Source organism: Micrococcaceae bacterium Sec5.8 (genome assembly GCA_039636775.1).
In the GTDB taxonomy this organism is placed as follows: domain Bacteria; phylum Actinomycetota; class Actinomycetes; order Actinomycetales; family Micrococcaceae; genus Arthrobacter.
On record CP143429.1, the window covers coordinates 3,558,466 to 3,615,520 of the forward strand.

General features: G+C 65.7%; 54 protein-coding genes and 3 pseudogenes (2 of these 57 running past the window's edge). 35 read left to right on the plus strand and 22 right to left on the minus strand.

Going from position 1 to position 57,055, the window contains the following annotated elements; genetic code table 11:
* A protein-coding gene (locus tag VUN84_16430; protein ID XAS63860.1) for an MFS transporter crosses the window boundary here: on the minus strand, positions 1 to 1,214 show its 5' portion. 187 nt of this gene lie to the left of the window's left edge; 1,214 of the gene's 1,401 nt are visible here — the first part of the coding sequence; the start codon lies at positions 1,212 to 1,214; its stop codon lies off the left edge, out of view.
* Positions 1,215 to 1,522: 308 nt separating this feature from the next.
* Positions 1,523 to 2,755, minus strand: coding sequence for an MFS transporter (locus VUN84_16435; protein XAS65882.1), 1,233 nt, complete (start codon positions 2,753 to 2,755; stop codon positions 1,523 to 1,525).
* Positions 2,756 to 2,922: 167 nt separating this feature from the next.
* On the opposite strand from VUN84_16435, the gene trmB reads away from it, so the two are divergent.
* Positions 2,923 to 3,846, plus strand: coding sequence for a tRNA (guanosine(46)-N7)-methyltransferase TrmB (trmB, locus tag VUN84_16440; GenBank protein XAS63861.1), 924 nt, complete (start codon positions 2,923 to 2,925; stop codon positions 3,844 to 3,846).
* A 160-nt stretch (positions 3,847 to 4,006) separates the two neighbouring features.
* On the plus strand, positions 4,007 to 4,813 hold the full coding sequence (locus tag VUN84_16445; GenBank protein ID XAS65883.1) for a DUF1206 domain-containing protein: 807 nt from the start codon (positions 4,007 to 4,009) through the stop codon (positions 4,811 to 4,813).
* Between the two features lie 7 nt (positions 4,814 to 4,820).
* On the opposite strand, the gene VUN84_16450 is transcribed toward VUN84_16445, so the two are convergent.
* Both VUN84_16450 and VUN84_16455 read right to left on the minus strand, forming a co-directional pair.
* Positions 4,821 to 5,513, minus strand: coding sequence for a zf-HC2 domain-containing protein (locus VUN84_16450; protein XAS63862.1), 693 nt, complete (start codon positions 5,511 to 5,513; stop codon positions 4,821 to 4,823).
* Positions 5,510 to 6,011 (minus strand): annotated as a pseudogene (locus tag VUN84_16455) (sigma-70 family RNA polymerase sigma factor). Before VUN84_16455 ends, VUN84_16450 begins: the two are co-directional and overlap by 4 nt.
* 187 nt (positions 6,012 to 6,198) lie before the next feature.
* Here VUN84_16455 and VUN84_16460 point away from each other — a divergent pair.
* The 4 genes from VUN84_16460 (at position 6,199) to VUN84_16475 (ending at position 11,717) form a co-directional block, all read left to right on the plus strand.
* Positions 6,199 to 6,732, plus strand: a complete 534-nt coding sequence (locus tag VUN84_16460) for a hypothetical protein (protein XAS63863.1) — start codon at positions 6,199 to 6,201, stop codon at positions 6,730 to 6,732.
* Between the two features lie 116 nt (positions 6,733 to 6,848).
* A complete protein-coding gene (locus tag VUN84_16465) occupies positions 6,849 to 10,316 on the plus strand; it encodes a DEAD/DEAH box helicase (protein ID XAS63864.1) in 3,468 nt (1,155 codons plus the stop codon).
* 61 nt (positions 10,317 to 10,377) lie between these two features.
* Positions 10,378 to 11,298: a LysR family transcriptional regulator gene (locus tag VUN84_16470; GenBank protein XAS63865.1), complete on the plus strand. Its 921-nt coding sequence runs from the start codon at positions 10,378 to 10,380 to the stop codon at positions 11,296 to 11,298.
* Between the two features lie 119 nt (positions 11,299 to 11,417).
* A complete protein-coding gene (locus VUN84_16475; GenBank protein ID XAS63866.1) occupies positions 11,418 to 11,717 on the plus strand; it encodes a hypothetical protein in 300 nt (99 codons plus the stop codon).
* Positions 11,718 to 11,962: 245 nt separating this feature from the next.
* Here the strand turns inward: VUN84_16475 and VUN84_16480 are convergent, their stop codons facing one another.
* Both VUN84_16480 and VUN84_16485 read right to left on the minus strand, forming a co-directional pair.
* Positions 11,963 to 12,421 carry a hypothetical protein gene (locus VUN84_16480; protein XAS63867.1) on the minus strand — a complete coding sequence of 153 codons (459 nt, stop codon included), beginning with the start codon at positions 12,419 to 12,421 and terminating at the stop codon, positions 11,963 to 11,965.
* 3 nt (positions 12,422 to 12,424) lie between these two features.
* Entirely contained in the window at positions 12,425 to 14,338 is a 1,914-nt protein-coding gene (locus tag VUN84_16485) for a primary-amine oxidase (protein XAS63868.1), read from the minus strand.
* Positions 14,339 to 14,460: 122 nt separating this feature from the next.
* On the opposite strand from VUN84_16485, the gene VUN84_16490 reads away from it, so the two are divergent.
* The gene (locus tag VUN84_16490) at positions 14,461 to 15,051 is read left to right on the plus strand and encodes a TetR/AcrR family transcriptional regulator (protein XAS63869.1); all 591 of its coding nucleotides are present in this window, start codon (positions 14,461 to 14,463) and stop codon (positions 15,049 to 15,051) included.
* Positions 15,052 to 15,173: 122 nt separating this feature from the next.
* Positions 15,174 to 16,145, plus strand: coding sequence for a helix-turn-helix domain-containing protein (locus VUN84_16495; protein XAS63870.1), 972 nt, complete (start codon positions 15,174 to 15,176; stop codon positions 16,143 to 16,145).
* Between the two features lie 94 nt (positions 16,146 to 16,239).
* Here the strand turns inward: VUN84_16495 and VUN84_16500 are convergent, their stop codons facing one another.
* A complete protein-coding gene (locus tag VUN84_16500) occupies positions 16,240 to 17,709 on the minus strand; it encodes an APC family permease (GenBank protein ID XAS63871.1) in 1,470 nt (489 codons plus the stop codon).
* A gap of 346 nt (positions 17,710 to 18,055) precedes the next feature.
* Here VUN84_16500 and VUN84_16505 point away from each other — a divergent pair, with 346 nt between their 5' ends.
* The 4 genes from VUN84_16505 to VUN84_16520 all read left to right on the plus strand — a co-directional run bounded on the left by VUN84_16505 (position 18,056) and on the right by VUN84_16520 (position 21,896).
* A complete protein-coding gene (locus VUN84_16505) occupies positions 18,056 to 19,465 on the plus strand; it encodes an aldehyde dehydrogenase family protein (GenBank protein XAS63872.1) in 1,410 nt (469 codons plus the stop codon).
* 235 nt (positions 19,466 to 19,700) lie between these two features.
* Complete coding sequence (locus VUN84_16510) at positions 19,701 to 20,471, plus strand: LPXTG cell wall anchor domain-containing protein (GenBank protein XAS63873.1); 771 nt, start codon at positions 19,701 to 19,703, stop codon at positions 20,469 to 20,471.
* Between the two features lie 24 nt (positions 20,472 to 20,495).
* Entirely contained in the window at positions 20,496 to 21,191 is a 696-nt protein-coding gene (locus tag VUN84_16515) for a class F sortase (protein ID XAS63874.1), read from the plus strand.
* Positions 21,192 to 21,245: 54 nt separating this feature from the next.
* Complete coding sequence (locus VUN84_16520) at positions 21,246 to 21,896, plus strand: hypothetical protein (protein ID XAS63875.1); 651 nt, start codon at positions 21,246 to 21,248, stop codon at positions 21,894 to 21,896.
* A gap of 129 nt (positions 21,897 to 22,025) precedes the next feature.
* Here the strand turns inward: VUN84_16520 and VUN84_16525 are convergent, their stop codons facing one another.
* Positions 22,026 to 23,960, minus strand: coding sequence for an FAD-binding monooxygenase (locus VUN84_16525; GenBank protein ID XAS63876.1), 1,935 nt, complete (start codon positions 23,958 to 23,960; stop codon positions 22,026 to 22,028).
* A gap of 244 nt (positions 23,961 to 24,204) precedes the next feature.
* On the opposite strand from VUN84_16525, the gene VUN84_16530 reads away from it, so the two are divergent.
* The 7 genes from VUN84_16530 to VUN84_16560 all read left to right on the plus strand — a co-directional run bounded on the left by VUN84_16530 (position 24,205) and on the right by VUN84_16560 (position 31,458).
* On the plus strand, positions 24,205 to 25,743 hold the full coding sequence (locus tag VUN84_16530; protein XAS63877.1) for a fumarylacetoacetate hydrolase family protein: 1,539 nt from the start codon (positions 24,205 to 24,207) through the stop codon (positions 25,741 to 25,743).
* Positions 25,736 to 26,422: a GntR family transcriptional regulator gene (locus VUN84_16535; protein XAS63878.1), complete on the plus strand. Its 687-nt coding sequence runs from the start codon at positions 25,736 to 25,738 to the stop codon at positions 26,420 to 26,422. Before VUN84_16530 ends, VUN84_16535 begins: the two co-directional genes overlap by 8 nt.
* A 9-nt stretch (positions 26,423 to 26,431) precedes the next feature.
* Positions 26,432 to 27,946, plus strand: coding sequence for a 5-carboxymethyl-2-hydroxymuconate semialdehyde dehydrogenase (gene hpaE / locus VUN84_16540; GenBank protein ID XAS63879.1), 1,515 nt, complete (start codon positions 26,432 to 26,434; stop codon positions 27,944 to 27,946).
* A gap of 34 nt (positions 27,947 to 27,980) precedes the next feature.
* Positions 27,981 to 29,069 (plus strand): 3,4-dihydroxyphenylacetate 2,3-dioxygenase, encoded by a 1,089-nt coding sequence (gene hpaD / locus VUN84_16545; GenBank protein ID XAS63880.1) that lies wholly within the window; start codon positions 27,981 to 27,983, stop codon positions 29,067 to 29,069.
* A gap of 2 nt (positions 29,070 to 29,071) precedes the next feature.
* Positions 29,072 to 29,857: a 2-oxo-hepta-3-ene-1,7-dioic acid hydratase gene (gene hpaH / locus VUN84_16550; protein XAS63881.1), complete on the plus strand. Its 786-nt coding sequence runs from the start codon at positions 29,072 to 29,074 to the stop codon at positions 29,855 to 29,857.
* On the plus strand, positions 29,842 to 30,654 hold the full coding sequence (locus VUN84_16555) for an HpcH/HpaI aldolase/citrate lyase family protein (protein XAS63882.1): 813 nt from the start codon (positions 29,842 to 29,844) through the stop codon (positions 30,652 to 30,654). The genes hpaH and VUN84_16555 overlap by 16 nt, the downstream gene beginning before the upstream one ends.
* A gap of 141 nt (positions 30,655 to 30,795) precedes the next feature.
* Positions 30,796 to 31,458, plus strand: a complete 663-nt coding sequence (locus VUN84_16560) for a dihydrofolate reductase family protein (protein XAS63883.1) — start codon at positions 30,796 to 30,798, stop codon at positions 31,456 to 31,458.
* Positions 31,459 to 31,462: 4 nt separating this feature from the next.
* Here the strand turns inward: VUN84_16560 and VUN84_16565 are convergent, their stop codons facing one another.
* The 5 genes from VUN84_16565 to VUN84_16585 form a co-directional block, all read right to left on the minus strand.
* Positions 31,463 to 31,879, minus strand: coding sequence for a helix-turn-helix transcriptional regulator (locus VUN84_16565; protein ID XAS63884.1), 417 nt, complete (start codon positions 31,877 to 31,879; stop codon positions 31,463 to 31,465).
* A 15-nt stretch (positions 31,880 to 31,894) separates the two neighbouring features.
* Positions 31,895 to 32,884, minus strand: a complete 990-nt coding sequence (locus VUN84_16570) for a DnaJ C-terminal domain-containing protein (protein XAS63885.1) — start codon at positions 32,882 to 32,884, stop codon at positions 31,895 to 31,897.
* A 236-nt stretch (positions 32,885 to 33,120) separates the two neighbouring features.
* Positions 33,121 to 33,795 (minus strand): nucleotide exchange factor GrpE, encoded by a 675-nt coding sequence (gene grpE / locus VUN84_16575; GenBank protein ID XAS63886.1) that lies wholly within the window; start codon positions 33,793 to 33,795, stop codon positions 33,121 to 33,123.
* Positions 33,796 to 33,797: 2 nt separating this feature from the next.
* A complete protein-coding gene (gene dnaK / locus VUN84_16580; protein ID XAS63887.1) occupies positions 33,798 to 35,669 on the minus strand; it encodes a molecular chaperone DnaK in 1,872 nt (623 codons plus the stop codon).
* 256 nt (positions 35,670 to 35,925) lie between these two features.
* Positions 35,926 to 36,324, minus strand: a complete 399-nt coding sequence (locus VUN84_16585) for a hypothetical protein (protein XAS63888.1) — start codon at positions 36,322 to 36,324, stop codon at positions 35,926 to 35,928.
* A gap of 279 nt (positions 36,325 to 36,603) precedes the next feature.
* Here VUN84_16585 and VUN84_16590 point away from each other — a divergent pair, with 279 nt between their 5' ends.
* Positions 36,604 to 36,870 carry a hypothetical protein gene (locus VUN84_16590; protein XAS63889.1) on the plus strand — a complete coding sequence of 89 codons (267 nt, stop codon included), beginning with the start codon at positions 36,604 to 36,606 and terminating at the stop codon, positions 36,868 to 36,870.
* 561 nt (positions 36,871 to 37,431) lie between these two features.
* On the plus strand, positions 37,432 to 37,740 hold the full coding sequence (locus VUN84_16595) for a hypothetical protein (GenBank protein XAS63890.1): 309 nt from the start codon (positions 37,432 to 37,434) through the stop codon (positions 37,738 to 37,740).
* Positions 37,741 to 38,049: 309 nt separating this feature from the next.
* Here the strand turns inward: VUN84_16595 and VUN84_16600 are convergent, their stop codons facing one another.
* The 3 genes from VUN84_16600 to VUN84_16610 all read right to left on the minus strand — a co-directional run bounded on the left by VUN84_16600 (position 38,050) and on the right by VUN84_16610 (position 40,013).
* Positions 38,050 to 38,709, minus strand: coding sequence for a uridine kinase (locus VUN84_16600; protein ID XAS63891.1), 660 nt, complete (start codon positions 38,707 to 38,709; stop codon positions 38,050 to 38,052).
* Positions 38,710 to 38,840: 131 nt separating this feature from the next.
* Entirely contained in the window at positions 38,841 to 39,329 is a 489-nt protein-coding gene (locus tag VUN84_16605; protein XAS63892.1) for a hypothetical protein, read from the minus strand.
* Positions 39,330 to 39,557: 228 nt separating this feature from the next.
* Complete coding sequence (locus tag VUN84_16610) at positions 39,558 to 40,013, minus strand: hypothetical protein (protein XAS63893.1); 456 nt, start codon at positions 40,011 to 40,013, stop codon at positions 39,558 to 39,560.
* 191 nt (positions 40,014 to 40,204) lie between these two features.
* Between VUN84_16610 and VUN84_16615 the strand changes: the two genes are divergently transcribed.
* On the plus strand, positions 40,205 to 40,423 hold the full coding sequence (locus tag VUN84_16615) for a hypothetical protein (GenBank protein ID XAS63894.1): 219 nt from the start codon (positions 40,205 to 40,207) through the stop codon (positions 40,421 to 40,423).
* Between the two features lie 119 nt (positions 40,424 to 40,542).
* On the opposite strand, the gene VUN84_16620 is transcribed toward VUN84_16615, so the two are convergent.
* Entirely contained in the window at positions 40,543 to 41,244 is a 702-nt protein-coding gene (locus VUN84_16620) for a hypothetical protein (protein ID XAS63895.1), read from the minus strand.
* 122 nt (positions 41,245 to 41,366) lie between these two features.
* Between VUN84_16620 and VUN84_16625 the strand changes: the two genes are divergently transcribed.
* Positions 41,367 to 42,536: an IS30 family transposase gene (locus VUN84_16625; protein XAS63896.1), complete on the plus strand. Its 1,170-nt coding sequence runs from the start codon at positions 41,367 to 41,369 to the stop codon at positions 42,534 to 42,536.
* Positions 42,537 to 42,675: 139 nt separating this feature from the next.
* Here VUN84_16625 and VUN84_16630 read toward each other — a convergent pair whose 3' ends face one another.
* The gene (locus VUN84_16630; protein XAS63897.1) at positions 42,676 to 43,527 is read right to left on the minus strand and encodes a methyltransferase domain-containing protein; all 852 of its coding nucleotides are present in this window, start codon (positions 43,525 to 43,527) and stop codon (positions 42,676 to 42,678) included.
* Between the two features lie 234 nt (positions 43,528 to 43,761).
* Here VUN84_16630 and VUN84_16635 point away from each other — a divergent pair, with 234 nt between their 5' ends.
* Complete coding sequence (locus VUN84_16635; GenBank protein ID XAS63898.1) at positions 43,762 to 44,100, plus strand: hypothetical protein; 339 nt, start codon at positions 43,762 to 43,764, stop codon at positions 44,098 to 44,100.
* 164 nt (positions 44,101 to 44,264) lie between these two features.
* On the opposite strand, the gene VUN84_16640 is transcribed toward VUN84_16635, so the two are convergent.
* From VUN84_16640 to VUN84_16650, 3 genes and pseudogenes are all read right to left on the minus strand, one after another.
* Positions 44,265 to 44,756 carry a GNAT family N-acetyltransferase gene (locus VUN84_16640; protein ID XAS65884.1) on the minus strand — a complete coding sequence of 164 codons (492 nt, stop codon included), beginning with the start codon at positions 44,754 to 44,756 and terminating at the stop codon, positions 44,265 to 44,267.
* A gap of 86 nt (positions 44,757 to 44,842) precedes the next feature.
* Positions 44,843 to 45,307: pseudogene (locus VUN84_16645) on the minus strand (IS21 family transposase).
* Between the two features lie 192 nt (positions 45,308 to 45,499).
* A complete protein-coding gene (locus VUN84_16650; protein ID XAS63899.1) occupies positions 45,500 to 46,291 on the minus strand; it encodes an SDR family oxidoreductase in 792 nt (263 codons plus the stop codon).
* Positions 46,292 to 46,380: 89 nt separating this feature from the next.
* Between VUN84_16650 and VUN84_16655 the strand changes: the two genes are divergently transcribed.
* From VUN84_16655 to VUN84_16670, 4 genes and pseudogenes are all read left to right on the plus strand, one after another.
* Complete coding sequence (locus VUN84_16655) at positions 46,381 to 46,890, plus strand: MarR family transcriptional regulator (protein XAS63900.1); 510 nt, start codon at positions 46,381 to 46,383, stop codon at positions 46,888 to 46,890.
* A 191-nt stretch (positions 46,891 to 47,081) separates the two neighbouring features.
* Positions 47,082 to 47,537, plus strand: coding sequence for a VOC family protein (locus VUN84_16660; protein XAS63901.1), 456 nt, complete (start codon positions 47,082 to 47,084; stop codon positions 47,535 to 47,537).
* Between the two features lie 276 nt (positions 47,538 to 47,813).
* Positions 47,814 to 48,419: pseudogene (locus VUN84_16665) on the plus strand (recombinase family protein).
* A gap of 301 nt (positions 48,420 to 48,720) precedes the next feature.
* Positions 48,721 to 48,960, plus strand: a complete 240-nt coding sequence (locus tag VUN84_16670; protein ID XAS63902.1) for a hypothetical protein — start codon at positions 48,721 to 48,723, stop codon at positions 48,958 to 48,960.
* 24 nt (positions 48,961 to 48,984) lie between these two features.
* Here the strand turns inward: VUN84_16670 and VUN84_16675 are convergent, their stop codons facing one another.
* A complete protein-coding gene (locus VUN84_16675; protein ID XAS63903.1) occupies positions 48,985 to 51,207 on the minus strand; it encodes an MMPL family transporter in 2,223 nt (740 codons plus the stop codon).
* A gap of 260 nt (positions 51,208 to 51,467) precedes the next feature.
* Between VUN84_16675 and VUN84_16680 the strand changes: the two genes are divergently transcribed.
* The 7 genes from VUN84_16680 to pabB form a co-directional block, all read left to right on the plus strand.
* Positions 51,468 to 51,932: a MarR family transcriptional regulator gene (locus tag VUN84_16680; GenBank protein XAS65885.1), complete on the plus strand. Its 465-nt coding sequence runs from the start codon at positions 51,468 to 51,470 to the stop codon at positions 51,930 to 51,932.
* Positions 51,933 to 51,961: 29 nt separating this feature from the next.
* The gene (locus tag VUN84_16685; protein XAS63904.1) at positions 51,962 to 52,918 is read left to right on the plus strand and encodes an SDR family NAD(P)-dependent oxidoreductase; all 957 of its coding nucleotides are present in this window, start codon (positions 51,962 to 51,964) and stop codon (positions 52,916 to 52,918) included.
* Between the two features lie 95 nt (positions 52,919 to 53,013).
* Complete coding sequence (locus VUN84_16690) at positions 53,014 to 53,829, plus strand: class I SAM-dependent methyltransferase (GenBank protein ID XAS63905.1); 816 nt, start codon at positions 53,014 to 53,016, stop codon at positions 53,827 to 53,829.
* An 84-nt stretch (positions 53,830 to 53,913) separates the two neighbouring features.
* Positions 53,914 to 54,465 (plus strand): dihydrofolate reductase family protein, encoded by a 552-nt coding sequence (locus VUN84_16695; protein XAS63906.1) that lies wholly within the window; start codon positions 53,914 to 53,916, stop codon positions 54,463 to 54,465.
* A 43-nt stretch (positions 54,466 to 54,508) separates the two neighbouring features.
* Positions 54,509 to 55,132 (plus strand): LysE family transporter, encoded by a 624-nt coding sequence (locus tag VUN84_16700; protein XAS63907.1) that lies wholly within the window; start codon positions 54,509 to 54,511, stop codon positions 55,130 to 55,132.
* Positions 55,133 to 55,275: 143 nt separating this feature from the next.
* Positions 55,276 to 55,845 (plus strand): low molecular weight protein-tyrosine-phosphatase, encoded by a 570-nt coding sequence (locus VUN84_16705; protein ID XAS63908.1) that lies wholly within the window; start codon positions 55,276 to 55,278, stop codon positions 55,843 to 55,845.
* Positions 55,842 to 57,055, plus strand: partial view of an aminodeoxychorismate synthase component I gene (pabB, locus tag VUN84_16710; protein XAS63909.1) — the 5' portion only. 853 nt of this gene lie beyond the right edge of the window; 1,214 of the gene's 2,067 nt are visible here — the first part of the coding sequence; it begins with the start codon at positions 55,842 to 55,844; its stop codon lies off the right edge, out of view. Before VUN84_16705 ends, pabB begins: the two co-directional genes overlap by 4 nt.

Sequence of the window (57,055 nt, forward strand, 5' to 3'; positions counted from 1 at the left end):
TCGTTGTGCTTGCTGGACAGCGCCAGCGTCATCACGCTCAACCGCGCGTACATCACTCCCATGCCGCCGCCGGCGAACACCCAGGCGGCGATGGCGACGGCGGCGGGCCAGCCAAGGACAGTGGTTGCCAGAACCAGGATGACGCCGAAGAGCACCAGGGCCGCGCCGATCCGGACCGCGCGGCGGTTATCCAGGCGGGCCCCGAGACGGCCCTGGATGGCTGAGCCGGCGGCCCATGCCACAGCGCCGCCCGTGAGCGTCAGCCCGGCGAACGTCGGGGAGAATTCGTAGCGCTCCACCAGCAGATACGGCAGGTAAACCTCTGCGCCGAAGAACGCCGCCGCGGCCAGGCCACGGGTGAGGATGACACTGGGCAGGCCGCGGCGGGCGGTCAATGTTCCCGGCGGAACCAGCGGCCGGACAGCGATGAACGCCACCGCGACGGCCGCCACGGCCGCGACTCCGCCCGCCACCGGAAGCCGGGACGACAAGTTCAGGGCGAGCACGGCGAGCGCCGCGAGGACGGCCCAAGCCAGCCTGCCCAGGCCCGAGGCCCGGCGCACGGTTGGGGGCGCCGGGGTGGAACTGTCCCGGGTTCCGCCGTTGGGCGCGCCGCGCAGCCCGCGCAGTGCAGGGACGATCATCAGCAGGGCGGGCACCACCAGGCCCACCACGCCCAGGAACACCCAGTGCCAGCTGAACAGCTGGGCGACCAGCCCGGCGGCAAAAGGGCCCACCATTGAGGGAATCACCCACGCCGCGGAAAACGCGGCAAAAATCTTCGGGTACAGGACGGGGGAATACACCCGGGCGATCACCACGTACAGCGCCACGGTCAAGGCGCCGCCACCCAGGCCCTGGACCAGCCGCCCGGCGACCAAGGCAGGCATAGTCCCTGCCGTACCCGCGACCAGCAGGCCGAGCACGAACATGGCCACGGCAGCGTACAACGGCCCCACCGGGCCGCGCCGGTCCGACCAGTTGCCCGCCGCCACCATACCGATGACGCCGGTGGCAAACGGGCCGGCGAACGCCAGGGCGTAGAGAGCGGCCCCGTTCAGCTCCCGGCTGACCAGCGGCATGATGGTGGTCACCGCCAGCGATTCGAAAGCGGCCAGGAAGACCAAGGCACAGGCACCAAGCGTCACCAGCAGATAGTCGCGGTGGAAGATGCCGGCTGATTCCAGCGTCGGAGCGGAGGCGTTACGGGGCAAGGTGGTGGCCTGATCGGTAGACGGGAGCGGGACTGCAGGGGTGCGGCCGCAACCGCGGCCGCACGGAATCGGGCAGCGCAGCCGGACGTTGGCCTAAGGGGAAGCATGCCACAGCGGTCCAGCAGCGGAAGACCCCACCTTCGGTCATCAGTGCGGTGGAGCCGACTTTCGCTGAGATCACCGCCGAGTGCAGCGGAGGATCACCGCACAGGGCGGCAGGAAGCACGGCCACACCTCTCTGGCGTTTCCGGCGGACAGCATCGACGTCGCCCTGCAGGCCCGCCTCCGGCCGCGGCAGTCCCACCACCTCAGCCGCCGATGTAGCGGTTCCGCCCGGCGCGGTAGCCGAACACTGCGGCCAGCGAACCGACCACGAGGAAGAGCACCCCTGCCGCCGCGAAGGATCCGGTGGTCTGGTGCAATTGGCCCACCAACAGAGTGCCGGTGGAACCAATGCCGTAGCCGACGCCCTGCATCATGCCGGACAGGTGCGCGGCCGTGTGTCCGTCCCGGGTGCGCACCATGATCAGGGTCAGCGCTGCGGCCGTCAGGCTGCCCTGGCCCAGGCCCAGCAGTCCCGTCCACAGCCAGATCAGCTGCAGCGGGCCGAAGATGCTCAATGCGAAACCGGCGCCGGTCATCAGCGCCACCACGGTGTTGATTCCCCGCTGGTCCCGGAACCTGGTGGCGAGCGCCGGCGCAAACAAGGACCCCAGCATCTGCAGCACGATCGAGGCGGAGACAATCAGCCCGGCCGTGCCGCCGTCGACTCCGCGTTCGCGCAGGATGGGGGCCAGCCAGGCGAAGACACTGAAGGACATCATCGCCTGCAGCACCATGAAGATGGTCACCTGCCAGGCGACCGCCGAGCGCCACACATTGACGCCGCCGTGCGCGCTCTGGTGCCGTCCGTGGCGCTGCCTGATGGCCAGCGGCAGAAACAACAACAACACAACACCGGCCGGCAGCGCCCAGAACTGCAGCGCCGTGGTCCACTGCCCGGTCGCGCTGAAGACCGGGTAGGTGAACCCGGCGCCCAGGGCCGCCGAAGCGCAGATCGCGGTGGTGTAGAGGCCGCCCATGAGGCCCAGCCGGTGCGGGAAGTCACGCTTCACCAGGCCGGGCAACAGCACGTTGCATAGCGAAATGGCGGCACCGCAGGCCGCCGTTCCGGCCAGCAGCGCGGGAAGGTGCCCGGCACCCCCAATTTCCAGCGGCCGCAGCACCAGCCCGGCCGTGAGAACCGCCATGGCACCCAGCAGGACCCGTTCGGCCCCGAACCGGCGGGCCAGCACGGGGGCCAGCGGAGCGAACACGCCAAGCAGCGTCACCGGCACGGTGGTCAGGACCACGACCGTCCAGCCCGGCAGGCCGGCGTCGGCGGTCACCTCCGGCAGGACCGCGGAGAAACTGGAGAAGACCGTGCGAAGGTTCAGTCCGATCAGCACCAGGCATACAGCCAGGTACGCCAGGGCGCGGCGGCTGCCCACCCGGGTTGGCTCCGCCGCGGGAACGTCGTCGATTTCGGCGTCCACCAGCACGGCGCGGCGGTCACCGGCCCCGACGGGGGCAGGGTCCGGGGAGCTTTTCGGTATGGTCACGAACCCCATTCTGGCAGGCTCCGCACCAACGGCCGCGTCACACGCCCACCGCCGGGGCGGCCGTTGCCGGCCCGGCCGGACGCCGGAACTCCACTATTCTGGAAGGGATGAGTGAATCCCCAGAGTCCCCCGAAACACCGCAGCCCGCGCGGCCCGTAACGCCCGGCAGCCAGGCCTCCTTCGGCACATATGGCGGCCGGCCGGTCAGTTTTGTGCGCCGCGGAACCCGTCTGCAGGGCCGCCGGCAGGCCGCCTGGGAGGAGCACTCTGACCGGTGGGCCATCGAAGTCCCCCGGCACATCGCCAACACCTCCGTGCACCCGGACTACATCTTCGACGCCGAAACCGAGTTTGGGCGCCTGGCCCCGCTGATCGTGGAGATCGGCTCCGGGCTGGGCGACGCCGTCTGCCACGCGGCCGAGGAGAACCCGGATAGGGACTTCCTCGCCGTCGAGGTCTATACCCCCGGATTGGCGAACACGTTGATCAAGATCAACAGCCGGGGCCTGAGCAATGTCCGTGTTGTGGAGGCAAATGCTCCCGAAGTGCTGGCCACCATGCTGCCGCCCGCGTCCGTCACGGAGCTGTGGGTCTTCTTCCCGGACCCGTGGCACAAATCCCGGCACCACAAGCGCCGACTGATCCAGCCGGCCTTCGCCGAGCTCGCTGCACGGGCGCTTAAGCCGGGCGGCCTCTGGCGGATCGCGACGGACTGGTCCAACTATGCCGTCCACGTCCGCGAGGTCCTTGCCGACTCCCCTGACTTCGAGAACCAGCACGACGGCGAGCGCAGCGGCGCGGAGAGCCCGCTCACCCAGGTGTGGGAATCCGGCGTCGAGTCCCTCGTGGGAGGCGCCCCCGTCAAGGAGGGCCGGGCCCCCGTGAGCACCGAGCACACCGGCCCCAACGAGGGCGTCGATGAGGCAGGCGGCTGGGCCCCGCGGTTCGACGGCCGGATCCTGACGAGTTTCGAGAACAAGGCGCATGAGGCGGGCCGGCTGATTTTCGACCTCAGCTACCGGCGCCGGTAAGGGCGCCGCCGGGGCCGCACGCCGCCACAGGGTACTGATCCGCGGCAGTGCTGTTCCCCGCGGGTTCCGCGTGGCACGATTACCGAAGATGCACCAACCGGACGGAACTCACGTCCGGCGGAAATAGCGAGCCAGTTGAGGGACTGCCATCAAACGAGAACTGAAGGACGCCGCGGACGCGGCGGAAGACATCACCAATTCCCCGGCATTGGAAGTGCTGGCCCGTGCCGGTTTTGCCGTGAGCGGCATCCTCCATCTGCTGATCGGACTGGTTGCGATCCGGCTTGCCATGGGCGGGGAAGGCGAGGCCGACGTCAGCGGAGCCGTTGAACAGCTCGCCGGCCAGCCGGCGGGACCGCTGCTGTTGTGGACCTGCTTCGCCGCCTGCGTCGCCCTGGCGATCTGGCAGACCAGCGATGCCATCTTTGACTTCGGGCACCTGCCGGCCAAGAAGAAGCTCGCGAACAAGCTCAAAGCAGCCCTCCAGGCCGTGGTCTATGCCGGGCTGGCCGTCACGCTGCTGTCCTTCGCCAGCGGCGCCGGCACAGACCACACCTCCTCGACCAGCGATCTCTCTGTGTCCGTGATGAAGGCGCCCGGCGGCTTCGCTCTGCTAATCGCCGTCGGCGCGGGAATCGCCGTTGCCGGCATCATCTACGCCATCCGCGGTTTTCGGCAGTCGTTCGCCAAACATATCCGGCCTCCCGCCGCGAAGGAGGCCCGGACGGCGGTGACCGTCCTCGGCGTCGTGGGCTACGCCGCGAAAGGAATCGCCTTGCTGCTGATGGGGATGTTGGTCATCATTGCCACCATCACGGCTCATCCCGAGGAGTCCACCGGGCTCGACGGCGGCCTGAAAGGCCTCCGCGACCAGCCGTTCGGCATGTACATGCTGGCTGCCATCGGCGCCGGCCTCATTTGCTACGGCATCTTCATGATGGTGCGCGCCAAACTGGCCAAGATGTGATCTCCGGCTAACCCCGGGGCACAGCGATAACCGCCATGGTCTGTTGCTGCCCGTTCCGCATCTGAACACTGGCGATGTCCGCGAGCTGCAGGGGCGTGGCGCCGGTGATCCTGACCCGCCCGCTGGGTGTCGCGGTCCACGCGCAGGCGCGCTCCTCGCCGCCGTCGCTGGCCGTAACCCACAGCGACAAAGTTCCGTCCACCGGCAGGCTACGGCCCTCCACGGCGAGCTCGGTGCCCCAGGTCTTCTTGACCATCCCGACCGTGATTTGCAGCCCGTCGCCGGCCTGGACGGAGTAGCTGGCGTCCGGTTTGGGCGGCTGATTGAACAACGGCGCGGCCAGGATGCCGAGCGCCAGGCATGCCGCTGCCGCCGCCGCGAGCGCCGCGGTCCACCGGCGTCGTACCTTCCGGCGCCGCGCGGACAGTTGGTCGAGGAGCCGCGGCGGCACGGCGGTCCGCGCGGGACCGGGAGTCTCCGGTTCCCGCCCGGCCGCGGTGGCCACGGCAGCGGCGCCAAGGGCAACGGCGTCCGGCACCGGGAGCGCGTCCAGCAGCGCCGGGATGCTGGCGAGTTCGTCCAGTTCCTGCCGGCACGCTGCGCAGCCGCCCAGATGCTGCTCGAAGGCGGCAGCCTCGTCGGGCTCCAGCCCGCCGAGCAGGTAAGCGCCCAGCAGCTGGTGGAATTCCGTGGCGCTCACCGCTGCACCCCCATTTCATCGAGGATTCGCCGGAGCGCCCGCACTGCGTAGAACGCACGGGACTTCACTGTTCCGCTCGGGATGTTCAAACTCACTGATGCCTCCTGGACGGTGTAGCGGCGGTAGTGGAGGGCCACCAGGACGTCCCGGTGTTCCGCGCTGAGCCGCAGCAGCGCCTCCTCCATCAGAACCCGGTTAAGGAGTTCGTCCACGCGTTCCTCGCCGCCAGCCGGGTCGGCCAGGTCCCGGCCCGTCGCCTCGCGGGGCCGCCGCTGAGCCTTGCGGTAGTTGTCGATCATGATGTTGCGGGCCGTCCGGAACAGGTAGCTGCGCAGGCTTCCGGTGATGGTGGGTGCCTGCTGCCAGACCCGCAGCACGGTCTCCTGCACGATGTCATCGGCCAGTTGCGGATCCCGGCATGCGCTCAGCACAAAGCGCCGAAGGGCCGGGCCGTGGTCGCGGTAAATTTGCCGCCACCACGTCTTCGTCCAGTGGCATGTCCGCCCTTCCTGGCTTCATCATTCCCTGTGCCTGTGCCCCTAAGACGTCCGGACCGGCGGACCGGTTCACGCGCGGATTCCGGGGGCCCAGTCCAGTGCCTGCTGTGAACCATTCTTCCCCCGGGGCCGTCGTATCGGGTAGCGCCGGCCCCGCCAGGTGGCCGGTCCGAGTCAAGGAGCAGCAAATGAAAAGGCACCTCAGCATTGGCTTGTCCGCTTTCACGCTCACAGCGATACTCTCCGGCTGCGCCGGAACCGCGGGTACAGGTGGCGCCGGTACCACGGCTCCGGCAGCCGCCTCCACGCCGACCGGCAGCTCCGCGGCGGGTTCGGCGCCCGGGTCCACGCCGGCAGCCCCGGACCTCAAGGTTTCCGATTCCCCCGCCGGCAGGATCGTGGTCGACGGCCGGGGCATGAGTGTTTACTTCTATACAAAGGACGTCAAAGACTCCGGCGCGAGCGCATGCACGGGCGGCTGCGTGGCGGCGTGGCCGGCAGTCCTCGCTGCGTCCGGCACCCCGACGGTCGACGGCGTCACCGGTACCGTGGGCACCATCGCCACCCCTGACGGGAAGAAGCAGCTGACCCTTAACGGGCTGCCCGTGTACTACTACGCCAAGGATCTGGCTGCCGGTGACATCCTGGGCCAGGGCGTAGGCAGCGTCTGGTACCTCGCGACCCCGTCAGGTGACATGGCCACCGCTGCCGCCGGGTACTGACTGCCGGCGGCAGCGGAACCCGGCGGGATATCCACATGGCCGCCTGCACAGTTCAGGGAGTGCCTCCACGCTCGCTAAGATGGACCAGATGACCAACTGCTGAAAGTAGTGCGCACATGCCATCCCATCCGGACGAGAGTGCGGCACTGGCCATACAGACTCCCGCGATCAACGACCGCTCCCTCGCGGCCGGACTCGCTTATGCCATGGGGAGCCGCGTTTCCGGTATCTCCTTCGACGCTGCCACCGGGCTGATGCTCGGCAAGGTGCGCGGCGGGTCCGATGTCCCGTACTCGACGACAGCGAAACTGGTCCGGAAGGCGGGCAGCTGGAGCTGCACCGTGGGCGTGTGCAGCTGCCCGGTCCGCAAGGACTGCAAACACGTGGCCGCGCTGCTGTTTGCCGCCGAGGACAATCCCGCGATCCGCGTCCAGTTGCTGGCCCCCGCCGACGTCAGCCGGCTCTCGCGGCAGGCCCCGGTCCTGGAGGTGCCGGACTGGGAACAGGCGCTCAGCCCCCTGATCGCCCAGCCGGGAATCACGCAGTCCACCAACGGGATCCCGCTGGCCCTCCAGTTTGAGCTCGAAGAGCCCGCCCCGCACTTTTCTTATACCGGGCGCCGGGACCCGCTGCGCAGTGTCCGGCAACTGAAGGCCCGTCCCGTGATCATGGGCGCCAAGGGCAAGTGGATCCGCGGCGACGTCTCCTGGAACACCCTGAGCTACCTCAGTTACCGGCGTGAATGCAACGAATCCCACGTCGAGTGGATGCAGGAATTCCTCGCCGCGCACACCGCCCAGGCCAACCGCCAGCATGCCGGTACCGGCCTGTGGCTGGGCCTGAACACCTACGCCGGCAAGAACCTGTGGAGTCTGCTTGCCCAGGCCCGGAAGATCGGCGTCGCCCTCGTCCACAGCCGGGGCACGGAGCCGGTGCGGCTCGTGGAGCAGCCGGCCGCCGTCGGGCTCAACCTGGCCCGGTTCGGTGCTGCGCCGGTCCCGGCGGACGGGGACGACGCCGTCATACCCGCTGCGTCCGGGGCCAACGACGCAGGGCTGTCGCTGGCCCCCGTGATCACCGTGGAAGGCGAGGTGGTCGACGCGGCATCGGTCGGGACCATCGGACGCCCAGCCCACGGTATCTTCCTGACCTCCGGGCCCGACGCGCTGCCCGGAGCCGGACCGGCGGACACCATCATTACGCTCGCGCCGCTGGAAGCGGGACTCAGCGAGGAACTGCTCACGTTCGTCACCGCCGGGACCACCCTGCACATCCCGTCCCGGGATGAGAGCCGTTTCCTGACCGGCTTCTACCCCAAGCTCAAGCAGAGCACCCGGGTCACCGCCTCCGACGAGTCCGTGGAGCTGCCCCAGCTCGCCGTTCCCACGCTGTCGCTGCTGGCCAATTACGGCGCGGACCACCGGGTCCGGCTGCACTGGGAATGGCACTACAAGTCCGGCACGCTCGTCACGTCCCAGCCGCTCTGGCGCCACCCCGGCGACCACGGTTACCGGGACGACCCCGCCGAGGCCCGCATCCTGGAAGCTCTTGGGCAACCGTGGGACGTGGTCCCGGCCCTCGGCGAGTCAGCTGCGGGCGGCTGGGGAACACCGCGGCTCGCGGCCTCCGCGGCGCTCAGCGGCCTGGACACCCTCGCATTCACCGAGGAGCTGCTCCCCCGCCTCCGGGAGGTCCCCGGCGTCAGCGTGGACACGGCCGGCGAGATCGCCGACTACCGGGAAGCCGAAGAGGCCCCGGTGGTGTCCATCTCCACCAAGGCCACCGAGCAACGGGACTGGTTTGACCTCGGCATCCAGATTTCCCTTGAGGGCCAGCCGGTGTCCTTTGCCGCGGTGTTCTCCGCCCTGGCGTCCGGCCAGACCAAGATGCTGCTTCCCAGCGGCGCCTACTTCTCCCTGGATCTCCCCGAACTGCACCAATTGCGGGCCCTGATCGAGGAGGCCCGGGAACTGCAGGACAACAAGGACGCGCCGCTGCAGATCAGCCGTTTCCAGGCCGGGCTCTGGGACGAGCTCGCGCAACTGGGCCTCGTGGACGAGCAGGCCGCGGCCTGGCGCGACGCCGTCGGCGGGCTGCTGGAAGGCGGCGTGAAGGGTCTGCCGTTGCCGGCGAGCCTCAACGCGGAGCTGCGCCCGTACCAGCTGGAGGGCTTCAACTGGCTGAGCTTCCTGTACCGGCACGGACTCGGCGGGGTGCTCGCCGATGACATGGGCCTGGGCAAAACCGTGCAGGCGCTGGCCCTGATCTGCGCTGCCAAGGACGCGGCAGCTGTGCCCGCCGCAGCGTCCGACGGCGGCGGTGCCGCTGTGGCTTCCCCCGGCTCAGCGCCCTTCCTGGTGGTGGCACCCACCAGTGTGGTGGGCAACTGGGAGGCTGAGACTGCGCGGTTCGCTCCCGGCCTAACTGTGCGCGCGGTCAGCGAGACCTTCGCAAAGAGCGGTTCAAACCCTGGCGAGGCGATGGCCGGTGCGGATATCATCATCACTTCCTACGCCTTATTCCGGATCGACTTCGAGGCCTACGCTTCCAAAGAATGGGCCGGGCTGGTACTGGACGAGGCCCAGTTCGTTAAGAACCACCAGTCCAAGGCGTACCAGTGCGCCCGGAAGCTCCCGGCGGTCTTCAAGCTCGTGATCACTGGCACCCCGCTGGAGAACAACCTCATGGAGTTCTGGGCTCTCACCTCGATTGTGGCGCCCGGCCTCTTCTCCAGCCCCAAGCGGTTCGCCGAGTATTACCAGAAACCGGTCGAAAAGAACGGTGACAAGGCGCAGCTGGACAAGCTCCGGCGTCGGGTCCGGCCGCTGATGATGCGGCGGACCAAGGAACAGGTCATCCATGACCTGCCGCCGAAGCAGGAACAGATTCTTGAAGTGGTGCTGAATCCGCGGCACCAGAAGGTTTACCAGACGCACCTGCAGCGCGAGCGCCAGAAGATCCTCGGACTGATCGACGACGTCAACAAGAACCGCTTCACCATTTTCCAGTCCCTGACGCTGCTGCGGCAGCTCAGCCTGGATCCCTCGCTGATCGACCCCTCGCTCTCCGGAGTGCGGTCCAGCAAGCTCGACGTGCTGTTCGAGCAGCTGGAGGACCTGGTAGCCGAAGGGCACCGGGCCCTGATCTTCAGCCAGTTCACCGGCTTCCTGGGCAAGGTCCGCGAGCGCCTTGTCGAGGAGAACATTGAGTTCTGCTACCTCGACGGCAGCACCCGCAACCGCACCGACGTCGTCAATGAGTTCAAAAACGGGGCTGCGCCGGTGTTCCTGATCAGCCTGAAGGCCGGCGGTTTCGGTTTGAACCTGACGGAGGCGGATTATGTGTTCCTGCTGGACCCGTGGTGGAACCCCGCCTCGGAGGCACAGGCCGTGGACCGCACGCACCGGATCGGGCAGGCCCGGAACGTCATGGTGTACCGGCTGGTCGCCAAAGACACCATTGAGGAGAAGGTCATGGCGCTCAAGGCCCGGAAATCCCAACTCTTCGCCGACGTCATGGAAGGCGATGCGCTCACGGGCGGTGCGCTCACAGCCGAGGACCTGGCCGGGCTGTTCACTGACTGAGTCCCCGGCTGGCACGGTGGACGTCTGGCGCCCGGCCGGGAGGTTGCTGTAAACCGATCTCATGTTCTTCCGTCAACTTGAGTACGTCGTCGCCTTGGCCCGCGAACAGCACTTCGTCCGCGCGGCCCAGTCCTGTTCGGTCTCCCAGCCGGCGCTGTCGGAGGGGATCCGGAAGCTGGAAGAGGAGCTGGACGTTTCCATAATCCGTCGTGGGAACAAGTTTGAAGGGCTCACGGCCGAAGGGCTGGCGATTGTGGTCTGGGCCCGAAGGATCCTCGCGGACCGTGACGGGCTGAAAGAGGAGATCGGTGCGATGCGCGCCGGGCTCAGCGGCCGGCTGCGCTTCGGCTCCGTTCCCACGGCCTCGATCGCGGTCTCCCTGCTTACAGCCCCATTTTGCGCGATGCACCCTCTGGCGCGGGTGCAGGCAGTGTCTGACCTGAGATCCGAGGACGTTCTTCGCAAGCTGCAAAATTACGAAATCGATGCCGGCATCACTTACGTCCAGGACCCCCTCCCGGACGAGTTTCAGGTAGCCCGGCTTTATTTGGAGAAGTACGTCCTGCTGACGGCCGGAGGTGCGGGAACCGGGACCCGGCCGGCAACCTGGGCGGCCGCTGCCGCCCTCCCGCTCTGCCTGCTGGATCCGGTGATGCAGGGCAGGCAACGCCTCGATGACATTTTTGCCGAAGTGGGCGTGATGCCGTCTCCCAGGGTAGAAACGGACTCGGTGTCCTCACTCTTCGCCCTGGTAAGTACGGGGTCGTGGGCGACCGTTCTGCCGTCCGCCTGGCTTCACGTCTTCGGAGTCCCAGCAGGGATGACCGCAGCGCCCCTGACGGAACCGGAGCGCGCCATACCCGTTGGGCTTGTCACCCTGGCGCGGAAGCCGGGCTCCGTCATGGCCCGCGCCCTAACCGCCATGAGCTGGGAGACGGATCTCACCTTCCTCGAGCATCTCCCCCGTGAGCAGGCACCATAGCCGCCGCCTATGGGGTAATCACTACTCCTTCTTTGATACCTATGAGGCTGGGGGCGGAAAGTGGATCTCAGAAGGCCGGCATCCCGGCCCGCCAACGCATTCCTAGCATCGGAGATCCCATGATCACCCAGGACCGAATTCGCACCAGCGCAGGGACCCAGTCCGCCACCCGCTCGCCTGCTGGAACTCCTCTGGCGGGCCGCTCCGCCCGCGGCCGGTACACCGACGTTGATACGCTCATCCGGCGAGATGCCGGGCGGACGGTCCGTCCGGGCAGCTACACCGGAGTGGACACCCTGGCCCATCCAGCGTCCGGAAGCGTCCGTCCGGGCAGCTACACCGGAGTGGATATTCTGAGCAGGGCCGCCAGCTTCGGGCGTCCCGGAAGCTACACGGACACGACCCGCAGCGCACGCTAGAACGCCAGTATCGCCCCGGCCTTAGCGCGATGGGCCCGGATGCCGCCGCTCCTTCCCAGTTACCGCGTCCCCGGACTTAGCAGCCGCCGCGGAAACCACGAACATCCGGGCGGGGGACGAGCGGCAAACCAACGCAACTGGGCGGGAGCGTCAGGAACCGCGCTGAAGTCGGCGTCCTGGCACGTCCGCTGGTGCATACCTGTCGCTAAGCCCAGCCTGTCCGCCGGGTTCCTGGCTGGTGCGCGTCAGCACGGGGACTGCGCCCGGAGCCGGGCCAGGAGCGTCGCGGCCATCAGCGCCGTCACCATTTCCAGTGCAATGACCGCCAGAAGCGCCACAGCGCCCGAGGCCGTCCCGGCCGCGGCGCCCGCGGGCGCCGCGGCATGGTGGGCATGGGTGGAGGACCCGGCACCGGTGCCCAGGAGCAATACCGCGTGCACCCCCGCCATCATCAGGGCCGAGGCCATGATCTTGCGGACGGCGCCCGCCCGTTCCCGGCGCCAAATGTGCGCGGCGCACGGCAGGCACATTGCCACCATGGCGAGCATGAGCAGGTTCAACCACGTCCCGTGCTGGTTCCCGGCAACCAGCCACAAGTGCGCAAGGCATGACAGCGCCGTTACTGCCGCGCAGATCCGGGAGTGGAAGATCAAACCGGCGATGCCCGGACGGCCGTCCGCCAGCGCGCTTGCGGTCACGGACATAATCTAGCTGTGGCAGTGGCCGCCGGCCGGCTGTGCGCTCGCGGGCACATCCAGCACGGGGCTGCGGTCAAAGAATCCCTCCGGCCGCAGCTTGAAGCCGGCCGTGTCCACGGGCATGATGGGCCAGTCCTCGGGGCGCGGAAAGTGCGTGAGCCCGAAGGTGTGCCAGAGCACGATGTCCTGGCCGTCCAGGTCCCGGTCCTGGGCAACGTAGGCCGGCAGCCCGGCCCCGCCGGAATGCTGATTTACAAAGTCGCCCGTCGGGTAGCGCTCGGCTTCGGCATGCCGGGTGATCCACAGGTCCTTGGTGGCGAAGGCGGCGCGGCGGGCGATCGAAGACCCCGGGTCCGCCAGCAAAGTGGGCTGGCTCTCGGCATGGAGCTTGTAGGCCACGGGGTCGCCAAGCCGGTTCAGTGACCGGGGGTTGGAGATGACCCAGGTCCGGCCGTTGCGGGCATCAGCCTCGCGCACGCCCTCAGATTCACGCGCAATCAGCGTGCGCTTCCGGGAAAAGGCGTTGCCGCGCTCGTTGCCTTCGCCCATTGCTTGCCGGACAACGTCTTCTTCCTCCACCCGGTTGGTGAGCCCGTCAATGGCCATGTCGAGGCGGGCGCTGAAGAGGTGCTGGTGGAAGGGGGCGCCCAGGCCCGGGGCGAGCTGGGAGATGTTGGCCGAGCCGCCCTCGGGGAACGCGGAGGTGAAGACGACGCCGGTGGCCTTGGCTTCGAATTCGATGGTGCCGTCGAGGTAGAGGTACCAGTAGAAGCCGTAGTCGTAGTTGCCGATCGTGGTGAAAAAGGAGATCACCAGGCGCCGGTTGCGGCGGGTGTAGTTGATGCCGGTCCAGAGGTCGCTGTGCTTGGCCAGGATCCCCCAGTCCTCCTCGTGCATGCAGATGCCGTTGCGGATTTCGCGGGGACTGCCAAAGGCGTCGCTGATGACCGGGCTGAGATAGGTGATCTCGCCGAGGCAGTCACATCCCAGTTCCAGGGAGTTGGCGTACTGGCCCACAAGGTATTCGCCGGTATCGAAGTAGTTCTGCCAGGACCGGATCGGCGACGGATCTCCGTACGGGACGACCATTTCCGCGATCGAAGCCCGGTTGATGACCGGGCGCAGCCGGTCGCCGTCCTGGAACGCGAGGTTGTGCAGAACAACCCCTTCACGGACGTCGAAACCGACGTCGACGCTCCACTTTTCCCACTCGACGTGGTTGCCTCCGGTGACCGTGAAACTGGGCCCGTCAGGCTGGGTGATGCTGATGGGTTTCTGCGTGGTGCGCAGCGGTCCAGTGAGTTCCGGATCGGTGTAGTTGCCGTGCTCTGCGGGAATCGGCACGGCGCCGGTGTCCAGGACCTGCGTGACCACCTTGCTGACGACATCGACGTACGCCACCAGCCCGTCCACGGGGTGCGCCCAGGCGCTGTCTTCGGGGAAATCCTGCACGAAAGCCAGGCCGCGCAAAATCCGGCGGCCCTTTTCCTCGGGATACTCGAAAACGCCGGCGGACAGCGGAGCGACGCGGACGGTGTTCACCTCCAGACCCCGGCTGGCCAAAGCCTCAAGCCACCGTTCGTCCGTGGCCAGTAGCTGCTCGACCACCTCGAATTCCTCCTCGAGGACGGGAAGCTCGCCGGCCACTGCCGTATCGAGTTCGACGACGGAGATCACCTCACCGGTGGACACGGAGACGGTCACATCAGCCGGACGCCCTCCGGAGACGTCAAGGATGAACACCCGGAACCGCCGGTCCTGGGCCTCCGCGGCCGCGCTCCGCGCCGGGTCCACGAGACCCAGATAGGCGATGCGTTGGGCCTCACCCAGCAGTCCCGCAGTACGCAGAATGCCTTGGACAGCCGTAATTTCGGCAGCCGAGGTCAAGCGGTAGGGGGCGCGGAGGTCAGTTTGTACGGTCATGATGGCGGCTTTCAGTCGGAGATCCTGGCGGGTCAGAAGTTTATTTTCTATAGTTGTAGAGAATACGGAAATGTAAGCTGTGCCACAAGAGTCCGACGTGAAGTATTTTGGGGAGCTACCCGGTGCCAAAGATTGTTGACCACGACCAGCGGCGGATTGAGCTCGTCGACGCGACGTGGCGGATCATCGCCCGGCTCGGCATCGAGAGTGCAACCATGCGGGAGATTGCCCTGGAGGCAGGTTTTGCAAACGGTGCCCTGAAGCCGTATTTTCCCACCAAGGATGACCTGCTGGCCTTCGCATTCGGGCACGTCTTCAGCCGCACCAACGAACGCATCGCCGGAGTCACCGCCGGGCGGGAGGGGCTTGCGGCCCTCAGGGCTTTCTGCATCGAGGTCCTGCCCCTGGATGAGGAACGGATCAACGAGGCCCGGATTGTGATCCCGTTCTGGCAAAAGGCCATCAACGATCCCGGGAAGGCCCGCATCCACCGCGACTCGATGCAACAGTGGCTTGCGGCCATCCGGCAGCACCTTGCCGAGGCGCGGCAAACCGGCGCCGTCACCACCCCTGTCGACGACGCCGCCCTGGCCGGCCAATTACTCAACCTTCTCCTGGGTGCGCAGATTGCCGCAGCACTGGCGCCGGAGGGCCAGGTGGACCTCGGGCTGAACGAACAACTGGAGGGATTCCTCACCCTGCTGGCCTGCTAGCCAGACGTATTTTTATTCGCCCGCTGTGGAAAAAAGATGACAGCGAGCGGCGTCGGCGCTACCCTGAAATGACTGTGTCCCATGACACATCTTCTCCAGATTCGACGGCGCCAGGACCTCCCATGACCGCAGTTGCAGCCCGCCCATCGCACGTTTCCGCCGGACAGGACGTCCACACCAGCACCGCTGTGTCTTTCGACCACTGGCGGCACCTGGTCGCGGAATCCTTCGTTCCCCTGGCGACTTCGAGCAACAATGCGGACGGTTTCCGGGGCCGCATGCGGTCCCGGAAACTGGACCGGGTGGCCCTCGTGGAGGTATCCGCCACGAGCCATGAGGTCCACCGCACGCCGGCACTCATTGCGCAGTCCAACCAGCGCTACTTCAAGCTCAATCTCCAATTGCAGGGAACGGGGCTTCTGATCCAGGACAACCGCGAGGCCGTACTGCACCCGGGGGACCTGTCCATCTATGACACCAGCCGCCCATACACGCTCGCCTTCGAGGACGATGCCCGGCTCATGGTGGTGATGTTTCCCTGGGACGCATTGCCGCTGCCGCCGGACTGCATCGCGCAACTGTCGGCCGTGCGGATGGCTGCCGACGGCGGCCTCGCCGCCATCGTCGGGCCGTTTATTGCCCATCTCGCGGAGAACCTGGATGTCCTGGGCGGCCCCAGCGGGTCCCGCCTCGCCGCAAATGCCCTCGATCTCGTGTCCACCATGCTGCATTCGGAACTGGACGTGGTCCCGGACCGGATGAAACCCCAGGCCCTGCTGGCGGCAGCTGTCCGCGAGTACATCGACGCCCACCTGGCCGATCCCTTACTGTCCCCGGCGTCCATCGCGGCAGCCCACTTCATTTCGACCCGGCATCTGCACAACGTCTTCCATGAGTCGGGCAGTACCGTGGCGAGCTGGATCCGGACCCAGCGGCTGGAAGGGGCGCGCCGTGAACTGCGGGATCCGCTCCTGGCCGGGATGCCCGTCGGAACCGTGGCCGCACGGTGGGGCTTCATTGATGCGGCGCATTTCAGCCGCTCCTTCCGCGATGCGTTCGGTGCGTCACCGAGCGACTGGCGTCGCGGCGCGTAAGGCGGATCGAGCGGATCGAGCACGTCGCGATTCCTATATGGAAGGGGCGGCGCCGGATCTGCCCGGCACCGTCCCTTCCCCGTTCGGGGCTCCGCTAAGCGCGGACGGCCTCCCGGGCAGCCCTGCGTTCGACCCTGACCTCCACTGCCACGCCGACCGCAAACACAACGGGCACAGCGATCAGCAGGCCCACCGCCGTCTCGGCACTGCCGCCGATCAGGGCTGTGAAGTTACTGACAACGAGGGACAGTACCCAGCCAAGGAGCACAGTGGCGAGGACCGGCGCCACCGTGGTTTGCCAAAGCTGCCCTGCAGTCTTGTGGCGCCGGAAGTACGCGACGACAGCAAGGGAGCACAGGATGTACAGGACCAGGAGCGCCCCGACGGCCAGCCCGCTGAACCAGGAGAAAAGAGTCAGAACCGGGTCCAAGGACAACAGGGCGAATGGTGCCACGAGGAGCAATGCAATGACGGTCTGGATCCGCGCCGCGGCAGCCGGAGCCCGGTGGCGGTTGGTTCGGGCCACGGCTCCCGGCAGTGACCCGCGCAGCGCCAGCGAATGGAGGTAGCGGTTGATGCCGTTGTGGAAGGCAATGATGCCGGCCAGCAGGGACGTCACGAGCAGGATGCCGGTGGCAATTCCGGCCCACGGACCGAACAGCTCCACCATTGGTGTCAGCACAAAGGAGGTGGAATCACCCGATTCGAGGGCCGCCCCCGCCGCGTCAGCGACGTGCGAGGGGCCGTAGTAACTGACCAGCATCCACGAAATGAAGGAGAAGAAGACGGAGATGACCCCCACCGAAAGATACGTGGCGCGGGCCACCGTGCGGTGGGCATCCTTGGCCTCAGCCGAGTAGATGGCCGTTGACTCGAACCCAAACATCGAGGCAACAGCAAACATGATGGCCACGCCCGGGGCGCCGGTGGCGATCGCCGCGGGCGAGAAGGACGCCGCCAGCGACAGCCCCTCCGGTCCACCGCCGCGCACCAGCACGGTGACGCCGAACAGGATCAGGATGGCGACCTCAAGGCCCACCAGCAGCGCCAGGACCCTGGCCCCCAGTTCGATGTTGAGCGATCCCAGCACCTGAACACCGGCCATGGTGACCATGGCCAGTAACCACCAGGGAACCGCAATGCCGGCGGATCCGAGGAGCCCCGAGAACGCGGCGCCGTACAGCCCGTACATTGCGGCCTGGACCGTGCTGTACGCGAGGAGGGCCAGCCACGCTGCCCCCGCTCCGGTTTTGCGGCCAAAGGCGGCCGTGACGTACGCGTAAAAGGCGCCGTTTGCCTGGATCTTGCGGCTCATCGCCACGAACCCGACGGCGAAGATCACAATGACGATGCCCACCACCAGGTACGCCCCGGGCGCGCCGGGGCCGTTGCCGAGGGCCGCGGCCAGCGGTGATGCCCCGACGATTCCGGTCAACGGCGCCTGGGCCGACAAAACGAAGAAGAGAATGCCCATAACGCCGACACTGCCGGCGCGCAACGCTGTGGAGTGCTCGTCGCGGGGTCCGGCTGTCGCGGTCCGGGACTCGGAATTTGAAATACTCATCGCATCCTTCTTAACGGTCATGAGTCTGAAATGACGGTTCACAAAAGTAGACCGTCCGGGAATTGGGAGTGCTGGCATCGCTCAAATCCAGCATGGCAGGTGACGGCCGTCACCCTTTTGTCGCTCAGCGACCGGTTGTTGTTCCTCAGCGCAACGGCGTTACGGGCCGGCACGATCCTTCGCAGTGGGTCAACTGCAGTTCGCGCAAAGACAAGACTGGGCCCCCGCACCGGAGGACACTCGGACGTATCGGTACGGCCCCACCCGGATTCCCCGGCGTCTTACCGCCCCGCACTACCGGCGCCTCATTGATCCCGCGCACCACCTACTCGAAGTGGAGTACCCCTTGGAAACCTACGATGCCCTCCTGGCCTCAATCACCCCCGCCGCCGGCGAAACCCGGACCATCTTTGACCCCGCCACTGGCGCCGTCGTCGGCAAGGCGCCGGTGCACTCCCTGGCGGACCTGGAACGCGCCATCGCCGCCGCCGCCGCCGCCCAGCCCGCGTGGGCGGCGCTGGGCCATGACGGCCGGAGCGCGGCGCTGCTCAAGGCGGCCGACGCCGTCGAACGCTCCGCTGAAGAACTTGCCCGCCTGCTCTCCCGCGAGCAGGGCAAACCCCTGAACGGCCCTAACGCGCGGTTCGAGGTCGGCGCCTGCGCCGCGTGGCTCCGTGCCGCGGCGGGCACCGCACTGGACCCGGAAACCGTGGTGGACGACGGGGAAACCCGGGCCGAACTGCACTACCGGCCCATTGGCGTCGTCGGGGCGATCGGGCCTTGGAACTGGCCCATGATGATCACCATCTGGCAGATAGCGCCAGCACTCCGGATGGGCAATGCCGTGGTGGTCAAGCCCTCCGAGTACACCCCGCTCAGCGTCCTGGCCTTGGCGGAGGTCCTCAACCAGGAGTTGCCCGAAGGTCTCCTCACCGTCGTCTCCGGCGGCCGCGACGTCGGGGCGCGGCTGGCCGAACACCCTGCAATCGGCAAGGTCATGTTCACCGGTTCCACCGCCACTGGCAAGGCCATCATCAGGTCCTCTGCAGACACCGTTAAACGGCTCACCCTGGAACTCGGCGGCAATGACGCCGGCATTGTCCTGCCCGATGCCGATCCGAAGGCGATCGCCGAGGGCCTCTTCTGGGGCGCCTTCATCAACACCGGCCAGACCTGCGCCGCCCTCAAGCGCCTCTATGTGCACAGCGACATCTACGATGCCGTCTGCGAAGAACTGACCACCGTTGCCGCTGCCATGCCGATGGGCGTCGGACTGGACGAGGCCAATGTGCTCGGCCCACTGCAGAACAAGCAGCAGTTCGACATCGTCGCCGGGCTCGTTGAGGCCGCCCGCGGTTCCGGGGCCAGGATCCTTCTCGGCGGAAACCCGGACACGGACCAGCCCGGTTACTTCTATCCCACCACCCTGGTGGCCGATATCGAGAACACCAATCCCCTGGTGTCCGAGGAGCAGTTCGGTCCGGCCCTGCCAATCGTCCGCTACAACACCGTGGATGAGGCCGTGACCATGGCCAACGGCCTCGACGTCGGACTCGGCGCCTCGGTCTGGTCCGCCGATCCGGCCGCTGCCCGCGCAGTGGCAGCCCGGATCGAGGCCGGAACCGTCTGGATCAACAAGCATGGCGCCGTTGACCCGAGGGTCCCCTTCGGCGGTGCCAAGCAGTCCGGCTACGGCCTGGAGTTCGGCGTCGAAGGGCTCAAGGCGCTGGGTGTCCCCCAGGTCATCAACGGCTGACCGGCTGCATTTCGCTGCGGAACCTGCCGGGCGACGCGCAAGAGGCTAAGCGCTGCGGGTACACCGCAGCGCGTGGCCTTTCGCGCGTCATCTGCCGCCTGCCGGCCGGCGGCCGGTCAAACATTTGTGGGCCGCAGCACTTCCGCACCCATCTATTTCCAGTACTGCTCCGAAGTACCACTGGCCCCTTCCGGGGCGCGAACATCACACGCGCGTGTATGAGGAGATTTATTCAATGAAGAAGACCCTTCGCCTTTTGGCGGTCCCCACCCTGGCCCTGGCCGCCCTGGCGGTTTCCGGTTCCCCGGCAATGGCAGCAGACCACTCCTACCAGTCCACGCTGGGCCAGGTTAACGGCAGCACAGGCGCCGGCACCATCACAGTCGATGTCACGGGCAACCAGGCCCACGTCGTCCTGAAGGTATCGGGCATGCCCGCGACGTTCATGGACGCCCCGTACCCGCACGTCCAGCACATCCACGGCGGAGCCCAGGGCACCTGCCCGGCACCCACCGCGGATAAGGACGGCGACAAGGTCATCTCCACCACCGAAGGCGCCCCGTTCTACGGCGGAATCGTCACCACCCTCTCCACCAGCGGCGACACCAGCCCCGCGGCCGGCCTTGACCTGAAAGTCGGCGGCCAGGGCGCGTCCTACACCGTTGACCGGACGTTCGAACTGAACGCCGAAACCAAGACGGCCCTGGAAGCCGGCACCGCCGTGGTCGTTGTCCACGGCCTTGATCCGGCCACCCTGAGCGCGGCAGGGCAGGCCGCCAAGTCCGACCTCGCCCCCACGCTTCCGCTGGCCGCCACGTCCCCCGCACTGTGCGGGACCCTGACCGCGGGCCAGATGAAGATGCCGGCCGGCGGCGCTGACACCGGCGTCACCCCGGAAACCGGAACCGACACCGGCGCCCTCGCCGTCGGTGGCGGCCTCGCCCTGGTCGCCCTCGCCGGCGGAGCCTACGTGGTCCGCCGCCGCACCGCCGGTGCAGCGGCCTAAGCACCGGCCGTTCGGATCACTACTGTGAGAACCAAGAATCCCGGCCGCCATGAAGGCCTCCGTGCCGCCACGGCGGCCGGGGTTCTGCTCCTGCTGACCCTGGCCGGCTGCGGTACAGGAACCAGCGGAACGCTCGACGCCGGCCCCCCACCCCCGGCGTCCGCCACACCCTCGGCTGCCATCTCATCTCCCGCCGCCCCCGGTTCCACCCCGCCGGCCCCTGCCCCACCGAGTCCGGCTGCTGTGGCAGGTCCCGCGGTGCTGCCCCGATCCGAACCGGTGACCCTGGACATCCCGGCGATCGGTCTACGGACCGAGCCCCTGAAACTCGGGCTCCGTGAGAACGGCTCCCTCCAGGTCCCGGAGGATTCCGGCAACGGCGCACCCGCCGGCTGGTACAACGGCTCCCCCACCCCCGGAGAACGCGGCCCCTCCGTCATGCTGGGCCACGTCAACGCACTCGGTGGAGCCACCGGAGTCTTCGCAGACCTGCGCAAACTCACCCCGGGCACCGAGATCAACGTTGCACGGGCCGACGGCACCACGGCGGTGTTCACGGTCGATCACGGTGCCCAGTACAGCAAAAACAACTTCCCCACCCTCGAGGTCTACGGCAACACCCCCGGAGCCGAGCTCCGGCTCATCACGTGCGACGGCTACGACCCCGGCACCCAGCTCTTCGATGACAACTACGTCATCTACGCAAAACTCAAAGTCTGACCCACGGAACTCCCGCTCCTACCGGAAGCGGCAAATGGCGCGAATGGACTGGACATGAAAAACCACAAGCACACCCTGGCCGCCCTGGCCATCAGCTCGTTGCTGCTCTCCGGCTGCGCGGCGGCCGCCGGATCCGTCGGCCAGGTTAACCCGGCTGTCGTTCCCTCCTCGTCCCCCTCCGCACCCGCCGCCTCCGTCGCCGCCGAGGCAGGACACGCCGGGGGCCACAACCACGGCTCCTCCCCCTCTCCGGCTGCGGCCCAAGCCCAGGGCCCCAGTGAGGCAGCCCTGATGGTCTGCGGGGACCAGCCGATGGACAGGCTCACCTCCATCCTTAATTTGGACGCAAAACCGCACACCGTAAAGAACTGGGCCGACAGCACCTTCACCTGCACCTATCACCTCACCGAGGGAGCCCTGAAGATCTCCGTCCAGGAAGCCACCGACCAGGCATCAGCACGCACCTACTTCGATGCCATGCAGGCCCTGGCGAAGGACGCCAAACCCATCCAGGGCCTGGCGAACCTCGGCTTCCCCGCCTACGAAACCGCCGACGGGTCAGCCGTGTTCCAAAAGGACAGCTTCGTTCTCCACGTGGATGCCTCCGGCCTCCCGGCGACATTAGGGCCCGAGAGCATCACCCGGAACGCCCTGGCCTACCAGCTCTCCACCACCATCCTGGCCTGCTGGGTCGAGCACCACTGACACACGCCTCTGGCCACCGTTGTCCGCTACGGATCCTGGCGGGCGACACGCAAAAAGCCACGCGCTGCGGGGATTCCCGCAGCGTGTGGCTTTTCACGCGTCGTGTGGCCTCTTCCGTAGCGCCGCGGCTTAGCCTGCGTGGTCCTGGAGTTCGGGAACGCGGGAGCCCGCCTGAAGGAGAGGGGCGAAAAACGCACCGAGCTCAGCGGTCGCCGTCAGCGGCAGGACATTGGCCACGTACTGGTCAGGGCGCACCACCACCACCACGCCGCTGCGGTGAAGGCCGCGTAATTCGAAGATGTCCGCGGCCGGATCGGTGGCGTAGACCTTCTCGTAATCGGTGAGCTGGAAGGGCCCCACCTGCGGCTTGAACGCGGGAGGCACCGCGCCGATGTCGACGCTTGTGTGCTCCTGCTGGTAAATGACCTTTACGTCGAACCACGCGTCCCGGTCGGCACCTTCGGGGGTGGCAGCGAGGGGCGAGTCCGGCGCGTTCGCGATCCAGTCGGCGAACGCGGCAACGGGCGACGCGCCCCCCAGCTCTGCCGCTTGAGGCGCGGCGGCGTCGGCGAAGACGTAGATGCGCCACCGGCCGTCCGCCGTTGCGTGGTGGCCCAGGTGCATCGGGTTGGTGTCGCAGACCCGCACCACGGATGCGGACTTGAAACGCTTGCCGATGGGGAAGCCGGCGGCGAGGTCTTGATGTACGGGCGCGGCGATGAGCATGGAGGGTGAGTACTGGGTCATGAAACCGGCGGGGAACTCTGCCGTGCTCACGTAAAAGTCCTCAAGCTCCGAGGGGCTCTTAAACTCCTCCGGCTTTTTCGCCATGAGCGTGGACCACTCCTTGTCGAAGTCGATGAGGTTCTTCGCAATGACCTGGCGCTCCGCGGAGTAGGTGGAGAGCAGGCTTTCCGGACTGCGGCCCTCCAGCACGTGCCCGAGTTTCCAGCCCAGATTGAAGCCATCCTGCATGGAGACGTTCATGCCCTGGCCTGCTTTGGCGCTGTGCGTGTGGCACGCATCGCCGGTAATGAACACCCGCGGCGTACGGGTGCCGCGCTGGTCCGGAAGGACGTCGTCGAACCGGTCGGTGAGGCGGTGTCCAACCTCGTAGACGCTGTGCCAGGCCACGTTACGCACGTCGAGGGTGTACGGATGGAGGATCTCGTTCGCTTGGGCGATGATCTGCTCAATGGTGGTGCTGCGCACGGCTCCGTTGTCGTTCGGATCGACTTCCCCGAGGTCGACGTACATGCGGAACAGGTAGCCGCCCTCGCGCGGAATCAGGAGGATGCTGCCGCCGGTGCCGGACTGGATGGCGCACTTCGTCCGGATGTCCGGGAAATCCGTGACGGCGAGGACATCCATGACACCCCAGGCATGGTTGGCCTGATCGCCTGCGAGGGTGCAACCGATCGCATCCCGCACCCGGCTCCTGGCACCGTCCGCACCGATGACGTATTTGGCCCGGACGGTGCGCTCCTGGCCAAGTTCGGGGCCGGCCGTGTGGGCGAGGGTGACGGTGACGGGGTACTCCCCTTCGTCGGCGACGGTCAGGCTCCGGAACTCATAGCCGTAGTCAGCGCTCATGCGGGTGGGAGCGTTCGCCATGAATTCGCTGAAGTAGTCGAGCACGCGGGCCTGGTTGACGATCAGGTGTGGGAACTCGCTGATGCCGGTCGTGTCATCCTTGGCCCGGGCGGACCGGACAATCCGGGACGGATCGGCGGGGTCCGGCTTCCAGAACGCCATCTCAGTGATGCGGTACGCCTCGGAAATGATCCGCTCGGCGAAGCCGAAGGCCTGGAAGGTCTCGACGCTGCGGGCCTGGATGCCATCGGCCTGGCCGATGGGGAGCCGCCCGCCGCGGCGCTCGACAATCCGGGTGGTGATGCCCGGGAACTGCGACAGCTGAGCCGCTGCGACCGCCCCCGCAGGGCCGGAGCCGACAATGAGCACGTCGACCTCGTCCGGAAGTTGCGTGGGCCGATCGATCCCGACGCCGGCGGCCGGCTGGATTCGCGGGTCACCGGATACGTAACCGTGATGGTGGAACTGCACGGGCTTTCCTCACTTCGTTGTGTGGCGGACCGACGCCGTCGCTTCGCTCGAACCTGGATCCATTGTGTGTTCGATAATAGAACGCAACGTTCTATTATCGAACTTCATGTCCCAGCAGAACTGTACGCAGTTATGACCTGCGTTACAAGAGCAGCCATCCGTCCCGCTGCCACGGGGGTTGACGATCGCCCCCTCCTGGGTCATAGTTTTCGTATACGATTTCGTACTCGATGAGGAGTAATTCTTGGAACAGGTCACCGACCGAATCCTGGCCGCGGCCCGCAAAGTCATTGCGGTCCACATCAACTACCCCAGCCGGGCAGCCCAGCGAGGCCGCACTCCAGTGCAGCCGTCGTACTTCCTGAAGCCATCTTCCTCCCTGGCTTTGAGCGGTTCAACGGTGGAGCGTCCGCTGGGCTGTGAGCTCCTCGGTTTCGAGGGCGAGATCGCCTTGATCATCGGCAAACCGGCCCGCCGCGTAAGCGTCCAGGACGCCTGGAGCCACGTCGAGTGGGTCACGGCCAGCAACGATCTCGGTGTCTACGATCTCCGCTACGCCGACAAGGGCTCCAACCTCCGGTCCAAGGGCGGTGACGGCTTCACCCCGGTCGGCCCGGGCCTGATCGCCGCGGACGCTGTGGACCCCGAAAAACTGCGGATCCGCACCTGGCACAACGGCGCCCTGATCCAGGACGACACCACCGCGGACCTGTTATTCCCGTTCGCCCGGCTGGTCGCCGACCTTTCGCAGCTGGTGACCCTCGAAGAGGGGGACATCATCCTGACCGGAACCCCCGCCGGGGCAACGGTGGCCACGCCGGGCGACGAAGTCGAGGTCGAAGTCAGCACCCAGGGCGCCGACAGCCCGGCGGCGGGCGGCGCAGCATTTCCCGCCCTCTCCACCGGCCGCTTGGTCACCCGGGTGGTGGACGGCACGACGCCGTTCGCGGATTTTGGCGCGCAGCCTAAAACCGACGACCTCCAGCGGGAGGAAGCGTACGGCTCGCGGGAAGCCGCCGGGCTCCCCGCCACCGGCGCCGACGCGGAACCCGGCGTGTTGGCCGCCGCCGTCGGACCTGTCCTGAGCCCGGAGTTGAAGGCAAAACTGGAAAGCGTTTGCACCGCCACCCTGTCCTCCCAGCTGCGCAAGCGCGGCCTGAACAACGTCAGCATCGACGGCCTCACCTCCACCCGCCCGGAGAAGCGCATCGTGGGCCTGGCCCGGACCCTGCGCTACGTGCCTAACCGCGAAGACCTCTTCAAAACCCACGGCGGCGGCTTCAATGCCCAGAAAAAGGCAATCGACTCCGTCAATAAGGGCGAGATCCTCGTCATGGAAGCCCGCGGCGAAAAGGGCACCGGAACCATCGGCGACATCCTGGCGCTCCGCGCCCAGGTCCGCGGCGCCGCCGCCGTCATCACCGACGGCGGTGTCCGCGACTTCTCCGCGGTGGCTGCCCTGGACATGCCAACCTACTACGCCAACCCGCACCCGGCCGTCCTGGGCCGCCGGCATATTCCGTGGGACACCGACATCACCATTGCCTGCGGCGGAGCCACAGTGCAGCCCGGGGACATCATCGTGGCGGACGCAGACGGCATCCTGGTGATCCCGCCGGCACTGGCCGAAGAACTTGCCGACGATTCCCTCGCCCAGGAACGCGAGGAGACCTTCATCGCCGAAATGGTGCAGCAAGGCCACAGCGTGGACGGCCTCTACCCCCTGAACACTCAATGGCGGACCCGCTATGAGGAGTGGGAAGCCGGCACAGCCCATGACTGACACACTCCGCGCCTCGGGTACATCCGCCGGCAGCAAGTCCGAGCAGGCCTACGCAGCGGTCAAGGCGCGGATCGTGGACGGCACTTACTCCCCGGGATACCGGCTGGTGCTGGCCAAGATCGCCGAGGACCTGGGCGTCAGCGTGGTGCCGGTCCGGGAAGCCATCCGGCGGCTTGAGGCCGAGGGCCTGGTGACCTTCGAGCGGAACGTCGGGGCCACCGTCTCCGGGATCGACCCCACCGAATACCTCTACACGATGCAGACCCTCAGCATCGTTGAAGGCGCCGCGACGGCGCTGTCCGCTCCGTTGATCGGGGAGGCCGACGTGGCCCGGGCCCGGGCCGTGAACACCGAGCTGCGCGAGTGCCTCACGCATTTCGACCCCGTCAGGTTCACAAAGCTGAACCAGGACTTCCACAGCATCCTGTTCGAGCACTGCCCCAATCCGCACATCCTGGACCTGGTCCACCGGGGCTGGAACCGGCTGGCCTCGCTCCGGTCCTCCACGTTCCGCTTCGTTCCCCGCCGCGCCCCTGAATCGGTGGACGAACACGAGGCGCTCCTGCAGCTCATTGAATCCGGTGCCAGCGCCGACCACATCGAAAAGGCCGCCCGCCTCCACCGCTCCGCCACCCTGGACGCCTACCTCGCCCAAAGCAATTCGTTGCAAGACCAGTAAGGAAAAACAATGACGTTCACCGCCGAAGAAGCCACCGCCCATCATGTTCCGCAGGACCTGACCACCCACATCCAGCACTACATCAACGGCGTATTCGTTGACTCCGTCAGCGGCAAGACCTTCGATGTCCTGGATCCGGTGTCCAACACCACCTACGCCACGGCCGCCGCCGGGCAGAAAGAGGACATCGACCTCGCCGTCGCTGCTGCCCGGGAAGCGTTCGTCAACGGCCCGTGGCCGAAGATGAAGCCGCGCGAGCGGGCCCGCGTCCTGAACAGGATCGCCGATGCCGTCGAAGCCCAGGAGGCCCGGCTCGCCGAGCTGGAAACGTTCGACACCGGCCTGCCCATCACCCAGGCCAAGGGCCAGGCCCTGCGCGCCGCGGAGAACTTCCGTTTCTTCGCGGACCTGATCGTGGCGCAGTTCGATGACGCCATGAAGGTCCCCGGCGCCCAGATCAACTACGTCAACCGCAAGCCAATCGGCGTCGCCGGGCTCATCACCCCCTGGAACACGCCCTTCATGCTCGAGTCCTGGAAACTGGCGCCGGCGCTGGCCACCGGCAACACCGTGGTCCTGAAGCCGGCCGAATTCACGCCGCTGTCCGCCTCATTGTGGGCGCAGATCTTCAAGGACGCAGGCCTGCCCGACGGCGTGTTCAACCTGGTCAACGGCCTCGGCGAGGAAGCCGGCGACGCCCTGGTCAAGCACCCCGATGTCCCCTTGATCTCCTTCACCGGGGAAACCACCACCGGCCAGACCATCTTCCGCAACGCCGCGGAGAACCTCAAGGGCCTCTCCATGGAGCTCGGCGGCAAGTCCCCGTGCGTCGTGTTCGCGGACGCGGACCTGGACGCTGCAATTGATTCGGCCTTGTTCGGGGTCTTCTCGCTCAACGGCGAACGCTGCACGGCCGGCTCCCGGATCCTGGTGGAACGCGCGGTCTACGAGGAGTTCTGCGACAAATACGCGGCCCGAGCGAAGAACATCGTTGTCGGCGACCCGCACGACCCCAAAACCGAGGTCGGCGCCCTGGTCCACCCGGAGCATTATGCCAAGGTGGCCCGGTACGTGGAGATCGGCAAGTCCGAGGGCCGTTTGCTGGCCGGCGGCGGCCGCCCGGACCACCTCCCGGAAGGCAACTACATTGCGCCCACGGTGTTCGCCGACGTCGCCCCGGAGGCACGGATCTTCCAGGAGGAGATCTTCGGCCCCGTCGTCGCCATCACCCCGTTCGATTCCGACGAGGAAGCCCTCGCCCTCGCGAACAACACCAGATACGGGCTGGCCGCATACATCTGGACCCAGAACCTTACCCGGGCGCACAACTTCTCCCAGAACGTCGAAGCCGGAATGGTCTGGCTCAACAGCCACAACGTCCGCGACCTGCGCACCCCGTTCGGCGGGGTCAAAGCCTCCGGCCTCGGCCACGAGGGCGGCTACCGCTCCATCGACTTCTACACCGACCAGCAGGCCGTCCACATCACCCTCGGTACCGTCCATACCCCCAAATTCGGCGCCTGACCCGCGCCTCCGTCCTCAACGAAGAGAGCCCACCATGACCAACCTTGTCCCCACCCCCACTGTCCCGGCCCCCGACATCGTCCGCTGCGCCTACATGGAGATCGTCGTCACCGACCTCGCGAAATCCCGCGAGTTCTACGTTGATCTCCTGGGCCTGCACGTCACCGAAGAGGATGAAAACAACATCTACCTGCGGTCCCTGGAAGAGTTCATCCACCACAACCTTGTGCTGCGCAAAGGCCCCGTTGCCGCCGTTGCCGCCTTCGCCTACCGGGTGAAATCCCCCGCCGAAGTGGATGCCGCAGAGGCCTACTACAAGGAACTCGGCTGCCGCACCGAACGCCGCAAGGAGGGCTTCACCAGGGGCGTCGGCGACTCTGTCCGGGTGGAGGATCCGCTGGGTTTCCCCTACGAATTCTTCTACGACGTGGAGCACGTCGAAAGGCTCACCCAACGGTATGACCTCTACAGCGCCGGCGAGCTGGTCCGGCTGGACCACTTTAACCAGGTGACCCCGGACGTGCCGCGCGGCCGCGCCTACCTGGAGGACCTCGGCTTCCGGGTCTCCGAGGACATCCAGGACTCCGACGGCGTCACCTACGCTGCCTGGATGCACCGCAAGCAGACCGTCCACGACACCGCCCTGACCGGCGGCAACGGCCCGCGCATGCACCACGTCGCCTTCGCAACGCACGAGAAGCACAACATCATCCAGATCTGCGACAAGATGGGCGCCCTGCGCATCAGCGACCGGATCGAACGGGGACCGGGCCGGCACGGCGTGTCCAACGCCTTTTACCTCTACATCCTCGACCCGGACGGCCACCGCATCGAGATCTACACCCAGGACTACTACACCGGCGACCCGGACAACCCCACCATCACCTGGGACGTCCACGACAACCAGCGCCGCGACTGGTGGGGCAACGCTGTGGTGCCCAGCTGGTACACCGAGGCCTCCCTGGTCCTGGACCTGGACGGCAACCCGCAGCCGGTGATCGTCCGTGCGGAAAAGAGCGAAATGGCCGTAACGGTCGGCGCCGACGGCTTCTCCTACACCCGCAAGGACGAGGACGGCCATCCCGGCGAAAAGACCGGCTTCAAGCTCGGGGCGCAGCTGTAACCATGCTGGATACCAGGACAATTGAGGCGATCGCCGACGAGCTGGTCGAAGCCGGCCGCAGCCGCACGCCGGTCCCGCGCCTGACGGCCCGCTACCCGGACATGACGGTGGAGGACTCCTACGCCGTACAGCAGCTGTGGCGCCGGCGCAACGAGGACGCCGGACGGACCCTGGTGGGCCGCAAGATCGGCCTGACCTCCCGGGCCATGCAGGCGGCCACCGGCATCACCGAACCGGATTACGGTGCCATCTTCGATGACATGGTGCTGGAAACGGGCTGCTCCGTGGAATGGGAGAAATACACCCATCCCCGTGTGGAGGTGGAACTGGCCTTCGTGCTGAAGAAAGACCTCGCCGGGCCCGGCTGCACCATCTTCGATGTGTTGAACGCCACGGACTACGTCGTTCCGGCCTTGGAGATCCTGGATTCCCGGATCGAGATGGAAGGCCGGACCATCGTGGACACCATCTCGGACAATGCGGCCATGGGCGCGATGGTGATCGGCGGCAACCCCGTCCGTCCCGACGCCGTCGACCTGCGCTGGGTGTCAGCCATCCTGTACAAGAACCAGACCGTGGAGGAGACCGGGGTCGCCGCGGGGGTCCTGGACCATCCAGCAAACGGGGTGCACTGGCTGGCCAACAAAATCGCCCCCCATGGGGACAGTCTGAAGGCCGGGGACATCATCCTCGCCGGCTCCTTCACCCGCCCCCTCTGGGTCTACAAGGGCGACACCATCCATGCCGATTACGGACCGCTGGGAGCCGTCACATGCCGCTTCGAATAAACGCCACGTTCCGGGACGCCCTGCGCAACCAATCCGGCGCTGCCGGCCGCCCGCTGGCGGGCATGTGGGTGTGTTCCGGCAGCCCCCTGGTAGCCGAACTCTGCGCCGGCTCCGGCCTCGACTGGCTGCTGGTGGATGCCGAACACAGCCCCAACGGGCTGGAATCCATCCTGGCCCAACTGCAGGCCATCAACGGCTACCCGGTCCACACCCTGGTCCGCCCCCCCGTCAACGACACCGTGGTGATTAAGCAGTACCTCGACTTGGGCGTCCAGAACCTGCTGATCCCCATGGTGAATTCCGCTGCCGAGGCGGAGGCGGCCGTGGCAGCCACTCGCTACCCGCCCCACGGAGTGCGCGGTGTCGGGTCCGCGCTGGCCCGGGCGGCCCGCTGGAACCGCGTTCCCGGCTATCTGGCCACGGCCAGTGAAACCATCAGCGTCACGGTACAGATCGAATCGGGAACAGCCGTTGACTCGGTGGAGGACATCCTGCGGGTGGACGGCGTCGACGCGATCTTCCTGGGGCCTTCCGACCTCGCCGCGTCCCTGGGGCTGCTGGGGCAGCAGGAGCATCCCCGGGTGCGCGCCGCCGTCGAGCATTGCCTTGCTGCCGCCACGGCGGCCGGGAAACCGGCCGGGGTGAACGCGTTCACCCCGGCCACTGCGCGCGGCTACCTGGCCGCCGGCGCGTCGTTCGTGCTGGTCGGAGCGGACGTGGCGTTGCTGGCCCGCGGCTCGGAAGCTCTTGCCGCCGAATACATCAGGCCCGACGGCGGAGGCACGGCCAGCTACTGAGGAGCATGCACCGCCCTGAAACTCCTTGCGGGTTACCGGCAGCCTGCGCTACGGTCGGCGCATCGATTGCAGACTGCGTGCGGTTGAGGCCGGCCGTTCCGCGCGTCGCCTCCCGCACCCGACCACGAGCAAGGGAGCCCCATGTCACTCGTCCGCGTTCACAACTTCTCCGTCTCGGTCGACGGTTTCGGCACTGGTGAGGGACAACAGCTGGACGCGCCCTTCGGGCACGCCGGGACTCGTCTGCTCGAATGGGCTCTGCCGACCCGCACCTTCGGGCAGTTGGGCTTCCATGGCGAGGAGGAGGGCTCCAAGGGCATCGACGAAGTCTTCGCAAGCCGATGGGCCACCGGCATCGGTGTGGAGATCATGGGCCGCAACAAGTTCGGGCCTCAGCGCGGCCCATGGGCCGATGAGCAGTGGCAGGGCTGGTGGGGCGACAACCCGCCCTTCCACACCCCCGTGGTCGTCCTGACCCACCACCCCCGCCCGGCGCTGACCATGAACGGCGGCACCACGTTCCACTTTGTGGACGCCGAACCCGCCGATGCGCTTGAGCAGGCACGCGCCCTCGCCGGGGACCTGGACGTGCGAATCGGCGGCGGCGTCACCACTATCCGCCGGTTCCTCGAGGCCGACCTGATCGACGAGATGCACATCGTTCTTGTACCGCTCCTGCTCGGCCGGGGCGAACGGCTCTGGGACGGCCTCGAAGGACTCGAGCAACGCTTCCACATCGAGGCGGCGCCCTCACCCAGCGGTGTCATCCACCTGACCTTCGCCCGGCGCGGCCCAACCGTCTAGGTCCTTAGGTGCGCGGCCGCCAGACGACCACGGCCTGGGAGCGGGCGCGGGGGCGCTTGCCGCGGACGAGGCTGACGACGTCTCCCGCCGTTCCGGCAGCGAAGATGCGGGAGTCCAGAGCGCGCGGGCGGCGTTCGATTTCCTCGCTCAGCTCGGCGACGCGCCGCTGAAGGGCCGCCACCTGGTTCTCCAACTGGAGAATCCGTTTGATGCCTTCAAGGGAAACGCCTTCCTGCGAGAGGCGCTGCACCTCGCGGAGCATGTTGACGTCCCGCTGGGAATACCGGCGGGACTTGCCCGGGGCCCGGCTGGGCGAGACGATGCCCAGCCGGTCGTACTGCCGCAGCGTTTGGGGGTGCATGTCCGCCAGCTCCGCCGCGACGGAGATGACGAAGATCGGCTGCTCGTAGTCGATGGCCATGGCAGGCATCCGTCCCTAGAGCCGGGCCTTGGCTGCCAGCTCAGCGCGGACGTCCTCACCGGTGGTCGCCGCGGCGAACGCCTTGACGGCCTCCTCGGCTTCCTTGTTCAGCTTCCGCGGAACGGCGACGTCGATCGTCACCAGGAGGTCCCCGGTGGCTTTGGCATGCTTCACGCCGCGGCCCTTGACCCGAAGGGTCCGGCCCGACGCCGTTCCGGCCGGAACGCGCACCCGGACTTTGTCACCGTCTAGGGTCGGAACATCGATGTCCGAGCCCAGGGCTGCCTCCGGAAAGGTCACCGGAACATGGATGCGCAGGTTGTCGCCGTCACGGACGTAAAAATCATGCGGCTTGACCGAGACGGTGACCATGAGGTCACCGTACCCGGCCGGACCGTGCTGGCCCTTGCCGCGGACACGGACTTTCTGTCCGTCCTTGATGCCGGCCGGCACGCGGACATCGATCACTTCGCCGTCCGGTTCACGCAGGCCGATGGTGGTGCCACGGATGGACCCGGCAAAGGAAATGGTGGTGGACGCGGTACGGTCCGCACCTTTCTGGGGTGCGCGCTGGAAGGACTGTCCACCGCCGAAGCCGCCGCCGCCAAAGAGGTCGGCGAATTCGGGCGGAATACCGCCGGAGGTGTTGTACCCACCGGGCTGGCGTCCCCCGCCGCCGCCGCCGCCGGTGAAGAGGCCGCCGAAGAGGTCCTCGAATCCGGCTCCGCCGGCACTTCCGCCGCCTCCGCCGGGGGCGAAGCGGGCGCCGCCGCCCATGGCCCGGATGGCGTCGTACTGCTGACGCTCATCGGCATCGGACAGCACAGAGTACGCCTCGGAGATGTCTTTGAACTTCTTCTCCGAAGCGGCGTTCCCCGCGTTCGTGTCCGGATGGTGCTGCCGCGCGAGCTTCCGGTAAGCCTTCTTGATGTCGGCGTCGGAAGCGTCCTTGGCGATTCCAAGGATCTTATAAAAGTCCTTGTCCACCCAGTCCTGGCTAGCCAATGGCGTTTCCTTTCAAATACAAAACAATTAAGGCGAGACTACCGGTGAACGCCGAAGCGAAGGAGGGGGTCCATTCACATGAGGCGAGCAACGAGCCGGCGCGGAGGCCGGATAGGGGGCGGCGGTGTGGCTACCGCGATGGGCCCACGGCTGCGAGGGCCCCGACGCGAGCTTGCGAGCGTCGGGAGCAGCCGGGGACGGGCACCGCCCCCTATCCGGCGTAGCGCAGGAGGTAGCTACGCCGGGACAGCCACGATGACCTGGGCTGCCCGCAGGACCCGGTCCCCGCTCTTGTAGCCGGAGCGCAGGACCTGGCTGACGGTGTCGATCTCGACGTCCGTGCCGGGCTGCTGGATGAGGGCCTCATGGATTGTGGGGTCGAACTCCACGTTGGTCTCATCAATGCGCACCAGGCCGTACGTCTTCAGCGCGTTCTCCAGCTTGGCGGCGATCGCGGCAAACGGTCCGTCCGTGAGATCACCGTGCTGGCGGGCGGCGTCGACGTCGTCCAGTACCGGGAGCAGGGAGTTCAGGACGCCGATGACGGCCATTTCCCCTGCCACGGCACGGTCGCGTTCGACGCGCTTGCGGTAGTTGACGTACTCGGCCTGCAGGCGGCGCAGGTCATTCCTGAGCTCCTCCGCCTCCGCGCCGTCAGCGCCCTGGGCCACGGAATCCGCGGCCGGAACCTCCACGCTGTTGAGGATGTCCTCGGCCTGGGACAGCGCGTCCCCGGATTTGGACTCCCCCGCGGCGGGGTGCTCCTGGTCGGGGTGGCGGGCCTGGCCGGTCTCCGGGTCAACCTTGCGGTTGTCGTGGATGATCGGTTTCTGCGGCTCGTTCTCCCGCTGTTCAGCCTCGCGACGGCTCTCGGAAGAACCGTGCTCTTCTTCGTTACCGTGGTGCGGCATGATTACTTCTTCTCGTCTTCGTCAACGATCTCAGCGTCGACGATGTCCTCGTCGGCTCCCGCTGCGGACTCGCCGGCGGGGGCACCTGTGGAGCCGTCGGAGCCGGTGGCGCCGTCCGGGGAACCGGCCTGGGCGTAGATGGCCTCGCCGAGCTTGGTCTGGGAAGCCTGCAGCTTCTCAAACGCGGTCTTCACCGCGGCGTCGTCGGTGCCCTCAAGGGCTGCCTTCAGGGCGTCGACGTCGGCCTGGACCTCGGTCTTGACCTCGTCCGGCAGCTTGTCGGCGTTGTCGGCGATCAGCTTGTCCACGGAGTAGGCGAGCTGCTCGGCGGTGTTGCGGGTATCGGCTGCCTCGCGGCGGGCCTTGTCCTCCGCTGCGTGCTCCTCGGCATCCCTGACCATGCGGTCAATGTCTTCCTTGGAGAGGCTGGAACCGCCCGTGATGGTCATGGACTGTTCCTTGCCGGTGCCCTTGTCCTTGGCCGAAACGTGAACGATGCCGTTGGCATCGATGTCGAAGGTGACCTCGACCTGCGGGACGCCGCGCGGAGCCGGTGCGATCCCGGTCAGCTCGAACGTGCCCAGCGGCTTGTTGTCCCGGGTGAATTCACGCTCACCCTGGAAGACCTGGATGGCCACGGACGGCTGGTTGTCATCAGCCGTGGTGAAGGTCTCGGAACGCTTGGTGGGGATGGCCGTGTTGCGCTCGATCAGGTGCGTCATGATGCCGCCCTTGGTCTCGATGCCGAGAGAAAGCGGAGTGACGTCGATCAGGAGAACGTCCTTACGCTCGCCCTTGAGGACACCAGCCTGGAGCGCGGCGCCGACAGCTACAACCTCATCGGGGTTGACGCCCTTGTTCGGTTCCTTGCCACCGGCGAGATCCTTGACCAGGTCGTAGACCGCGGGCATGCGGGTGGACCCGCCGACCAGAACGATGTGGTCGATCTGGGACAGCTGGATGCCGGCTTCCTTGATGACGTCGTGGAACGGCTTCTTGGTGCGCTCGAGCAGGTCCTTGGTGAGGTCCTGGAACTTGGCGCGGGTCAGCTGCTCATCCAGGTGCACCGGACCGTCGGGGGTGACGGAGAGGTACTGGAGGGAGACATTGGTGCTGGTGGAGGAGGACAGTTCCTTCTTGGCCTGCTCTGCTGCCTCACGAAGGCGCTGCAGGGCGATCTTGTCCTTGGACAGGTCGATGCCCTTGACCTTGAGCTGGTTCAGCAGGTAATCAACGACGCGCTGGTCCCAGTCGTCGCCGCCGAGGCGGTTGTCGCCTGCGGTGGAGCGGACCTGGATGGTGGAGAAGTTGTCTTCGTCCTTGCCGACCTCGAGGAGGGAGACGTCGAAGGTTCCGCCGCCGAGGTCGAAGACGAGGATGAGTTCGTCTTCCTTGCCCTTGTCCAGGCCGTAGGCCAAGGCCGCCGCGGTGGGCTCGTTGACGATGCGCAGGACCTTGAGGCCGGCGATTTCGCCAGCTTCCTTGGTGGCCTGGCGCTCGGCGTCGTTGAAGTACGCAGGAACGGTGATCACGGCGTCCGTAACCTTTTCACCCAGGTAGGACTCGGCGTCGTTCTTGAGCTTCATGAGAATACGGGCGGAGATTTCCTGCGCCGTGTACTTCTTGTCGTCAATGGCGACGCTCCAGTCGGTACCCATGTGGCGCTTGACGGAAGCGATGGTGCGGTCAATGTTGTTGACGGCCTGACGCTTGGCGATCTCGCCAACCAGGACTTCGCCGGACTTGGAGAATGCAACGACCGACGGCGTGGTGCGTCCACCCTCGGCGTTGGCAATGACGGTGGGCTCGCCACCTTCGAGAACGGAGACGACGGAGTTAGTTGTTCCGAGGTCAATACCTACTGCACGTGACATATGTTGCGTCCTTCTTTCCTTGGAAACTCGCCTGAGTGGCTGCGGACCGCAGGGGCCCGAGGGTTATTGAGCGATCTGCACTCAACTTTACTCGGACCCCGCGCTAAGTCAATTCAAGTTGAGCGACCTACGCTCAACTTTGAATTATCGAGCCGATAGAAAGAGCCTTCAGGCGGCGATCATCCCGGAATTCCTGGGTTGATTCTGGAAGCAACCGCCTGTTGCGCGGCATTTCGCTCTTGGCGAAGCCCGTCCGTCAATGGTCTCCCCGGTGAGCCTCGCGGTCTGATTTGTCCGCCGCCTCACGCCCCGCGGGTCCACTGTCGGCGGCCCGGCCGGTCCGGGAGTCACCGGCTGCGCCGTAGTCACCCTCGGGGTAGTCGCCCTCTTCCGAGCCGACGGCAGTGGCCGCGCTGTCGCCTGCATCCCCGTAGTCGCCCTCGGGGTAGTCGCCCTCGGGCGCGCCGACGGCGGCTGGGCTGCTGACGCCCGCATCCCCATAGTCACCGGTGGGGTATTCTCCTTCCTCGGCTCCGGCCGGGTTCTCCCCGGTGGCACCGGCCGCGCCGTAGTCGCCCGCGACGTACTGGCCCTCTGCTGCCGGCTCTTCTTCCGGTTCTGCTGCGGTGTGATCAAACTCGGTGTTTTCAGACATGTTTGGATCCTTCCTGGAAGCCTCGGCGCGCCCAGGCAGGCGCAGTGGCAGTCTATCGAGCGCTGCGGGGAGACAACAGGGGCCGACGCCGACGGGACCGCGCCAGGAGTCCGAAGCACGGCGGGGCCGCCCCGGGCACTGCCAAAATGCTCGCGGCGAGGCGCAGAATGTCCTCGATGGTCCGGGTTCGGAATGTTCGCGGGCAATGCCGGCGCAGCCGTGCAATAACGGCAAAGTGAGACCGCCATGTCCCAGCCTTGATCCCCCGGAGCCCCTGCCTTGTTCATCGTCACCGGTCCCGTCGGCTGGGCGGTAGTCGAACAGCTCGCTGCGGCGGGCCAACGGGTCCGCGTGCTTACCCGGTCCGGCATCGGGCCCGATGAACCGCTGCTCGAAAAGAAGGCTGTGGACGTGTCCGGCGCGGCGCAGCTCGCCGGGCTGCTCAGGGGCGCCCAAGCCGTCTTTCACTGCGCCCACGGCTCGCAGTACCGCGCGAAAACGTGGGGTGTTAACAGTGGGCGAAGGAACTTCCCGGCGCCAAGTTAACGGTACTTGTCGCGGCGGGCGAAGCCGGCGCCGTCGTCGTGTTTCCGGAAAGCTTGTACCCGTACGGCCAGCCAGAACAACCGATGACCGAACAAGGCCCGCGGGAGGCTCGCGGGCCAAGCGCGGAATCCGCACCCAGAGCGAGATCGCGGGAGCATTCGCCGGTGGGGCAGCATGATCGATACCAAGTGACTGCTGTTTGTCTCGGCAAGCGATCCCTTCACGGGCGCCCCATCTATCTTGGCCTTGGCTGGCCCGCTCCACTACCTGAGAGTTGGGGAAGACCGTGCTTTGACAAGTGGCCAGGCGCATATGCAAGCGTCAAGTGCAGTGCCATGCTGAAGCCGAGGACGGTCAGGCTTAATGTGAACGGGGGCAAGTGTGGCTCGGGTGTGGCAGCAGATATCAATGGCCCGATCGCACTTGACGATCAGTTTGATTGTCGTGCTCTCGGCGGCTGCCGTAGCAGGCTGCAGCTCCTCTTCCCAGGGCGAGCCGCCATGCTTTCCCCCTAAGTTCTCGGCCAACCCATCCAGTATTAGGACTGGCGAGGAGGTTACGGTGTCAGCCTCCGACGCGCAGTGCAATCCGCGCTACGGGGAGAACGCCCGCATCAAGATCACCGTGACAGACTTCAGCGGTGGCAAAGTCATCGATACCACGGCCCCAATGAACGATGCCGGCGGATTCACCTACACCTTCAGAATGCCGCCCGAAGCCGCGGCAGGAGAGGGCTCTATTGCCGCTTACCCATATGACATCGACTGGTGCGACGACACGGGCCGGAACAACCGAGCGGATGCAGAAGCCCCTGCCTTCACACTCGTTTCCTGCGCAATGCCGCAGGAGCCCATCACGATACTTCCCTAGAACGGGGACTCAAATTGGCCAGCCAAGGCCAAGATAGATGGGGCGCCCGGTGAAGGATCCCTGACCGGACGCAAAAGTTCGCTGCCATCGTTCAGCGACACCGGAGCGACGACTACGCCCCCTAGAAAGTGGCCTGCGGGGGCGCTGCCCTCGGGGTCTGGGTGGAAATGCGTCTTGGCTGCCCCCACGACCTCGCCTACGGTGACGGCCACGAAAACGACTCAATCGTTGCTCGGCGCGATCATCTCTTTGGTCCAGCGTATTGGGCGGCAGGAGCCGCTCCCTGGTCCGTGGCCGTTGGTCGAACCTTCACCGGACAGTTGAAACCATGTCGGGACGGATGACTTTTGGGGAAGTGAAATCAGAGTTATCTACGACGAACGTGGCAAGTTCCCAGGGGCGTGCAGCGTCGAAGTAGAGGCGCTGTCCACCGACGTACCGGCGCATCGTTGGGTGCTCAGGGTCGGGGTTGCTCCCGTTCCGAACTGCCATTCGTGCCGCGGTTTCAGTGAACGGAACGTCCAGAAACACCGAAGCATCCCAGTAGGAGACGAGTTCATCCCGGTGCAGGAACATGCCTTCGACAACGACCAGTGCATCTGATGGAGCGCGAACGACTTCCACTAGTGCCATTCGGTCGGTCACTGAGTCATAGGAAGCCGGCGAGTACCAGCCGTCCCCCTTTGGGCCCAGTGGCGTAAGCAACTGATCCTGCAGGGCAGCGTAGTTGTAGGTATCCTGCCAGAACCCTTCGGGTGAGGCACGTCCCTTGGCATGCCTGACAGGCGAGGGGTTCAGAAAGTCATCGGCGTGGACGACAATCACGGGTCGATTCTGGATCTCGAAGGCCAGGTTTGCGGCGAACGATGTCTTGCCACTGCCATCCACGCCATCGATTGCAACGAACCGGCGCCCTGGACCGATGGCGCTGAGAATGTCGGTTGCCAGTGATCGCATGAACTTCTTCATTTCGCCATATTCCCAGAAGCGGCCCCTAACCAGCGTCCGCAAGAAGATCCCCCTACGGGCACTCATGCGCACCGAGCTCACAAGCCCCGCCACGCAGCGAATTCACACATTATGGGAGACAGCGCAAACGTCTACTGCCTCTGCCCGGGAGCAGAAGCGGCTGTTACGCCATCGCCGGGTCCATGCTCGACGAGCGGGCCTGACGCGCCGCTGATGCGGGTACCCTGCTCAGTCGTAGCGGCCATTACCAGCACACCAAACTCGAAGCCTGAGTACCGCGCCCGCTTGAATAGGCCGGCTTTCGGTTCAGCGTGCGCGCCGGGCCCGACTGCCGATACGAAGACATCGCTGTTCTCGTCACCACTGGCGATGAAGGTCACCCGGCGGTCGAATATCTCCGAGTCGAAGCGGGCGCGTAGCTCAATGACGAATTCGCCACCGACTTCCACATCAGGATGCATAACACCCAAGTCGCCCAGGGTAACTTCGCCAGCGGGCTTCAGAGTCCCGTCAGCCTGGCGGACCAATATCGTGGCGCGACCATCCCGAACCTTGCCATCTTTTACCCAGGAGACGTCATCACGCGGATAACATCCCAAGGTCACCTCGTCTACCTGCACGACACCCGCTCCTTTTCCAAAGCCATAAGGCACAACGTTACGACGATATTGGAGGGGACTGTCTCGGGTCGGGTTGACTCGTGCAGCAGAGTCGCTCTGTGACCGAAGCGCCCGTAGACGGATCCTTCACCGGACGCCTCGAAAACTAGCTTTAGCGCTCAAGGGCGCCGGAACCTTTATGAGTGCCTGCCGGTTCTGTGAGTCTTGCAAGCGCGTGCGAGGTTCTCGCTATGTGCCGACGCTGGCGTATTCCCCGTTCAGATCCTTCGTCAGTCGTTCGGTGTTCCACGTTGGGGGTTGTCCGCTTGCCATGCGGCTGAAGTCGACAACCATCCAATTCTTGCCGTATACGAGATGGATCTTGCCCTGACTCGAGTCAGACAAGAGTTGGTAGCTTTCCTTAAGAGCGTTTTGATCCGGGTAAAGATCTAACTGGACATTTTGAAAGCACAGTTTCTGTGCTGACGTCAGCGGAACACCATCACCCATAGGAACGATCGGTTCCCCAGCAGGATCGGATTCACAGCCCAGGATCCCATCGACGGCAGCGTAGGCCTCGTCGATCGAGCTGAACGTTCGTAAGTTTTCGCCTCGCGGTTGGTCCTGGGGCGCGCACCCCGTGAGCGGGACCGCAACCAAAAACGTTGCTACGGCAACTGCTAGCAAACGCCCACGTTTCGTCATTTCTACCCCCAAGCAGAATTGTTGTGTTGCCCCAGCCTAAAGCTGCATGTCAATGGCCAATAGTTTGCGCCCATGGACGGCCAGGGTAGTGCCCATTAGCGTGGTGTAACAGCCCGGCCCTGGGCGTGTTGTTCTCGACGATCGGACACTCGAGCATGGATTGGTCCTTCAATATCGGTGATCCAGACGCGATGTTCCAACAGCCGCCTAAGGAAGTCGCAGCCCCGGTCAAAGCTGCCGCTGAAGCGTTCGCGCAGGCATCGAGGACAGCCAGGCAGGCCGCTGATGACCTTGCCGAGTCGGTACGCACCGCAGCCGCTGCGGGATATGGGCACGCATGGATTGGCGAGCACTCGGGCCTGGCTGCCTCAGATGTTCAGCGACTCATTGGCGGAGAGAACCTCTACTAACGTTTGGCACTGCCACCTCCAGTTAGATCTTGAGGCATGGTCCTGACGACAGGACGTACAGTTTCCGCGCCCGTAAGCCGATCCTTTACCGGACGCCGAGGAGGCTTCCCCGGCCTGGGCTAGACAATGGCTCCGTCGTTCAGCTGTTGGCGCCTGGAGCGGCGGGGGAGCCCTCGGGCCCAGAATGCGATCATGAGCCCGGCCGTCGCGGCCCCGCCAGCGTGAATCCAGGACGACGACCAAGATCCTTCAGGGGTGGGAACCCCAAAGACAACCACCACCACCGCAAGCCCCAGCAGGACCTCCCCGGCGGCCTGTAACGGCCGGGCGCGGTACCCGGGGTAGGCCAGCCGGACCAAGGGGATGATCGGCAGCAGGAATAGTCCCGGGCTGAAGACCACGAAGACCACGTTGAATGTGAAGATGAGCAGGCCTAACACCAGCATGCCCAAGAACTTCAGGACCTGCAGCACGGGGATACGGTTCTCCGCCGTCCACCGGCTCAGCAGCAGACCCCAAGCCGGAAGGCCGAGCAGCCATCCACCGGCCCAGAAGCCCAGGTTCAGCAGCGCCAGGACCACGACAAGGGCACCGGGCAACAGGAACGCCGCGCCCTGTCGCAGCGACGGGAGCCTCCCGGCCGGGACGAAGATGCACGCCCCAATCAGGAGATAAGCGACCACATACCAGGGCAGGAGCTGGATCACCGGCACCTGGGCTAGCCCAAACACCAGCAGCGTCAGCGAGGCGGTCATCACGCATACCGCAGCGAACGCCCACGGCCGGCGAGCAAGGCTTGGTGCGGCATCCCCCAATGTCATGAACCGCACTCTACCGGCTTCAACACGCCCGGAAGCCTTGCCATACATGACAGCTGGGCTGCAATGATGAAGCGCCCGGTAAAGGATCCTTGGGTTCTTGCGGTGATTGCAACACTTAGCGGATGGGTGTTGTTATGGCGGGGTATTCAATTCATTTGAGGCCTGATCTCTTGCAGGTTTTTTGGGCCGGGATGCAGGCGGGTGAGTTCATCACCGATGCCGTGGTTCCGATCAATACGAGCCGGCGTACCGGGCGTAGGGTCTTGGCCGAGGCCGGTGGTGTCAGGCCCCGGCGGGGCCGTGATCTGAAGGGCCGGTGTCTGACCTTCGCTCAGCGCGAGGAGATCGCAATACTGCGTGCCCAGGGACAATCTCTGCGGCAGATCGGAGCGGTGGTCGGCAGAGCGGCCTCCACGGTTTCCAGGGAGTTGCGGCGCAACTCGGTGGCAGGAATGCCCTACCGGGCGAGCTCAGCGCACGCACTGGCCTATGAGCGGGCCTCGCGTCCGAAACCAGCGAAACTGCACACGAACACCGTGCTGCGTGCGAAGGTGGAAGATGACCTGAAAAAGAAGTACTCACCCGAGCAGATCGCAGGACGACTCCGGGTTGAGTTCCCCGATGAGCCGGAGATGAGGGTGTCACCCGAGACGATCTACCAGTCCCTTTACGTCCAGTCCCGCGGGGCGCTGAAGCGCGATCTGACCGCGTGCCTGCGCACCGGGCGGGCTATCAGGCAGCCCTGCCGCAAGGCCGGCCAGCGCAAGAACCGGATCCCCGGAATGATCAACATTTCCGAACGTCCCCCCGAAGTTCAGGACCGGGCCGTGCCCGGGCATTGGGAAGGCGACCTCATCATCGGCAAAGGGAATCAGTCCGCGATTGGAACGCTGGTCGAGCGGACCACTAATTACACGATGCTCGTACACCTGCCGGACGGGTACAAGGCCGAGCAGATGCGTGATGCACTGACCGCGAAGATCAAGACACTCCCCGAGTCGCTGCGGCATTCCCTGACCTGGGACCAAGGCATCGAGATGCAGGACTGGAAAACCGTGAAGATCGACACCGGCATCGAGATCTACTTCTGCGACCCACACTCGCCCTGGCAGCGCGGCATCAACGAAAACACCAACGGCCTGCTGCGCCAATATTTCCCCAAGGGCACCGACCTGAGCATCCACAGCCCCGCAGACCTCGACTGGGTTGCCCAGGAACTCAACGACCGACCGCGCAAAAGACTAGAGTTCAAGAAACCGATCGAACTGATCGAAAACCTCCTGTTGCAATGACCGCCTGAATCCGCCGATCCCTCAGCGGGCGAATTTCGGTCGTCGTGACCGAATGTGCCCTTTGACCGGACGATCAATGGAGATTCGCCGCGCCCGTGCTTTCGACAGAGTTTTCCAGCGGGATCAGCGGATCGGACCACTAGTCAGGCTTGTCGAATACGCTCTGGATGAACACCGTGCGCCCGGCGTCGGTGTTGCGCCCGGAGTTACTCGTCTTGACGGCTGCCTGTTCTCCCAGCACGAGATGCATTCCAAGCGGAGGAGGGGCGCTGGAGCCGCTCGCACCCGACGCATGCGCCTTCGCCTGCTGTGCCTTGCGCGCCGCCATGATGTCGGCGGTAATGTCGCGCCAGGTGCGCTCCAGGAGACCTGCACCGCGGATCAACCCGCGGAGGGATTCCGCATCGGCCAGATGGCTCTGGTTGGGGCGGCTCGCCCATGGGACCGGAAGCTCGATCGGCTCGCCGTTCCCCGCGCAGATTTCCTGGCAGACGAACAGCCCGCCCGGCCTGAGTACCCGGGCGATTCCGAAATACAGGCGGCGCTTGTCCCGGATGTTCATCTGCATTTGTATCGTCCACACCACGTCGAAGCTGGACGCGGTGAACGGAAGCTCCAGGGCATCACCCGCCTGAAAGCGGGTGCGATCGGACAACCGCGTCATCCGAGAAAGGGCGTTGGCCACCCCGCAGAATTCAGGCGAGAGATCGATGCCTGTCACGTCGCAACCCAAAGTTGCGGCGAGGTAACGCGCCGGGCCGCCCAACCCGCTTCCCACGTCGAGCACTCGCGATCCTGGCGGAATCTTTGCAAGCTCCACCAATGCGCGCGTGGCCGAACGTCCCGCGGAGTGAAACTCGTCGGCCGGCGCGAGGTCTTCGTACGTGACCGAGTCCAGGTCCTTGCCGAGAGCTTGCAACCCCGCCACGATTCGCGGCAGAAGTCCGCCCGGCTCGTAGTGACGAAGCATTTCCTCGTGCGAGTCGCCCATGGACGCAAATCCTGCGCTGATTTCGGGGAGCCGTCAAGTAAGCGCTTGCTCCCACCACCCCGTCACCTACCCTCCTCCGGCAGGAGGGAGGGTCTGGCCTGTGCCCTCACGAGGTCTCCACTCGACGCAGAACGGCATCGCAGACCCCCTGACCAGCAAACGATCTCTGTCCTCCTAAACGACATCGGAAGGGTCGCGGTCGTGCAATTCTCCCTTCGTCCCAAGGGTCCGTGGGTGGCTGACAACCTGGATCAGCGGATAGCTCGCCTCCCCGCAATCGCTTACGGCTTCGTCGTCCGCTGGACCGTTCCCGAGATGCGATCCATGGCGCAATTCCTACTGGTGCTGTCAGGCGTCTTGCTCGGCGCCGCAGCAACGCTTCTTATCGAATTTCTCCTGCCCCGCCGTGCGGCAGAGAAGGCAGAGGCGGCGACGGATGCGTCGCGAGAAATTCAAGAGACGTCGCCAGAACTTCTTCGCGAGACTCAACTCCTGCTCGCCCACGCGCAGGCCGAGTTGCGTCAACGACCCTGGTGGCGACGGCGGCCGAAAGGTTCAAGGCGATACAAATAGGAACCTTATCTACCTCGACCCTGTCGTCTCGCGGAGGCCAACATCGTCGCTCAGCGATCACAGCGAGCCACCAGCGTTCGTAAGCCGGTGGTTCAACGGACGCCACAGCGCCCGGTAGTCGATCCTTCAGCGGCACGCACTCACACTCTTGGGGTGCGCAGCAGTCAGGACAGATTTCCTAACTTGTGAAGCAGCGTATCCGAACCGCCGTTACGTCCGACTTTGGAGAAGCCCATCCGCTCGTAGAGTAGCCTTGCTCGATTCCCGTCCTCGACGCTGAGGCTGATGGCCGGTACACCGTGCGACCGTCCGACCTCGATAAGGCTTGCCATGAGAGCCGTACCGGCTCCATTCCCACGGTAGTCCGGCAGAACGCCAATGGTGAGCTCCGGAATATCCTCCGCTACAAAGCCGTATCCGGCATTGTCAGGGGTGAAATTCCGACACCATGCTCCCCCGATGGGAGTACCGTCATCTGTCTCAGCTACGACGCCGAAGTCACCGACCTGGGGCCAGCCGGCAAGGTAGCGCGACAGATTGGGGTTGGTCTTGAACTGTTCTTGCGTGAAGCGGGCGGTTCCGTTCCAGTTCATAGCCTCGAAGGCCGCTGCAGCCAAGATTGATTCATCGTTGACCGTCGCCGCCCGGACCCTGATTGCTCCTTATGTCATGACCGCTACTTAACGCACGGTTCGTGGCGGCATTCTGTGATCGCTCGGTGTTGCACCAGCGCCCGCCAGCCGATCCTGAAGCGGGACCATGCCAGCCACGCCACGAACAAAACGGTCTTCTTCCCCTCGATCACGGGGCCGTCGCCGAAGTCGTACTGAAGCCACATGCCCGGTTCCGTGATCCAGGGCCGGTGCACCCGGACATGGCCAAGACGCCAGGCGGCGCGGACCTGCGCGACGGCCCGGCGGGTTGAGCGTTCCGAGCCCTCGTAGCCGAGGGCGAGGAGTTTATCGTGGGCTTTGTCGGCGCGGATCTTGCCCTTGGAGGCCTCGATCCATTCCTCGATCTTGGGCAGGAACGCGTCCGTGACCCGGCCCCGGTAGACCGGTTCCGCGATCGGCTGGCCGGCGTCGCGGGCAGCGACGTGCCTGGCGACCGTGTGGTGCGAGCAGCCGGTGAGTTCCGCGGCGGCGCGCAACGATCCGGTCAGATCATACGCAGCAAGTATTTCCATGATTTCTCCGTCAAACTTCATTAGGGCCTCTTCCCGGGCGACTTTGGTGCGACTAGACACCGTCATCAAACGCCGGGGAGAGGCTCCCGCCGCTTAAGCAGCAGGGTTCAGTAAAGAAGTGGGCAGATCTCATGGCCACCAACGGGCACTTTTCATGGCCGTCAGTGGGCAGTTCCGTGGCCGCCTACGGGCAGTTTTTCATGGCCGCTAACATCAGAGCATTGCGGTCAGTACTCCGCCGTCAGCGCGCACGGCAGTTCCGTTTGTCGCGGAGGAAAGGGGACTTGAGAGATACACGGCGAGGTTCGCGATCTCGGCGGGCTCGATGAAGCGCTCGAGAAGAGATGTCTGGTTGCCACCAATGATCATTGCTTTCATCTCATCCACTGACATTCGCTGCGCCTCCGCAATCTCATGGATGGTACCGGCAACGCCGTCGGAGTAGGTCGGGCCGCCGAGGATCGTGTTGACCGTCACGCCGGTTCCGCGGGTGAGCTTAGCGAGACCGTTGCTCAAGGCGAGCATCCCTGCTTTCGTCACGCCGTAGTGCGTCATGTCAGCGGGTACGTTTACGCCTGATTCGCTGCCTACGAAAATGATCCGACCCCAGCCAGCATCGATCATCCCGGGTAGTAGCTCTCTGGAGAGCCGGACCCCGCTCATCACGTTTACCGCGAAATAACGAGACCATTCATCGTCAGATATTTCAGTGAAGGGCTTCAGCCCGAAGAGACCGACGTTATTGACAAGGATGTCGACGGTCCCGAGCGTGCTGAGCAGGCTCTGCACCGCTGAGGCGTCTGTTAAGTCCGCCGCAATGCCAGTAACGACTCCGCTAGGCACTTCGGCCTGAAGGGTCTTCACCGCTTGCTGGAGGCGGCTGGCGTCGCGGCCGTTGATTACCACCTCGGCCCCTTCTTGGAGGAGCGCCTTTGCGATCGAGTACCCAATCCCTTGCGTTGACCCGCTTATAAAGGCGCGTTTGGTTGACAGCTGCATGTCCATGGTCGTTCTAGCCTCTCATATTACTTGCTCAGTCAAGTAAGAATAGACAAAATTGTTTGCCCAGTCAAGTAAACAGGTACCCTGTATGCATGACTGATTCCAGCGTCCCCAACCTCCTCACGGGAGATAACCTCACGTCGTGGGCAGCTCTTGCGACGGTATTGGAATGGCTGCCTGCTGCACTCGATGCGCCTTTGGTTCGTGAATTCGACCTCACGCACTTTGAGTACGGCATCCTCTTCGCCTTGGCTGACGCGCCGAACCGGACGCTGGGGATGACTGTCCTGGCCGGCTATGCCAATAGCTCGCTTTCTAGGCTCTCTCGAGCAGTATCGCGGATTGAGGGTCGCGGTTGGGTGCAGCGCAGTCGTGACCCCTTGGACGGGCGGTCGACTTTGGCATCCCTGACCGAGGCAGGGCTTGCGATGGTCGAAAAGGTCACTCCTGTGCATTCTCGGACCGTTACGAAATTGGTCTTAGAGCCTCTCACGGCCGCCCAACGGGGTCAGCTGCGCGATATCAGCCTTCGGATTCAACACGCGATTCGGGAGCAGGAGAGTTGGCGGGCAACAAGCACCTTCTCTTCCGACACTGACTAACCTCGATATTTCATCGGCAACGGCACGGGCCACAGGATCTCGAAAATATAAGTTCTGCCGGAACGCCATTGCACTACGGATTGATGCTGGCGCCCCACAGCAGTCCCGTTAGTCGGTGGTTCAGCGGACGCCCTTCGTGACCGCAGGGTTTCTTCACCGGGCAGGGGTCCGGCTCAAATAGAGTGGAACGCATGAGTCTTGAATGGGAACAAGTAGTTGTCGATTCGGCACGCCCGGTCGAGCTCGGACGCTGGTGGGCCAACGCTTTGGGTTGGGTTGTGACCTTGGAGGCTGACGATGAGTTCGAAATTCGTTCTGCACCGGACCGGTTGCCAGGGTTGGTCTTCGTGCCGGTGGCGGATTCGAAGATAACGAAGAATCGTCTGCACCTCGATTTTCGTCCGGATGATCCAGCGGCCGAGGTCGAGCGGATGGTCGCTCTAGGTTCCCGCAGGGTCGACGTTGATCAAGGCGAGCAGCCTTGGACTGACGTAGCTGGTCGAAACGACGGTCCATCCACCGATAGGCGGTCGAACGGCTCACACCCGCGTTTTTGGCTGCCTCACCAAGGCTTTCCCCGCGATCAAACGCCGCCCAAAAGCTGGCCTCCTCGTCAATATTCACCCGAAGGTGATGGCGGTCTTTGACCTGGCCGACGTCAGCTTCCCACGCCGCCAGCCGGGACGTGCTGAACCCGAGCTCCGCTGTCGTCTCGGTCGGAGTCTTGCCGTTGCGACGCAGGCGCAAGTATTCCTCGCGCAGCCAGCGGTAGCCGACTTCCTTATCAATGCCAGCATGTCGGGCGGACGGTCTGAGACCGTGCCCGTGCTTAATCGAAGCAAGAAACCGGATGCCTGCTGCTGAAGAGGAGCTGAGATACATGTCGAACCACCTTGAAAGAAGGTGTTGCTTCGATCAACAGAATCCCGCGAGCCTTATACGCTACAGTCCGAAGCCTGCTCATCGGCTAGGCCCGCTGCTCAACCAGCACCCAGGACCTCACCGCCCAACACCGTGGCCTCCACGCCCTCGGCGTTGACGCCGAGATGGTCCACGTCCACCACGGATTCACCGGCACCAAACGCGACCGACCCGGGCTGGGCAAAGCTCTCGCGGCGTGCCTCGGCGGCGACACCTTCGTGGTGATCAAACTTGACCGTCTAGCTCGGTCCCTGCCGGATGCCAGGGATATCGCCGACGAACTCACACGCAAGGGCGTGACCCTCAACATCGGCGGCAGCATCCACAACCCCCATGACCCGGTTGGAAAGCTGCTGTTCAACGTCCTGGGAATGGTCGAAGAATTCGAATCCGACCTCATCCGCGCCCGGACCCGCGAAGGCATGGCGGTGGCGAAGGCCAAAGGCAAGCTTCTAGGCCGACAGCCCAAACTCTCCAAAAAGCAGGCAACACACCTCGTGGGCCTTCACCGGGGCGGCACACACACCACAACGGAGATCGCCGAATTCTTCGGCGTCGCCCGCTCCACCGTCTACCGGGCCATCCAGCTCGCCGCGCCGGCCACGTGATCTCCTCCCCCAGCGAGCCGGCGCATCGTGAACACCGGCTCGGCACGGCATGGACGCTCAATTCCGCGCCGCCACTACCAAGAGCTGCCCCGACACCCTCATTCAAAGCTTCCCGAGACACTGACGCCGGGACCCCGGACAACGCCTACGCGAGCCGCTAGGTACCCTGACGTTGACGTTTCGTGCAGGCGGCTCCCGACCAAAGTGACGCTTTGCGCAGGGGACTTCGGACGCCAGGCGTCCATAACCGACTGCACAACTGCCGTACTCCCGGGACAGCTCGTGCAGACAACTTCAGGAAGTGACAGCCAGGGCAGCCGGCGCCCGGACCCCGCGTGTCACTGCACTGCCCGGCTGGGCGCTCAAGGCTCTGGGGGTGTTTTCCGCGAACATGCGCGAACTCACCGAGACTCTCTACCAGTTTGATCGCCCGTTCGTTATGGATTCGGCCGCCGGCCAATCCGCCTTGGGACTGGCACCGACCCCCCTCGACGAAGCGGCCGCCGCCACTGTGGCCTGGTGGAGGGACCAGAGACAATGACGGCGGCCGCTGCGGCGGGAAGGGTTACCGGACGCCTGCCTCCGCAGATTCCGGTTCCGTGGCAGCGTGGCGGCCCCGCGCGGGGGTGTTGGTCCCAACGCGGCCCAGCTTGCTCGGCCACCAGATCCGCGGGCCAATATCATAGGCCAGGGCCGGGACCAGCAGAGAGCGGACCAGGACGGTATCCAGCAGCACCCCAAAGGCGACGATGAAAGCGAGCTGCACCAGGAACATGATGGGGATGACACCCAGTGCTGCGAAGGTGGCCGCGAGGACCACGCCGGCGGAGGTGATGACACCGCCGGTTACCACGAGTCCGCGCAGGATGCCCGCACGGGTGCCGTGCTTGAGTGATTCCTCCCGGACCCGGCTCATCAGGAAGATGTTGTAGTCCACGCCCAGGGCCACGAGGAAGACGAAACCGAAAAGTGGGACGGTGGCGTCGGCTCCCGGGAATCCAAAGATGTTATTGAAGACGAAGGCCGAGACGCCCATCGCCGCACCGTAGGACAGGACCACCGAGGCGACCAGCAGGACCGGGGCCAGCACCGAACGCAGCAGCAGCATCAGGATGACCAGGATGACGGCGAGGACCACGGGGATGATCGTGACGAGGTCGCGCTGGGCTGTGGTGTTGGTGTCCAGTGCGGTTGCGGTCACACCGCCGACGAGGGCGCCGCTGTCGATCTGTTTCAGGTCCTGCCGGAGGACCACCACCACGCCTTCGGCCTCATTGGAGTCGGCCGCAAAGTTCAGCGTCGCGTTGATCAGGACCCTGCCGTCCCGCACCGCGGGTTCCGTGGGAGGCGCCGGGGCGCCGGGAGCAGCAGGCGCACCGGTGATGGGCGCGCCGCCGTCGGCCATCAGGTAGGCGTCCCCGACGCCGGCGGTCGCCCTCGTCTTGTCCAGCACCTCCTGGGCCTTGGCCTGGTCCGTGACGATCACCGCGGGGCTGCCGGAGCCGGCGTCGAAGTGGCGGGCCAGGGATTCCTGGCCATCGACGGCATTGGAGGCTGTGAGGATGACGGCCGTCTGTGGAACGCCGTTGGCCTTGAGTTGCAGGACACCCGCGGAAGCCACCAGGAGCAGCAACACTGAGGTGACCCAGACGATTCGGGGGCGGCGGGAGACGAGGGAACCGGTGGCGCGCCAGAGGCCCTTCTGGCCTTCGAGCCCGGTCACGAGTTCGGGCTCGCGCTCGGTCTCCGGCAGCAGCTTGGGGCGGAAGGGCCAGAACGCGGCGCGGCCCAGCAGTGCCATCAACGCGGGCAGCAGGGTCAGTGCGGCGAAGAGTGAGCACAGGATGCCCGCGGCGGCCACGGGGCCGAGGGCTTTGTTCGAGTTAAGGTCGGAGAAGAGCAGGCACAGCAGGGCGATAATGACCGTGGCGCCGGACGCCAGAATCGGCTCCCAGGCCGCCTTCCACGCTGTGAGCGCAGCTGTTGTGCGGTCGGTGGTGTGGGTCAGCGCCTCGCGGAAGCGCGCCACATAGAGCAGCGCGTAGTCCGTGGCGGCGCCGATTACCAGGATGGACAGGATGCCCTGGCTTTGCCCGTTGAGCTGGATCCAGCCGAGCTTGGCCATGCCAAAGACCAGCAGGATGGCGGCGCAAAGCGCAAAGACCGAGGTGAAGAGAACGGCGATGGGCAGCAGCAGCGAGCGGTAGACGATCAGCAGGATCACGAAGACGGCGCCGAGGGCCACAAGCAAGAGAATGCCGTCAATGCCGGCGAACGCGCTCACAAGGTCCGCCGTGAGTCCGGCCGGGCCGGTCACAAAGGTTCGCATTCCCGCCGGGGCGGAAGCCTGCACCTCGTCGCGGAGTTCCTTGACGACGTCCTTCACCTCGCTGGAGGAATTGATGGGAACCACAAACTGCACCGCTTTGGCATCCTCTGACGGGATGGGGCCGATGACAGTGCTGCCGGCCTGCAGGGCTTCAAATTGGCCCTTGAGGGCAGCGGCCTCGCCGAGTTGGGCAGGAGTGAACGCGGAGTCGCTCTCGATGACAATGACGGCGGGAATTTCGTTGGAGTCCCGGAACTTCGTCTGCCAGTCCTGGGCCTCCGTCGCCTCGGCTCCGGCAGGCAGGAAGGATGCCTGGTCATTCGAGGAGACCTCGCTGAGCCGGCCAAAGGTGGGTCCGCCGATCCCGGCAATGGCCAGCCAGGTGATGACAAGCAGGACCGGTATAAGCCAGCGCAACCAGAAGGGGACGCGGGCGCTGCCGTGAGGTGTCGTTTTCATGGGTCCTTCTAGTGCATGCTGGGGAGGAGTAGAATTGAGTCCATAATAGACTATCTCCACAATGGAGATAACCCGCCGGGTTGAATTCGTCTCAACATTTCGTTGGCAATGGCTGCCCTCGTTGCGCGTCCGCTGAAGTAAACTCCGGAGGGCGCCGTCGTCGGAGTTCGGGCTGCCAGGCCAAAGCAGAGAAAGGAAGGTCCGTTGTGAGCGTTGATCGGCCGGAACGCCGCGGCCCTGCCGGCCCGCCACCGCTGGTCATGCTGCTCCAGGAGTTCAGCCTTGAAGCCAACCGCTACGCTGATGCCGCCGGCAGCCGCAACGACATGCACCGGACAGACCTCAACGCCTTGTCCGTGATCATGCAGCACACCGCCCGGAACCAGATCGTCACCCCCGGCGTGCTCCGCAAGGAACTCCACCTGAGTTCCCCGGCCACCACAGCCCTGATCGACCGGCTGCACAACTCAGGCCACGTGGTCCGCGAACGGCAGGGCCCGGACCGCCGCCAGGTCCAGCTCCGCATGACTCCCAAGGCTTACCGCGACGGCGGTGCCATGTTCCAGCCACTCGCACGCCATATGGCCGCCGCGCTGGCCGAATTCACTCCGGCGGAACTGGATCTCGCCACCCGGTTCATGACGTCCATGGTTGAGGCGACGGTCAAAGCCGGGCGCGAGGCGGCCGGGGAGCATGCGACGCCTTCGGCAGGCCCGCGTTCATGACATGCCGGCCGGATCACGACGGGAAGCATATGGACTACTTCAGCACTGAATTCGGCCGGTTCAGCACGGCTGCAGAAGTGGCGGCCGGCGTCGATCTCTCCGGACGGTCAGCGATCGTGACTGGAGCCGCGTCCGGAATCGGCGCCGAGACCGCACGCGCGTTGGCCCAGACGGGGGCAGCTGTGACCCTCGCGGTGCGCAATATGGACGCCGGCCGCAAAGCCGCCCAACGTATTGCAGCAGTCACGGCCAACCCGCGGGTGCGGGCCGCCGAACTCGACCTTGCCGACATGGACTCCGTCGACGCGTTCACCTCCCGCTGGAACGGACCCCTGCATATCCTGGTCAATAACGCCGGGATCATGATGGCCCCGGAGTCCTACACGCCCCAGGGGTGGGAGTTGCAGTTTGCAACCAACCATCTGGGCCACTTTGCCCTCGCCTGCGGGCTTCAGCCTGCCCTGGCAGCGGACGGAGCCGCACGCATCGTCGTCGTCAGCTCCTCCGGACACGGCGACTCCCCCGTGATCTTCGACGATTTGTTCTTCAACCGCAGACCGTACGATGCCGGAGCCGCCTACGGGCAGTCCAAGACCGCCAACGTGCTCTTTGCCGTCGAAGCCACCCGCCGGTGGGCGGCAGATGGCATCACCGCGAACGCGCTCATGCCCGGCGGCGTCTGGACGAATCTCCAACGCCACTGGGATCCCGCGGTCCTCGCTGCGATCAAAGCGCAGGTTCTGCAGGCGGGCTTGCCGGTCAAATCGGTGGAACAAGGCGCCGCCACCTCCGTACTCCTTGCCACTGCGGCCACGCTCGAAGGAATCGGCGGACGGTATTTCGAAGACTGCAACGAAGCCCAAACCGTCTCCCGGATAACCGATGGGCTCCACGGAGTCCTCGACTACGCCCTTGACGCGGAGACCGCTCACCGGCTGTGGGATGTCTCGGCGGAATTGCTGGAAGCAGCCAGGTCCCGACGCTGAGCCAAGCGATCCGGGACTTTGTCAACACTGGGCTTTGTCGGCGCTGGGCTTTATTGGGGCTGAGCTTTGTCTGCACTGAGCGGTAGCGTTTGCTTATGAGCGCCCAGCAGCCTGACGATGTGTACACCCACGGCCATCACGAGTCGGTGGTCCGCGCCCACGCCGCCCGCACGGCCGAGAACTCTGCGGCGTTCGTGGTCCCGCATCTGGCCCCCGGGGTCTCGGTGCTCGACGTCGGGTGTGGGCCGGGGAGCATCACTTGCGATTTCGCCGGGCTCGTCGCCCCCGGGCGAGTCACCGGGCTGGACCGCTCGCCCGAGGTGATCCGCCAGGCAGCCGCCCTGGCCGACGAGCGCGGCGTGACAAACGTGGCGTTCGTCGCCGGCAACATCTATGATCTCGACTTCGAGGATGAGACGTTCGACGTCGTGCACGCTCACCAGGTCCTGCAGCACCTCACAGATCCGGTTGCTGCCCTGCGGGAAATGCGCCGTGTCGCCAAACCCGGTGGCATCGTGGCGGTGCGTGACGCCGATTTCCACGGCATGAGCTGGTACCCGGCACTGCCGGAACTGGAGGAGTGGATGGAGCTCTACCAGCGGATCGCGCGCCGCAACGGGGCCGAGCCCGACGCCGGCCGGCGACTGGTGTCATGGGCGCAGGCTGCCGGCTTCACCGACGTCGCACCGTCCAGCAGCAACTGGCTGTATGCAACCGGGCAGATGCGGCGCTGGCAGGCCAGGGTCTGGGGCGAGCGGGTGCTGCATTCGGCCTTCGCGGACCAGGCGCGTGAGTACGGCTTCGCCACTGCCGCCGACCTGGCCCGCCTGTCGGCAGGTTGGCACCGCTGGGGTTCCACCGACGACGGCTGGTTCCTGATTCCCAACGGCGAGGTAATCGCCCGGGCGTAAGCGACATCCTTTCCGGCACAGCATTCCCTCACCGCCGCCCAGCCGCTAGGGTGCACTGCAAACACCCTGTAACGAGGAGGACGCATGCGCAACGTGACGGCCGGTCTTTTCAGCTCCGTGGACGGCGTGGTGGAAGACCCGTTTCTCTGGCAGTTCGACAGCTTTGACGAGGAGCTCGGGGCGGGGATGGGCGAGATGATGGGCCGGATCGACGCCGGGCTGCTGGGCCGCGTGGGCTACCAACAATGGGCGCAATACTGGCCGAACGCCGAAGCCGACGCCGACTTTGGCGGGTTCATCAACCCGCTGCCCAAATACGTTGCGTCCCGGACCCTGACGGGCGGCCTTCAGTGGCAGAACTCGCAGCTGATCGAGGGCCCGCTGGAGGGCTTCGTCACGGACCTGAAGAACAGCGACGGCGGCGACATTGGAGTATTCAGCAGCATCTCCCTGGTCCGCCAGCTGCTCTTCGCCGGGCTGCTGGACACTCTGATGCTGATCGTGCATCCTGTCGTGGCGGGCAGCGGCCGGCGGCTCTTCAACGATGGGGACCCTTTGACCCGGCTCGAGTTGCAGTCATCCCAGCAGACCAGCAAAGGCAATATGATTCTCAGCTACGGACGCCGCAAGGACTGACCAGTTGGCCGCGGCGGCCGTGGCGGAAACGTAAACTTGACAGGTGCAACCCTCCCTTTGGCTGGCCCTCGCCGGTGCCGGCGTCCTGATCAGCTTCACCCCCGGCGCAGGCGCCATCAACACCATGAGCAACTCGCTGAACTCCGGCTTTCGGCGCTCCATCTGGGGAATCCTCGGGCAGCAGGCGGCGCTGGTGGTACATATCCTGGTCGTGGCCCTGGGCGTGGGGGTACTGGTGGCGAGTTCACCGGTGGCCTTCAACGTCATCCGCTACGCGGGAGCCGCCTACCTCGTCTACCTGGGCATCCAGCAATTCCGGCATGAACCCGACCTGGACCAAGAGAAGGCCGCGGCCCTGCGGAACGAGCCGGCCTTCTCCATGTTTCGCCGCGGCCTGTGGGTCAACCTGCTGAACCCCAAGGCGATCGTGTTCTTCCTGGCCTTCATGCCGCAGTTCATCCGCCCGGCGGATCCGCTGTTGCCGCAGTACCTCACACTGACCGCCACTGTGGTGGTCATCGACATCCTGGTCATGTGGTTCTTCTTCGCCGCCGCGGCCAAGTCGTTCCAGCGCTTCACACACGATGCCCGCGGGCAGCGGATCCTCAACCGGACGTTCGGCGTGCTGTTCATGGCCGTCGGCGTCCTGCTCGCCCTCATTCACTGACGGGGCGGGCGCCACGCTCCCGTCCGCCGCGGGGCCGAGCCCGCCCGCGGCCATGACACCTCCGGAAACCAAATGTGACAGAGGCTGTAACATTGGCGGCCCGCGATCTAGCCAAGCAGACCGGCATGGCCCATGCTTGCCCTATGACCTCAACGCCGAGCCAGTACCGGATCATCACGGTCTGCACGGGGAACATTTGCCGGTCGCCGATGGCTGAGCTGATGCTGACGGAAGCCCTCGCGGCCGCGGGACTCGCCGGCGCCGTCGTCGATTCAGCAGGAATCACGGGCTACGAGGTAGGCCGGCCCATCGACCCGCGCGCAGCCCGCAATCTCGCGGGCCACAACATCGCCTCGGACACTCACGTGGCTCGCGAATGGCGGCCCGAGTGGTTCGCCTCCCGGGACCTCATTCTTGCCCTTGACGTGGATCATTTCGGCTGGCTGCAGGAGGCGGCGCCGGACCGTGCGGCGCTGGCGAGGATCCGGATGCTGCGCAGCTTCGATCCGGCTGTCGCGGGAAAGGACGGCCTGGACCAGGGCATTGAAGACCCCTGGTACGGCAGCCGCACGGACTTTGACCTCACCTGGGACCTGATCAACGCCTCGATTCCCGGAATCGTGGCGCATGTCGGGACCGAGCTGGCCCGGCGCCGGGGACCGGAGAGGCAACAGCCCGGCGCTGCCGGGCAGCAGGTACGCTCTATTCCATGAGTCCCGCACCCGTCATCATCGCCGTCGACGGACGATCCGGTGCGGGAAAGACCACTCTCACGATTGAACTGGCAGCGCGGCTGCGCGAACACCACAAAGTGTCCTTGTTCCACCTGGAGGACATCTACCCCGGCTGGAACGGGCTCGCGGCCGGCATCGAACGCTACGTCTCCACGGTCCTGGCCCCCCTGCACCGCGGAGAGACGGCCGAATGGGTCAGCTGGGACTGGACTGCACATTATGACGGCGACGCCCGCACCACCCCGCCTGCCGAGATTGTTCTGGTGGAAGGCGTCGGGGCAGCAGCGGAAGCCGCCCTCCCCTTCCTGGCCGCGGTGATCTGGGCTGATTGCCCCGATCAGGACCGGCGCAGCAGGGCCCTGGCCCGCGACGGCGGACGCTACGAACCCTTCTGGGATGAGTGGGCCGCCCAGGAGCAGGTGTGGCTGGCCCAGGACGATGTTCCGGGCCGCGCCGACGTCCGGGTCCTCAACCGCGCCGACGGCGCCGCCCCGGCGGAGGTCCTGCAGGCCCTCCAGTACCTGCCGGCGCTCGCCCCGGTACTGGTTCCCGAAGCCGGCGCCCGCCGCGGCCTTCAGCTCCGTACCGAACGGATCGACGCCGCCCCGGACCCCTCCGTGTTATTCGAGACCCTCTTCGGCCGCTCAGCCAACGCCGTCTGGCTCGATTCTTCGCTTCCCTCCGGTGCCTCCCCGGCGCCCGGTCCGGCGGCGGAACGCAGCCGGTTCAGCATTCTGGCGGACGACGGGGGGCCGTTCGGCCAGTCGGTCCGGCACAGTTCCGGAACCACCCGGGTGAATGTGGGGAACACCAGCGTCACGGTCGCTGGCCCGTTTTTTCGCTGGCTTGACGCGGCCTGGGACTCCGGCGCCCTCCACGGCCCGGAGCAGTATCCCTGCGAGTTCACCCTGGGCTGGCTCGGCTACCTCGGCTATGAACTCAAACGGGAGACCGGCGGCAGCGACGTCACCGCCGGAACCCCCGACGCCTGCCTGTTGTTTGCCGGCCGGGCCGTGGTGCTGGACCATGTGGAGCGCACGGTCTGGCTGCTGGCGCTGGACACTGCGGCCGCCGGGGAGTGGCTCGGAACGGCCCGCACCGCAACCGAAGCGGCGGTGCCCGGGCCGGCATCGGCAGCCGGCGGCAGCAACGCCGCCGGACCCTCCTCCCCCGGCCACAGCGCGCCGGA

What these genes read in the sequence shown, in the direction of transcription:
- VUN84_16495 (XAS63870.1), top strand. Translation starts at nt 15,174, where the DNA reads ATGACCGCAGTTGCAGCCCGCCCATCGCACGTTTCCGCCGGACAGGAC.
- VUN84_16510 (XAS63873.1), top strand. Translation starts at nt 19,701, where the DNA reads ATGAAGAAGACCCTTCGCCTTTTGGCGGTCCCCACCCTGGCCCTGGCC.
- VUN84_16650 (XAS63899.1), bottom strand. Translation starts at nt 46,291, where the DNA reads ATGGACATGCAGCTGTCAACCAAACGCGCCTTTATAAGCGGGTCAACG.
- hpaE (XAS63879.1), top strand. Translation starts at nt 26,432, where the DNA reads ATGACGTTCACCGCCGAAGAAGCCACCGCCCATCATGTTCCGCAGGAC.
- VUN84_16535 (XAS63878.1), top strand. Translation starts at nt 25,736, where the DNA reads ATGACTGACACACTCCGCGCCTCGGGTACATCCGCCGGCAGCAAGTCC.
- VUN84_16695 (XAS63906.1), top strand. Translation starts at nt 53,914, where the DNA reads ATGCGCAACGTGACGGCCGGTCTTTTCAGCTCCGTGGACGGCGTGGTG.
- VUN84_16465 (XAS63864.1), top strand. Translation starts at nt 6,849, where the DNA reads ATGCCATCCCATCCGGACGAGAGTGCGGCACTGGCCATACAGACTCCC.
- trmB (XAS63861.1), top strand. Translation starts at nt 2,923, where the DNA reads ATGAGTGAATCCCCAGAGTCCCCCGAAACACCGCAGCCCGCGCGGCCC.
- VUN84_16585 (XAS63888.1), bottom strand. Translation starts at nt 36,324, where the DNA reads ATGTCTGAAAACACCGAGTTTGATCACACCGCAGCAGAACCGGAAGAA.
- VUN84_16680 (XAS65885.1), top strand. Translation starts at nt 51,468, where the DNA reads ATGCTGCTCCAGGAGTTCAGCCTTGAAGCCAACCGCTACGCTGATGCC.
- dnaK (XAS63887.1), bottom strand. Translation starts at nt 35,669, where the DNA reads ATGTCACGTGCAGTAGGTATTGACCTCGGAACAACTAACTCCGTCGTC.
- VUN84_16600 (XAS63891.1), bottom strand. Translation starts at nt 38,709, where the DNA reads ATGAAGAAGTTCATGCGATCACTGGCAACCGACATTCTCAGCGCCATC.
- VUN84_16660 (XAS63901.1), top strand. Translation starts at nt 47,082, where the DNA reads ATGAGTCTTGAATGGGAACAAGTAGTTGTCGATTCGGCACGCCCGGTC.
- VUN84_16555 (XAS63882.1), top strand. Translation starts at nt 29,842, where the DNA reads ATGCCGCTTCGAATAAACGCCACGTTCCGGGACGCCCTGCGCAACCAA.
- VUN84_16485 (XAS63868.1), bottom strand. Translation starts at nt 14,338, where the DNA reads ATGACCGTACAAACTGACCTCCGCGCCCCCTACCGCTTGACCTCGGCT.
- VUN84_16705 (XAS63908.1), top strand. Translation starts at nt 55,276, where the DNA reads ATGACCTCAACGCCGAGCCAGTACCGGATCATCACGGTCTGCACGGGG.
- VUN84_16655 (XAS63900.1), top strand. Translation starts at nt 46,381, where the DNA reads ATGACTGATTCCAGCGTCCCCAACCTCCTCACGGGAGATAACCTCACG.
- hpaD (XAS63880.1), top strand. Translation starts at nt 27,981, where the DNA reads ATGACCAACCTTGTCCCCACCCCCACTGTCCCGGCCCCCGACATCGTC.
- VUN84_16685 (XAS63904.1), top strand. Translation starts at nt 51,962, where the DNA reads ATGGACTACTTCAGCACTGAATTCGGCCGGTTCAGCACGGCTGCAGAA.
- VUN84_16690 (XAS63905.1), top strand. Translation starts at nt 53,014, where the DNA reads ATGAGCGCCCAGCAGCCTGACGATGTGTACACCCACGGCCATCACGAG.
- VUN84_16620 (XAS63895.1), bottom strand. Translation starts at nt 41,244, where the DNA reads ATGACATTGGGGGATGCCGCACCAAGCCTTGCTCGCCGGCCGTGGGCG.
- hpaH (XAS63881.1), top strand. Translation starts at nt 29,072, where the DNA reads ATGCTGGATACCAGGACAATTGAGGCGATCGCCGACGAGCTGGTCGAA.
- VUN84_16675 (XAS63903.1), bottom strand. Translation starts at nt 51,207, where the DNA reads ATGAAAACGACACCTCACGGCAGCGCCCGCGTCCCCTTCTGGTTGCGC.
- VUN84_16475 (XAS63866.1), top strand. Translation starts at nt 11,418, where the DNA reads ATGATCACCCAGGACCGAATTCGCACCAGCGCAGGGACCCAGTCCGCC.
- VUN84_16520 (XAS63875.1), top strand. Translation starts at nt 21,246, where the DNA reads ATGAAAAACCACAAGCACACCCTGGCCGCCCTGGCCATCAGCTCGTTG.
- grpE (XAS63886.1), bottom strand. Translation starts at nt 33,795, where the DNA reads ATGCCGCACCACGGTAACGAAGAAGAGCACGGTTCTTCCGAGAGCCGT.
- VUN84_16615 (XAS63894.1), top strand. Translation starts at nt 40,205, where the DNA reads ATGTTCCAACAGCCGCCTAAGGAAGTCGCAGCCCCGGTCAAAGCTGCC.
- VUN84_16470 (XAS63865.1), top strand. Translation starts at nt 10,378, where the DNA reads ATGTTCTTCCGTCAACTTGAGTACGTCGTCGCCTTGGCCCGCGAACAG.
- VUN84_16560 (XAS63883.1), top strand. Translation starts at nt 30,796, where the DNA reads ATGTCACTCGTCCGCGTTCACAACTTCTCCGTCTCGGTCGACGGTTTC.
- VUN84_16500 (XAS63871.1), bottom strand. Translation starts at nt 17,709, where the DNA reads ATGAGTATTTCAAATTCCGAGTCCCGGACCGCGACAGCCGGACCCCGC.
- VUN84_16460 (XAS63863.1), top strand. Translation starts at nt 6,199, where the DNA reads ATGAAAAGGCACCTCAGCATTGGCTTGTCCGCTTTCACGCTCACAGCG.
- VUN84_16610 (XAS63893.1), bottom strand. Translation starts at nt 40,013, where the DNA reads ATGACGAAACGTGGGCGTTTGCTAGCAGTTGCCGTAGCAACGTTTTTG.
- VUN84_16480 (XAS63867.1), bottom strand. Translation starts at nt 12,421, where the DNA reads ATGTCCGTGACCGCAAGCGCGCTGGCGGACGGCCGTCCGGGCATCGCC.
- VUN84_16630 (XAS63897.1), bottom strand. Translation starts at nt 43,527, where the DNA reads ATGGGCGACTCGCACGAGGAAATGCTTCGTCACTACGAGCCGGGCGGA.
- VUN84_16565 (XAS63884.1), bottom strand. Translation starts at nt 31,879, where the DNA reads ATGGCCATCGACTACGAGCAGCCGATCTTCGTCATCTCCGTCGCGGCG.
- VUN84_16625 (XAS63896.1), top strand. Translation starts at nt 41,367, where the DNA reads ATGGGTGTTGTTATGGCGGGGTATTCAATTCATTTGAGGCCTGATCTC.